At 64.8% G+C, this 55849-nt stretch carries 53 protein-coding genes and 1 tRNA gene (1 of these 54 cut by a window edge); 27 read left to right on the top strand and 27 right to left on the bottom strand.

The window, feature by feature from the left end:
- The 3 genes in view from hemW to rph are tightly spaced (at most 11 nt apart) and all read right to left on the bottom strand, a layout consistent with a single transcriptional unit that may run on beyond the window.
- Positions 1 to 838, bottom strand: the 5' portion of a protein-coding gene (hemW, locus tag ACE103_RS42720; RefSeq protein ID WP_375777810.1) for a radical SAM family heme chaperone HemW. It extends 320 nt beyond the left edge of the window; 838 of the gene's 1158 nt are visible here — the first part of the coding sequence; its start codon is at positions 836 to 838; its stop codon lies beyond the left edge, outside the window.
- On the bottom strand, positions 825 to 1460 hold the full coding sequence (rdgB, locus tag ACE103_RS42715) for an RdgB/HAM1 family non-canonical purine NTP pyrophosphatase (protein WP_375777809.1): 636 nt from the start codon (positions 1458 to 1460) through the stop codon (positions 825 to 827). The genes hemW and rdgB overlap by 14 nt, the downstream gene beginning before the upstream one ends.
- An 11-nt stretch (positions 1461 to 1471) precedes the next feature.
- On the bottom strand, positions 1472 to 2185 hold the full coding sequence (rph, locus tag ACE103_RS42710; protein WP_021078183.1) for a ribonuclease PH: 714 nt from the start codon (positions 2183 to 2185) through the stop codon (positions 1472 to 1474).
- A gap of 206 nt (positions 2186 to 2391) precedes the next feature.
- On the opposite strand from rph, the gene hrcA reads away from it, so the two are divergent.
- Together hrcA and grpE are read left to right on the top strand one after the other, a co-directional pair.
- Positions 2392 to 3480, top strand: coding sequence for a heat-inducible transcriptional repressor HrcA (gene hrcA, locus ACE103_RS42705; protein ID WP_092120971.1), 1089 nt, complete (start codon positions 2392 to 2394; stop codon positions 3478 to 3480).
- Between the two features lie 163 nt (positions 3481 to 3643).
- Positions 3644 to 4249 (top strand): nucleotide exchange factor GrpE, encoded by a 606-nt coding sequence (gene grpE / locus ACE103_RS42700; RefSeq protein WP_223971426.1) that lies wholly within the window; start codon positions 3644 to 3646, stop codon positions 4247 to 4249.
- A 37-nt stretch (positions 4250 to 4286) separates the two neighbouring features.
- Here grpE and ACE103_RS42695 read toward each other — a convergent pair whose 3' ends face one another.
- The 4 genes from ACE103_RS42695 to ACE103_RS42680 all read right to left on the bottom strand — a co-directional run bounded on the left by ACE103_RS42695 (position 4287) and on the right by ACE103_RS42680 (position 7391).
- Positions 4287 to 4712, bottom strand: a complete 426-nt coding sequence (locus ACE103_RS42695) for a VOC family protein (protein WP_375777808.1) — start codon at positions 4710 to 4712, stop codon at positions 4287 to 4289.
- A gap of 68 nt (positions 4713 to 4780) precedes the next feature.
- Positions 4781 to 5623, bottom strand: coding sequence for a helix-turn-helix domain-containing protein (locus ACE103_RS42690; protein ID WP_375777807.1), 843 nt, complete (start codon positions 5621 to 5623; stop codon positions 4781 to 4783).
- 24 nt (positions 5624 to 5647) lie between these two features.
- The gene (gene pncA / locus ACE103_RS42685; RefSeq protein WP_375777806.1) at positions 5648 to 6358 is read right to left on the bottom strand and encodes a bifunctional nicotinamidase/pyrazinamidase; all 711 of its coding nucleotides are present in this window, start codon (positions 6356 to 6358) and stop codon (positions 5648 to 5650) included.
- Positions 6359 to 6455: 97 nt separating this feature from the next.
- A complete protein-coding gene (locus ACE103_RS42680; protein ID WP_223971435.1) occupies positions 6456 to 7391 on the bottom strand; it encodes a hypothetical protein in 936 nt (311 codons plus the stop codon).
- 577 nt (positions 7392 to 7968) lie between these two features.
- Here ACE103_RS42680 and dnaK point away from each other — a divergent pair.
- From dnaK to ACE103_RS42640, 8 genes are all read left to right on the top strand, one after another.
- Positions 7969 to 9870, top strand: a complete 1902-nt coding sequence (dnaK, locus tag ACE103_RS42675) for a molecular chaperone DnaK (protein WP_223971437.1) — start codon at positions 7969 to 7971, stop codon at positions 9868 to 9870.
- A 146-nt stretch (positions 9871 to 10016) separates the two neighbouring features.
- Positions 10017 to 11147 (top strand): molecular chaperone DnaJ, encoded by a 1131-nt coding sequence (dnaJ, locus tag ACE103_RS42670; protein ID WP_375777805.1) that lies wholly within the window; start codon positions 10017 to 10019, stop codon positions 11145 to 11147.
- 100 nt (positions 11148 to 11247) lie between these two features.
- Positions 11248 to 11850 carry a class I SAM-dependent methyltransferase gene (locus ACE103_RS42665; protein ID WP_097671376.1) on the top strand — a complete coding sequence of 201 codons (603 nt, stop codon included), beginning with the start codon at positions 11248 to 11250 and terminating at the stop codon, positions 11848 to 11850.
- A gap of 48 nt (positions 11851 to 11898) precedes the next feature.
- Complete coding sequence (locus ACE103_RS42660) at positions 11899 to 12477, top strand: NADPH-dependent FMN reductase (protein WP_223971443.1); 579 nt, start codon at positions 11899 to 11901, stop codon at positions 12475 to 12477.
- A 6-nt stretch (positions 12478 to 12483) separates the two neighbouring features.
- Complete coding sequence (gene pyrF, locus ACE103_RS42655; RefSeq protein WP_375777804.1) at positions 12484 to 13194, top strand: orotidine-5'-phosphate decarboxylase; 711 nt, start codon at positions 12484 to 12486, stop codon at positions 13192 to 13194.
- Positions 13195 to 13217: 23 nt separating this feature from the next.
- Positions 13218 to 13514 carry a DUF1330 domain-containing protein gene (locus ACE103_RS42650; RefSeq protein ID WP_057020363.1) on the top strand — a complete coding sequence of 99 codons (297 nt, stop codon included), beginning with the start codon at positions 13218 to 13220 and terminating at the stop codon, positions 13512 to 13514.
- Positions 13515 to 13674: 160 nt separating this feature from the next.
- Positions 13675 to 14487: a 4-hydroxy-tetrahydrodipicolinate reductase gene (gene dapB, locus ACE103_RS42645; RefSeq protein WP_223971446.1), complete on the top strand. Its 813-nt coding sequence runs from the start codon at positions 13675 to 13677 to the stop codon at positions 14485 to 14487.
- A gap of 47 nt (positions 14488 to 14534) precedes the next feature.
- Positions 14535 to 15158, top strand: coding sequence for a 2,3-bisphosphoglycerate-dependent phosphoglycerate mutase (locus ACE103_RS42640; RefSeq protein WP_375777803.1), 624 nt, complete (start codon positions 14535 to 14537; stop codon positions 15156 to 15158).
- 178 nt (positions 15159 to 15336) lie between these two features.
- Here the strand turns inward: ACE103_RS42640 and ACE103_RS42635 are convergent, their stop codons facing one another.
- Positions 15337 to 16233 carry a bifunctional helix-turn-helix domain-containing protein/methylated-DNA--[protein]-cysteine S-methyltransferase gene (locus ACE103_RS42635; RefSeq protein ID WP_223972519.1) on the bottom strand — a complete coding sequence of 299 codons (897 nt, stop codon included), beginning with the start codon at positions 16231 to 16233 and terminating at the stop codon, positions 15337 to 15339.
- 57 nt (positions 16234 to 16290) lie between these two features.
- Complete coding sequence (locus ACE103_RS42630; RefSeq protein ID WP_375777802.1) at positions 16291 to 16851, bottom strand: DUF2244 domain-containing protein; 561 nt, start codon at positions 16849 to 16851, stop codon at positions 16291 to 16293.
- Between the two features lie 22 nt (positions 16852 to 16873).
- Between ACE103_RS42630 and nth the strand changes: the two genes are divergently transcribed.
- The 6 genes from nth (at position 16874) to ACE103_RS42600 (ending at position 23763) form a co-directional block, all read left to right on the top strand.
- Positions 16874 to 17659 carry an endonuclease III gene (gene nth, locus ACE103_RS42625; RefSeq protein ID WP_375777801.1) on the top strand — a complete coding sequence of 262 codons (786 nt, stop codon included), beginning with the start codon at positions 16874 to 16876 and terminating at the stop codon, positions 17657 to 17659.
- 67 nt (positions 17660 to 17726) lie between these two features.
- Positions 17727 to 18878, top strand: a complete 1152-nt coding sequence (locus ACE103_RS42620; protein ID WP_375777800.1) for an HlyD family secretion protein — start codon at positions 17727 to 17729, stop codon at positions 18876 to 18878.
- Positions 18865 to 20493, top strand: coding sequence for an MFS transporter (locus ACE103_RS42615; RefSeq protein WP_375777799.1), 1629 nt, complete (start codon positions 18865 to 18867; stop codon positions 20491 to 20493). Before ACE103_RS42620 ends, ACE103_RS42615 begins: the two co-directional genes overlap by 14 nt.
- Positions 20494 to 20627: 134 nt before the next feature.
- Positions 20628 to 21689, top strand: coding sequence for a type III polyketide synthase (locus ACE103_RS42610; protein ID WP_375777798.1), 1062 nt, complete (start codon positions 20628 to 20630; stop codon positions 21687 to 21689).
- Entirely contained in the window at positions 21686 to 22198 is a 513-nt protein-coding gene (locus ACE103_RS42605; RefSeq protein WP_375777797.1) for an isoprenylcysteine carboxyl methyltransferase family protein, read from the top strand. The genes ACE103_RS42610 and ACE103_RS42605 overlap by 4 nt, the downstream gene beginning before the upstream one ends.
- The gene (locus ACE103_RS42600; RefSeq protein ID WP_375777796.1) at positions 22195 to 23763 is read left to right on the top strand and encodes a DHA2 family efflux MFS transporter permease subunit; all 1569 of its coding nucleotides are present in this window, start codon (positions 22195 to 22197) and stop codon (positions 23761 to 23763) included. Before ACE103_RS42605 ends, ACE103_RS42600 begins: the two co-directional genes overlap by 4 nt.
- On the opposite strand, the gene ACE103_RS42595 is transcribed toward ACE103_RS42600, so the two are convergent.
- The 3 genes from ACE103_RS42595 to ACE103_RS42585 all read right to left on the bottom strand — a co-directional run bounded on the left by ACE103_RS42595 (position 23760) and on the right by ACE103_RS42585 (position 27153).
- Positions 23760 to 24512, bottom strand: a complete 753-nt coding sequence (locus ACE103_RS42595) for a sulfate transporter family protein (RefSeq protein ID WP_223971460.1) — start codon at positions 24510 to 24512, stop codon at positions 23760 to 23762. The genes ACE103_RS42600 and ACE103_RS42595 overlap by 4 nt on opposite strands.
- A gap of 148 nt (positions 24513 to 24660) precedes the next feature.
- Positions 24661 to 26073 (bottom strand): MFS transporter, encoded by a 1413-nt coding sequence (locus ACE103_RS42590; protein WP_375777795.1) that lies wholly within the window; start codon positions 26071 to 26073, stop codon positions 24661 to 24663.
- Between the two features lie 156 nt (positions 26074 to 26229).
- Entirely contained in the window at positions 26230 to 27153 is a 924-nt protein-coding gene (locus tag ACE103_RS42585) for a LysR family transcriptional regulator (protein WP_375777794.1), read from the bottom strand.
- Positions 27154 to 27273: 120 nt separating this feature from the next.
- Here ACE103_RS42585 and ACE103_RS42580 point away from each other — a divergent pair, with 120 nt between their 5' ends.
- Both ACE103_RS42580 and ACE103_RS42575 read left to right on the top strand, forming a co-directional pair.
- The gene (locus ACE103_RS42580; protein ID WP_375777793.1) at positions 27274 to 28443 is read left to right on the top strand and encodes a CaiB/BaiF CoA transferase family protein; all 1170 of its coding nucleotides are present in this window, start codon (positions 27274 to 27276) and stop codon (positions 28441 to 28443) included.
- A 7-nt stretch (positions 28444 to 28450) separates the two neighbouring features.
- The gene (locus ACE103_RS42575) at positions 28451 to 29398 is read left to right on the top strand and encodes a hydroxymethylglutaryl-CoA lyase (protein ID WP_375777792.1); all 948 of its coding nucleotides are present in this window, start codon (positions 28451 to 28453) and stop codon (positions 29396 to 29398) included.
- Between the two features lie 61 nt (positions 29399 to 29459).
- Here ACE103_RS42575 and ACE103_RS42570 read toward each other — a convergent pair whose 3' ends face one another.
- Positions 29460 to 31109: a glycosyltransferase family 39 protein gene (locus tag ACE103_RS42570; RefSeq protein WP_375777791.1), complete on the bottom strand. Its 1650-nt coding sequence runs from the start codon at positions 31107 to 31109 to the stop codon at positions 29460 to 29462.
- Positions 31110 to 31237: 128 nt separating this feature from the next.
- Positions 31238 to 32119 (bottom strand): YiiX/YebB-like N1pC/P60 family cysteine hydrolase, encoded by an 882-nt coding sequence (locus tag ACE103_RS42565; RefSeq protein ID WP_375777790.1) that lies wholly within the window; start codon positions 32117 to 32119, stop codon positions 31238 to 31240.
- A 198-nt stretch (positions 32120 to 32317) separates the two neighbouring features.
- Here ACE103_RS42565 and ACE103_RS42560 point away from each other — a divergent pair, with 198 nt between their 5' ends.
- Positions 32318 to 33727: a flavin monoamine oxidase family protein gene (locus ACE103_RS42560; protein WP_375777789.1), complete on the top strand. Its 1410-nt coding sequence runs from the start codon at positions 32318 to 32320 to the stop codon at positions 33725 to 33727.
- 111 nt (positions 33728 to 33838) lie between these two features.
- Here ACE103_RS42560 and ACE103_RS42555 read toward each other — a convergent pair whose 3' ends face one another.
- From ACE103_RS42555 to pheS, 5 genes are all read right to left on the bottom strand, one after another.
- Positions 33839 to 34783 (bottom strand): MBL fold metallo-hydrolase, encoded by a 945-nt coding sequence (locus ACE103_RS42555; protein ID WP_375777788.1) that lies wholly within the window; start codon positions 34781 to 34783, stop codon positions 33839 to 33841.
- Positions 34784 to 34818: 35 nt separating this feature from the next.
- The gene (locus tag ACE103_RS42550; RefSeq protein ID WP_375777787.1) at positions 34819 to 35595 is read right to left on the bottom strand and encodes a sulfite exporter TauE/SafE family protein; all 777 of its coding nucleotides are present in this window, start codon (positions 35593 to 35595) and stop codon (positions 34819 to 34821) included.
- A gap of 181 nt (positions 35596 to 35776) precedes the next feature.
- The gene (gene pheT / locus ACE103_RS42545) at positions 35777 to 38185 is read right to left on the bottom strand and encodes a phenylalanine--tRNA ligase subunit beta (RefSeq protein WP_375777786.1); all 2409 of its coding nucleotides are present in this window, start codon (positions 38183 to 38185) and stop codon (positions 35777 to 35779) included.
- A complete protein-coding gene (locus ACE103_RS42540; RefSeq protein WP_375777785.1) occupies positions 38182 to 38712 on the bottom strand; it encodes an endonuclease domain-containing protein in 531 nt (176 codons plus the stop codon). Before ACE103_RS42540 ends, pheT begins: the two co-directional genes overlap by 4 nt.
- Positions 38713 to 38798: 86 nt before the next feature.
- Positions 38799 to 39881 carry a phenylalanine--tRNA ligase subunit alpha gene (gene pheS / locus ACE103_RS42535; protein WP_375777784.1) on the bottom strand — a complete coding sequence of 361 codons (1083 nt, stop codon included), beginning with the start codon at positions 39879 to 39881 and terminating at the stop codon, positions 38799 to 38801.
- Between the two features lie 194 nt (positions 39882 to 40075).
- Here pheS and ACE103_RS42530 point away from each other — a divergent pair, with 194 nt between their 5' ends.
- Positions 40076 to 40486 (top strand): hypothetical protein, encoded by a 411-nt coding sequence (locus ACE103_RS42530; RefSeq protein ID WP_375777783.1) that lies wholly within the window; start codon positions 40076 to 40078, stop codon positions 40484 to 40486.
- A 2-nt stretch (positions 40487 to 40488) separates the two neighbouring features.
- Here the strand turns inward: ACE103_RS42530 and rplT are convergent, their stop codons facing one another.
- The 3 genes from rplT to infC form a co-directional block, all read right to left on the bottom strand.
- Entirely contained in the window at positions 40489 to 40848 is a 360-nt protein-coding gene (rplT, locus tag ACE103_RS42525; protein ID WP_029081033.1) for a 50S ribosomal protein L20, read from the bottom strand.
- A gap of 77 nt (positions 40849 to 40925) precedes the next feature.
- Positions 40926 to 41126 (bottom strand): 50S ribosomal protein L35, encoded by a 201-nt coding sequence (rpmI, locus tag ACE103_RS42520; RefSeq protein WP_008539890.1) that lies wholly within the window; start codon positions 41124 to 41126, stop codon positions 40926 to 40928.
- 293 nt (positions 41127 to 41419) lie between these two features.
- Positions 41420 to 41959 (bottom strand): translation initiation factor IF-3, encoded by a 540-nt coding sequence (infC, locus tag ACE103_RS42515; RefSeq protein WP_223972529.1) that lies wholly within the window; start codon positions 41957 to 41959, stop codon positions 41420 to 41422.
- A gap of 228 nt (positions 41960 to 42187) precedes the next feature.
- On the opposite strand from infC, the gene ACE103_RS42510 reads away from it, so the two are divergent.
- Positions 42188 to 43003, top strand: coding sequence for an alpha/beta hydrolase (locus tag ACE103_RS42510; RefSeq protein ID WP_375777782.1), 816 nt, complete (start codon positions 42188 to 42190; stop codon positions 43001 to 43003).
- A 23-nt stretch (positions 43004 to 43026) separates the two neighbouring features.
- Complete coding sequence (locus tag ACE103_RS42505; protein ID WP_375777781.1) at positions 43027 to 43494, top strand: nuclear transport factor 2 family protein; 468 nt, start codon at positions 43027 to 43029, stop codon at positions 43492 to 43494.
- A gap of 78 nt (positions 43495 to 43572) precedes the next feature.
- Here the strand turns inward: ACE103_RS42505 and ACE103_RS42500 are convergent, their stop codons facing one another.
- From ACE103_RS42500 to ACE103_RS42490, 3 genes are read right to left on the bottom strand one after another with little or no spacing between them, the layout of a single operon-like run.
- The gene (locus ACE103_RS42500; RefSeq protein ID WP_223971484.1) at positions 43573 to 44370 is read right to left on the bottom strand and encodes an acyl-CoA thioesterase domain-containing protein; all 798 of its coding nucleotides are present in this window, start codon (positions 44368 to 44370) and stop codon (positions 43573 to 43575) included.
- A 34-nt stretch (positions 44371 to 44404) separates the two neighbouring features.
- Positions 44405 to 45595 carry a tRNA epoxyqueuosine(34) reductase QueG gene (queG, locus tag ACE103_RS42495; RefSeq protein ID WP_375777780.1) on the bottom strand — a complete coding sequence of 397 codons (1191 nt, stop codon included), beginning with the start codon at positions 45593 to 45595 and terminating at the stop codon, positions 44405 to 44407.
- Complete coding sequence (locus ACE103_RS42490; RefSeq protein ID WP_097671348.1) at positions 45544 to 46236, bottom strand: glutathione S-transferase family protein; 693 nt, start codon at positions 46234 to 46236, stop codon at positions 45544 to 45546. Before ACE103_RS42490 ends, queG begins: the two co-directional genes overlap by 52 nt.
- Positions 46237 to 46498: 262 nt before the next feature.
- Here ACE103_RS42490 and ACE103_RS42485 point away from each other — a divergent pair, with 262 nt between their 5' ends.
- Positions 46499 to 47305 (top strand): undecaprenyl-diphosphate phosphatase, encoded by an 807-nt coding sequence (locus tag ACE103_RS42485; RefSeq protein WP_375777779.1) that lies wholly within the window; start codon positions 46499 to 46501, stop codon positions 47303 to 47305.
- Positions 47306 to 47517: 212 nt separating this feature from the next.
- Here the strand turns inward: ACE103_RS42485 and ACE103_RS42480 are convergent, their stop codons facing one another.
- The gene (locus ACE103_RS42480; RefSeq protein WP_375777778.1) at positions 47518 to 48486 is read right to left on the bottom strand and encodes a complex I NDUFA9 subunit family protein; all 969 of its coding nucleotides are present in this window, start codon (positions 48484 to 48486) and stop codon (positions 47518 to 47520) included.
- Between the two features lie 148 nt (positions 48487 to 48634).
- Here ACE103_RS42480 and ACE103_RS42475 point away from each other — a divergent pair.
- Both ACE103_RS42475 and ACE103_RS42470 read left to right on the top strand, forming a co-directional pair.
- Positions 48635 to 48721: transfer RNA gene (locus tag ACE103_RS42475), tRNA-Leu, on the top strand.
- A 338-nt stretch (positions 48722 to 49059) separates the two neighbouring features.
- Complete coding sequence (locus ACE103_RS42470) at positions 49060 to 50079, top strand: MBL fold metallo-hydrolase (RefSeq protein WP_375777777.1); 1020 nt, start codon at positions 49060 to 49062, stop codon at positions 50077 to 50079.
- A 355-nt stretch (positions 50080 to 50434) separates the two neighbouring features.
- Here the strand turns inward: ACE103_RS42470 and ACE103_RS42465 are convergent, their stop codons facing one another.
- Positions 50435 to 51700: an MFS transporter gene (locus ACE103_RS42465; protein ID WP_375777776.1), complete on the bottom strand. Its 1266-nt coding sequence runs from the start codon at positions 51698 to 51700 to the stop codon at positions 50435 to 50437.
- Positions 51701 to 52114: 414 nt separating this feature from the next.
- Between ACE103_RS42465 and ACE103_RS42460 the strand changes: the two genes are divergently transcribed.
- Positions 52115 to 54871, top strand: coding sequence for an autotransporter outer membrane beta-barrel domain-containing protein (locus tag ACE103_RS42460; RefSeq protein ID WP_375777775.1), 2757 nt, complete (start codon positions 52115 to 52117; stop codon positions 54869 to 54871).
- Between the two features lie 225 nt (positions 54872 to 55096).
- Complete coding sequence (locus ACE103_RS42455) at positions 55097 to 55711, top strand: ribonuclease D (protein ID WP_223971494.1); 615 nt, start codon at positions 55097 to 55099, stop codon at positions 55709 to 55711.
- Positions 55712 to 55849: the final 138 nt, after the last annotated feature.

The raw sequence follows: 55849 nt of genomic DNA, 5'->3' as shown, positions 1-55849 counted from the left end.
CGTCGATGTCGAGCCTTCCATGCGCGCCGGGGCCGATGCCGGCATATTCCTCACCGCGCCAATAGACGAGGTTGTGCTTGCACTCCGCGCCGGCGCGGGCGTGGTTGGAGATCTCGTAGGCGGGCAATCCCTCGCGGGCGCAGACCTCCTGCGTCACGTCGTAGAGGGCGCGCGCGGTCGCTTCATCCGGAGTCTGCAATTTGCCGGCGGCATGCAGCCCGAAGAACGGCGTGCCTTCCTCGATCGTGAGTTGATAGAGCGACAGGTGCTCGGCCGCTTCCGAGATCGCCTGCTTCAATTCGTCGGCCCACATCTGCGGCGTCTGGTCGGGACGGGCGTAGATCAGATCGAACGAGTAACGGTCGAATGCGCTTCGCGCGATCGCAACCGCGTCGAGCGCCTCGCGCGCGGTGTGCAAGCGGCCCAATGCCTTCAGCGACGCATCGTCCAGTGCCTGCACGCCGAGCGAGACCCGGTTGACGCCGGCTGCGCGATAGCCGCGAAAGCGTGTCGCCTCGACGCTGGTCGGATTGGCCTCGAGCGTGACCTCGACGTCGCGCGCGACCTGCCAGTGCTTGCCGATCGCATCGAGCACGGCGCCGACGGTCTGCGGCTGCATCAACGACGGCGTGCCGCCGCCGAGGAAGATCGAGGACACTTCGCGTCCCGGCACCCGCGCGGCCGTGGTCTCGATCTCGCGGGCGAACGCGCGCACGAAGCGCGCCTCGTCGATAGGCCCGTGCCGGACGTGGCTGTTGAAATCGCAATACGGGCATTTCGACAGGCAGAACGGCCAGTGCACGTAGACGCCGAAAGCTTCTCGTTCAGCGTGGCTCAAGGCAAATCTCCGCGAGCTTCACGAAGGCGCGGGCGCGATGCGACAGGCCGAGTCCGAGCGGCGGCAGGCCGTGCTTCTCGATGCTGCTCATCTCGCCAAAGGTCCGCGTGTAACCGTCGGGCAGGAACGCCGGATCATAGCCGAATCCGGCGGTGCCGCGTGGCGGCCAGACCAGGGTTCCGTCGACCCGGGCCTCGACTTCTTCGAGGTGATCGTCCGGCCAGGCCACGCACAGCGCGGAGACGAAATGCGCCTTGCGCTGCTCCGGCGCAGTGGCGCCGCGCTCCTGCAGCAGGCGCTCGATCCGCGTCATCGCCGCCATGAAGTCCTTGCCCTCGCCGGCCCAGCGCGCCGAGTAGATCCCGGGCGCGCCGTCGAGCGCGTCGACCACGAGGCCGGAATCGTCGGCGAAGGCCGGTAATCCCCTCGCCTTCGCCGCCGCGATCGACTTGATCGCGGCGTTGGCGCGGAAGGTGTCACCGGTCTCCTCGGGCTCGGCCAGGCCGAGCTCGCCGGCCGACACCGCCTCGACGCCGTGCGGCGCCAGCAGTTCCCGCATCTCGGCAAGCTTGCCGGGATTATGGGTGGCGATGACGAGCCTTCCGGTGATTCGGCGATGCATGGCCAATCTGACTACGCCACCGCGATCTTTTGCAAGTCGACCAGACGCGCGACACCTTTGCGCGCCAGGGCCATCAGCGCCAGGAACTCGTCCTGCGAGAACGGCGTCTTCTCGGCGGTGCCCTGCACCTCGATGATGCGGCCGTCGCCGGTCATCACGAAATTGGCGTCGGTGTCGGCCTCGGAATCCTCGGCATAGTCGAGATCGAGCACCGGTGTGCCCTGATAGATGCCGCAGGAGATCGCCGCCACGTTGTCGCGCAACACGTTGGTCTTCAGCATGTTGCGGGTCTTCATCCAGTTGATGCAGTCGGCCAGCGCCACCCAGGCACCGGTGATCGAGGCGGTGCGGGTGCCGCCATCGGCCTGGATGACGTCGCAATCGACCGTGATCTGGCGCTCGCCGAGCGCCTCGAGGTCGACAGCTGCGCGCAGCGAGCGGCCGATCAGCCGCTGGATCTCGACGGTGCGGCCGCCCTGCTTGCCGGCGGAGGCCTCGCGGCGGGTGCGTTCCAGGGTGGCGCGCGGCAGCATGCCGTATTCGGCGGTGACCCAGCCGCGGCCCTGCCCCTTCAGCCACGGCGGCAACCGCTCTTCCAGCGTGGCGGTCACCAGCACATGGGTGTCACCGAACTTCACCATGCAGGAACCCTCGGCATATTTGACGACGCCGCGTTCCAGCGACACGGGACGCAGTTCATCGGGCGCACGGCGGCTTGGCCGCATGGAAATCCTCCAGAATTCCGAGAGATAGGGCTGGGCGTGCTTGTAGGAGGGGGAAGCGGCAGCGGCAAGGGTTTTGGCAAGGGATTGGCATGGGTTTTGGCGAGGGTTTTGGCCCCGGAATGGTCCGGGTGCCAGGGGGCCGAATGGATGCTTGTCACCGGCCTCCGGGAGCGACAGATTAGGCAGCAATTGTGAAGGACTGGAGTTTGACGCACCACGATCCGATAGGCCTGATCGCCCCGCATGCCGGGCTCGCCCAGCTCAACGAGCGGTCGCGCGACATTTTTCGCCAAATCGTCGAAAGCTATCTCGCGACCGGCGAACCGGTCGGCTCGCGCAACATCTCGCGCCTGATCGCATTACCGTTGTCGCCGGCCTCGGTCCGCAATGTGATGTCGGATCTCGAGCAGCTCGGCCTGATCTATGCGCCGCACACCTCTGCCGGCCGGCTGCCGACCGAGCTCGGCCTGCGTTTCTTCGTCGACGCCCTGATGCAGGTCGGCGACCTCACCGAGGCCGAGCGGCAATCGATCCAGACCCAGCTCGCGGCGGTCGATCGTGCGCAATCGGTCGAGGCGGCGCTTGGCGAAGCGTTGACGCGGCTGTCGGGGCTGACCCGGGCGGCGGCAGTGGTGCTGACGCAGAAATCGAATGCGCGGCTGAAGCACATCGAATTCGTGCGGCTGGAGCCCGAGAAGGCGCTGGTCGTGCTGGTCGGCGAAGACGGCCAGGTTGAAAACCGGGTGCTGGCGCTGCCGCCGGGCGTGCCGTCCTCCGCCCTGACGGAGGCGACCAATTTCCTCAATGCGCGGATCCGTGGCCGGACGCTGGCGGAAGCGCGGCTCGAGCTCGAGACCGCATTGACGCAGAACCGCGCCGAACTCGATCAGCTCACACAGAAGGTCGTCGCGGCCGGCATCGCGAGCTGGTCCGGCGGCGCAAACGAGGACCGCCAACTGATCGTGCGCGGTCACGCCAATCTGCTCGAGGATCTGCATGCGCTGGACGATCTCGAGCGGATCAAGTCGCTGTTCGACGATCTCGAGACCAAGCGCGGCGTGATCGATCTGCTTGGCCGCGCGGAGCGCGGCGAGGGCGTGCGGATCTTCATCGGCTCGGAGAACAAGCTGTTCTCGCTGTCGGGTTCCTCCACCATCATCGCGCCCTATGGCGACGCCCAGGGACGGATCGTCGGCGTGCTCGGCGTGATCGGACCGACGCGATTGAACTATGCGCGGGTGATCCCGACCGTCGATTATGCCGCCCGCATCGTCAGCAAGATGCTGGGCGGCTGACCGGAGTGGATTTCGCTTTCATTTGACGGTTTTCGTTGCTCAAGCCGGAGGTCCCTGTTCCCGAAGCCGGTATGTTGCGCTTGATTTTCGCCGCCTAAAGCACGATATCCCGGGCAGCAATCCCCAAGATTTGAACCGACGCGAGTTTTCGAGAAGGCAAGCCATGACCGATCCGAACCGGGCCAATGACAACACCGAGAATTCGGCGCCGACGGGTGAGCCCGTGGTCTCGAAGCCCTACATCATGCCTGACGATCCAGAGGTGGGGTCGGCCGAGGCGCTGACCAAGGAACTCGCCGAGGCGCGCGACCGTACGCTGCGCACGCTGGCCGAGATGGAGAACCTCCGTCAGCGCACCCGCCGCGAGGTTGCCGACGCCAAGACCTATGGCATCACCGGCTTCGCCCGAGACGTGCTCGATATCGCCGACAATCTGCAGCGCGCGATCGATGCCGTGCCGGCCGAGACCAAGGAATCGGCCGATCCGGGCCTGAAGGCGCTGATCGAAGGCGTCGAGCTGACCGAGCGCTCGCTGCTCAACGCGCTGGAGAAGAACGGCGTCAAGAAGTTCGATCCGATCGGCGAGAAGTTCGATCCGAATTTCCAGCAGGCGATGTTCGAGGTGCCGGACACCTCGGTGCCGTCGGGCACGGTGGTGCAGGTCGTGCAGGCCGGCTACATGATCGGCGAGCGCATCCTGCGTCCGGCGCTGGTCGGCGTCTCCAAGGGCGGCGCCAAGGCCGCGCCGAGCGCCGACATCACGGTCTGATCGGTCCGACACCGGCCCTGAGGCGGCTGCTGTCGTTTCACGGCAGCGGCTTCTCATGCGCCTTCGGCCAATAGGTGCCGAAACTCCAGAGATTTCCTTCCGGATCACGGCAGGCGAAATCGCGGCTGCCATAATCCGTGTCACGCAGTTCCATTTCGATCTTTGCACCCGCCGCCCTGGCTTTCGCATGCAGGGCGTCGGGATCGTCGACGGCGATGTAGATTGAATCAGTGCGGCGGCCGGTGACATCGCCGACCAGCTTGGCGTAGGCATCGTCGCGGCTCTGGCCCAGCATCAGCATCGCGGAACCATAGGCGAGCTCGGCATGGTGGATCGCACCGCCGTCGCGGTAGACCACGTGCTCGGTGAACCCGATCACGGTCTTGAGCCAGACGATCATCGCCTCGGCGTCCTTGCAGCGCAGGGTCGGATAGATGCGGGGCGGTTCGATGTCGTGCGTCATGGTGGCTCATCTCCTGGGCTGATGGCGCCACTCTGCACGAGGCAATCCGTCTTCGGCTTGAAGGTTTGTTACCAGTCCTCGGAACGAACCAGCCGGCCGTTGGTCAGCGCCTGGCGGCGCGCCCAGGCCGTGGGCGGTTCGCCAGCGAATTCGACGAACTCGCGGGCGAGATGGGCCTGGTCGGCATAGCCGCTTTCCGCCGCGATCCCCGCCCAGCCGAGCCTGGATCCGCTTTGCGCAAGTCGGCTCGCGCGATGAAACCGCATCATGCGCGCCAGCGATTTGGGCGCGAGGCCCAGCTCCGATCGAAACCGGCCGACCAGATGCTTGCGGCTCCAGCCGATCTCCCTGGCGAGCTCCGTGATCCGGGTGGCTCCGGCAGAACGCGTCAGCCTGTGGTAGGCGAAGACGATCTCCGGTGATGGCGCGCGGCCGGTGCAACGGAGCACGAAATCCTCGATCAGGTCGAAGCGGCGCTGCCAGCACGTCCCGGCGCCGAGCCGTTCGCGCAGCCGACGGCCATCATGGCCGAGCACGTCGTCGATATCGATCATGCGTCCGGCGAGCTCGGTCACGGCGCCGCCGAAGAAGCTGTAAGCACCGAGCGGGGTGAAATCCACCTGCACGCAGGCGGCGTGGCCATTGGACTCGATGTAGACCGGTCCCGCATAGAGGCCGGCAGCGAAGCTCTGCTGGCGGTCGCTCGCTTCAGGTTCTCGCCCGAGCGCGATCAGGAACGGGGAGCCGAAGCTGATGATCAGCGGCACGATCAGCGGCGCGGCCTGCCGCTGCGCGAACCGGCCGGCCGCGGTCTCGCGATAGCCGGTCATCGCAGCAATCAGTCCCGCCGTGCGCAGCGACGGTGCGCGCTGCACGAATTCAAATGCGACGGGCGGCGCAAACTCGGCCACGCGAATCTCGCGCGAGGCGGCGACTTACCCGATATCCGACGACTGGATCCGCCTGACGCCGGCCTTGTCCATGTCGGTCCAGGCCTTGGCCAGCGATCCCTGCGTGTCGATGCCGCGGCAGGCGTCCTCCACGACATAGGTTTCGAAGCCGGCCTTGCGCGCATCGAGCGCGGTCCATGCCACGCAGAAATCGGTGGCGAGCCCGGCCACGAAAACCCGCTCGACATTGCGCGCCTTCAGATATGCGGCAAGCCCGGTGGTGGTCTTGCCGTCGGCTTCGGTGAAGGCGGAGTAGCTGTCGACGTCCTTGTGAAAGCCCTTGCGGATGATCAGCTCGGCCTGCGGGATCGCGAGCTCCTTCGACAGCGAGGCGCCGTCGGTGCCCTGCACGCAGTGGTCCGGCCACAGCACCTGCTTGCCGTAGGCGAGATCGACGGTCTCGAACGGCTTCTTGCCGGCGTGGACCGAGGCAAACGAGACGTGTCCGGGCGTGTGCCAGTCCTGCGTCATCACCACATTGGCAAAGCTCTTGGCGATCTTGTTGATGACAGGCACCACCTGCTCGCCGTCCTTCACCGCGAGGCTGCCGCCGGGCAGGAAGCAGTTCTGGACGTCGATCACGAGCAGCGCGGAGCCATCGTCGGGCTTGATCGCAGCCGCCCAGAGACTTTTCGGAACCAGGGTCGCAAGCGCCAACGTGCCGAGGCCTGCAACTATTTGTCGTCGATCCAACATCGCGCCCCTCCTCGCTTTGATACCGCGCGAGGAGGCTAGTTCCGTTCGGCGAGCGACGAAAGTGGGATTTTTCCGACCGGCCTTGCGACCGGCCCGATCAGCCGCGCGGCTGGATGCCGTCGCGGACCGCGCGGAAGCGCGGGAACGCCGTTTCCCAATCGGTGCGCGGCGAGCTACCGATGATCCGCAGCGATGTCTGCGCGCCGAACCGCAGCCACTGCACGATGGTCACCGGGGTGTTGTCCTTGCCGCTGACGGCGTCGATCCGGGTCTCGAAGCCGGGCTGGCCGTCGATCCGGATCGGTTCGGACATGGTGATCCGCCCGTCGCGCACGCCGGGGATCGTGGTGGCGATCTGCTGGGCAAAGCGGCCGCGATCGTCGGGCGTGGCCGGCGCCGAAGTGATGATGCCGAGCAGCATGAAGGGCTTGGCCTCAAGCGCCTTGTCGTCGCCGTCGGCCATCAGCAGCGCTGCGCCCGGCGCCAGCATGCGGATGTTCTTGAAGCTGCTGAGCTCGGTGACCTTGAACGGCATCATGCCGAGCTGCTCATCGACCGGCACATCCTTGCGGATTTCGGCGGAGGCGAACATCTGCCGGACGGCGTCGTCGGTGTAGATCTTGCTCGCGTTCTCCGGCACCTGCACCGCGACATAGCCGGAGAAGGTCGGCCCCGGCAGGATCATGGAATAGCGCCGCACATTGCTGGCGCCGTCGCGTGCGCTCTCCACCGTGTAGTAGGCGAGGCCGGCCGGCGTCTCAAGGCTCTCCGGCTTGATGTTTCCGGTGCCGGCGGGGTTGGCCTTGAAGGCGGTCACGACCTCGTTGTAGGCGTCCGCGGGCAGGTCGGCGATCAGGACTTTGACGCCCTGGTCCTCGGTCTCGAAGCCGATGAAGGCTTTGGCGCGGACGAGGCCCACCAGCGGTTTCATCCCGACATGCGCGCCCGGCGGAAACACCACGTCGGCGGCATAGCCACGACAGGTGGCAGCAATTAGCAAGGCAACCGCAACGAGAACTCGAAAAGGCGTCATGGGGGATCTACCGGTTTTGCTTGGTGGCCGCGCAACGGGGCCGATGCAGGGCTGGATGGCCTCTTTCAGTCGGACCGCTTTTAGCGGTTTTGATGGCCCTGCAACAGGCCGCCAAATCTCTGCTCCAGGCCAGCCGGCTCGATTCCATGGGCTTTTCGCCTTGATTGGCGGGCACTTTCCAGTTTCCCGAGGTTTCCAGAAGCGACCACCTGCGGCCGCCAGCGGCCAAACAGCGCGCCCTCGACCCGTGCGCCGCTCTCGCATACGACGTTTGTGAGCGTTCACTCAACAGCGCTGACGTCGCGCCGCTGACCTCGCGGTCGACGGCGGGCGGCATCATTGCCGATCCGTTAACTTGGTTTGGGCTTGAACCGGGGCCGCAGCCGGACTGACACAATCTTTCAAACGTCAGTCTTTTCAGGCCTCAACGTTGCGTCCAGTCCTTGCGGGCAGGACCCTCTCTCCTATATCAGGCTCACCGTCGCAATATCGCGAGTATGTGAACGTCTGGGGGTTCGGTACGGAGCGCCGTCAGGGCCCAACACCAACCTGCCTTAGCAAAGAGGATATCAAAACCATGGGTAAGGTCATTGGGATCGACCTCGGCACCACGAATTCGTGCGTCGCCGTGATGGATGGCAAGAACGCCAAGGTGATCGAGAATGCCGAGGGCATGCGAACGACGCCGTCGATCGTTGCTTTCACCGACGATGGCGAGCGCCTTGTCGGACAGCCGGCGAAGCGCCAGGCGGTGACCAATCCCGAGCGTACGTTCTTTGCGGTGAAGCGCCTCATCGGCCGCCGCTATGACGACCCGATGGTCGAGAAGGACAAGAAGCTCGTTCCCTACAAGATCGTCAAAGCGTCGAACGGCGATGCCTGGGTCGAAGCCGACGGGAAGACCTATTCGCCCTCGCAGGTCTCGGCCTTCATTCTGCAGAAGATGAAGGAGACCGCCGAGGCGCATCTCGGCCAGAAGGTCGATCAGGCCGTCATCACGGTTCCTGCCTATTTCAACGACGCGCAGCGTCAGGCCACCAAGGATGCCGGCAAGATCGCCGGCCTCGAAGTGCTGCGCATCATCAACGAGCCGACGGCAGCCGCGCTCGCCTACGGTCTCGACAAGACGAAGGCCGGCACGATCGCCGTGTACGACCTCGGCGGCGGCACCTTCGACGTCTCGATCCTCGAGATCGGCGACGGCGTGTTCGAGGTGAAGTCGACCAACGGCGACACCTTCCTCGGTGGTGAAGACTTCGACATGCGCCTGGTCGGCTATCTCGCCGACGAGTTCCAGAAGGAGCAGGGCATCAACCTGCGCAACGACAAGCTCGCTCTGCAGCGCCTGAAGGAAGCCGCTGAGAAGGCCAAGATCGAGCTGTCGTCGACCACGCAGACTGAAATCAATCTGCCGTTCATCACGGCCGACCAGACCGGTCCGAAGCATCTGACGATGAAGCTGACCCGCGCCAAGTTCGAGGCGCTGGTGGCCGACCTTGTCGAGAAGACCATCGAGCCGTGCCGCAAGGCGCTGAAGGATGCCGGCCTGACCGCCGGTGAGATCGGCGAAGTGGTGCTGGTCGGCGGCATGACCCGCATGCCGAAGATCCAGGAAGTCGTGAAGCAGTTCTTCGGCAAGGAGCCGCACAAGGGCGTCAATCCCGACGAAGTCGTCGCGATCGGTGCTGCGATCCAGGCCGGCGTGCTGCAGGGCGACGTCAAGGACGTGCTGCTGCTCGACGTGACCCCGCTGTCGCTGGGCATCGAGACGCTGGGCGGCGTGTTCACTCGCATCATCGACCGCAACACCACGATCCCGACCAAGAAGAGCCAGGTGTTCTCGACGGCCGAAGACAATCAGGGCGCCGTCACCATCCGCGTCTTCCAGGGCGAGCGTGAAATGGCGGCCGACAACAAGATGCTCGGCCAGTTCGATCTGATGGGTATTCCGCCGGCTCCGCGCGGCATGCCTCAGATCGAGGTGACCTTCGACATCGACGCCAACGGCATCGTCAACGTCTCGGCCAAGGACAAGGCGACCGGCAAGGAACAGCAGATCCGGATCCAGGCATCCGGCGGTCTGTCCGAGGCCGACATCGACAAGATGGTCAAGGACGCCGAGGCCAATGCGGCCGAGGACAAGAAGCGCCGCGAAGCAGTCGACGCCAAGAACCATGCCGATGGCTTGGTTCATTCGACCGAGAAGGCTTTGGCCGAGCACGGCTCGAAGATTCCGGAGACGGATCGTCGCGCCATCGAAGACGCCGTCAGCGACCTCAAGGAAGCGCTGAAGGGCGACGACGCTGAGGCGATCAAGGCCAAGACCAACACGCTGGCGCAGGCTTCGATGAAGCTCGGCGAGGCAATGTACAAGCAGCAGGCTGAGGCCGATGCGGCCAAGGACGCTGCAAAGGATGACGTTGTCGACGCGGAGTTCACCGAGGTCGACGACGACAAGAACAGCAAGAAGTCTGCCTAAGCGGGCTTGCGATCATGGCCCTCACACCAAAGAGCACGCGACGCGTCTCGGAGGAGTGGGGGTCATTTTTCTTTAAGGCGATCGCTGCATCTTCCAGACAGGCGCAATCCTTGACGATCGCGACGAACTTCGGACGGAATTGAAGTATGTCCACCAAGCGCTGCTACTACGAGACCCTCGAGGTCGAGCGGAACGCGGACGAGACCAAGCTCAAATCGGCTTTCCGCAAGCTCGCGATGAAATGGCATCCGGACAAGAACCCGGGCGACGCCAGCAGCGAGGTCCGGTTCAAGGAAATCAACGAAGCCTATGAGGTGTTGAAGGACGGCGACAAGCGCGCCGCCTATGACCGCTTCGGCCATGCCGCTTTCGAGCAGGGCATGGGCGGTGGCGGTCCCGGCTTCGGCGCCGGCTTCGCCTCCTCCTTCTCCGACATCTTCGAGGATCTGTTCGGCATGGCCGGGCAGCGCCGCGGCAGCGGCGGCCGCGAACGCGGTGCCGACCTGCGCTACAACATGGAGATCACGCTCGAGGAGGCCTTCCAGGGCAAGACCGCGCAGATCGAGATCCCGGTCTCGGTCACTTGCGAATCCTGCTCCGGCACCGGCGCCAAGGCCGGCACCAAGCCGAAGACCTGCTCGCATTGCGGCGGCGCCGGCCGTATCCGGCAGGCCCAGGGCTTCTTCACGCTGGAGCGGACCTGCCCCGGCTGTCAGGGCCGCGGCCAGATGATCGAGGACGCCTGCGCCTCCTGCGCCGGGTCCGGCCGGGTGACGCGCGAGCGCACGCTGTCGGTCAACATTCCTCCGGGCGTCGAGGACGGCACCCGTATTCGTCTCGCCGGCGAAGGCGAGGCCGGTGTCCGCGGCGGTCCGCCCGGCGACCTCTACATCTTCCTGTCGCTGACCACGCACCAGTTCTTCCAGCGCGACGGCGCCGACCTGCACTGCCGCGTGCCGATCTCGATGGTCACCGCTGCCCTCGGCGGCGAGTTCGAGGTGCCGACCATCGACAAGAGCAAGACCAAGGTGAAGGTGCCGGCCGGGACCCAGTCCAGCCGCCGATTCCGCATCGCATCAAAGGGTATGCCGGTGCTCCGTTCGCGCCAGACCGGCGACATGTATGTACAGGTTGTGGTCGAAACGCCGCAGAATCTGACCAAGAAGCAGCAAGAATTGCTGATGGAGTTCGAAAAACTCTCGTCCGGCGCAACTCAACCGGAGGCAGCGGGTTTCTTCTCTAAGGTCAAGGACTTCTTCGGAAGCCGCACCGTCTAGCCGCAGTCGTTATGCTTGACCGTAACGACTTCGATCTATACGTGTTTATGACTGTTTTCTGACAACCGCTCGATTGTGCGCGGTCCCGCCTGGTAGCGACATGCCTCTGCAATCGTCCGTGCGTGCGTCGAAGAAGCCCCTCCGTCTCGACGACGAGGTTCGATTTCTCCGTTCATGGATCGAGAAGCCGCTGCATATGGGCGCGGTGATGCCGTCCGGGCGGCTGCTTGCACGCACCATGGCGCAATATGTCGATCCCGAGTCCGAAGGACCGGTTGTCGAACTCGGACCCGGCACCGGTGCGATCACCAATGCGCTGATCGAGCATGGCGTCGATCAAAAGCGTCTCGTCTTGGTTGAGTACAATCCCGGCTTCTGTGCGCTGCTGCGCGAACGCTATCCGCAGGCCAAGGTGGTCCAGGGCGACGCCTACAGGCTGCGCGATACGCTGTGGGACGTCATGAAGTCCCCGGCGTCGGCCGTGGTCTCCGGCCTGCCGCTGGTTACCAAGCCGATGCTGACCCGCCTGAAGCTGGTCCGCGACGCTTTCCTGGCCCTCGCGCCCGGTGCGCCGTTCGTCCAGTTCACCTATTCGGTGGCGCCGCCGATTCCGAAGTCACTGCCCGGCGTGTCCACAGAAGCGTCCGAGCGGATCTGGATGAACCTTCCGCCCGCGCGGGTCTGGGTGTATCGCAAGGGCTGACCGCCCTGCGTTGTCGCGCCGGGCGCGTGCCCTAACCGCGATTTCGAAATGTCCGCGCTGAAAATCCTCGTGATCCCCGGATCGCTGCGATCAGGGTCGCTCAATGCGAAGCTCGCCGCCGTGCTGGCGCATGAGGTCGCACAGCTCGGGGCCGACGTCACCCGTATCTCGCTCGGCGATTTTCCGCTGCCGATCTATGACGGCGATCTGCAGGCCAAATCGGGCGTGCCGCAGCACGCCGTCAATCTGAAGCGGATGATCGGCACCCATCATGGCGTGCTGATCGTGACGCCGGAATACAACTCCTCGGTGCCGGCGCTGGTGAAGAACACGATCGACTGGGTGAGCCGCGTGCAGGATCCGCACGAGACTCGTGGCCAGGTGTTCCACGGCCGCGCCTTCGCGATCGCGGCGGCATCCGGCAACCGACTCGGCGGCACGCGTGCGCTGGCGGCGCTGCGCTTGATCCTGACGGCGTGCCATGCCGCCGTGATCCCGAACCAGCTCGCGCTGTCATTCGCCGAGCAGGCCTATGACGACATGGATCGTCTGAAGCACCAGGCCGACATCGACACGATGCGGGCGCTGGTGCGGCAGCTGATCGACCATTCCCAACGCATGATGTGAGGTGACATGCAGCCAGCCAAGATCGCTCCAAAAGACCGGTTGATTGTGGCGCTCGATCTGCCGTCGGTCGCCAGCGCCGAGGCGATGATCGACAGGCTCGGCGACAGCGTCACCTTCTACAAGATCGGCTATCAGCTCGGTTACGCCGGCGGCCTTACGCTGGCGAAGCAGCTCGCAGGCAGCGGCAAGAAGGTCTTTCTCGATCTCAAGATGCACGACATCGGCAACACGGTGGCGCGCGGGGTCGAAAGCGTCGCCGCTCTCGGCGCGACCTTTCTCACCGTGCATGCCTATCCGCAGACCATGAAGGCGGCGGTCGAGGCGCGCGCGGGTTCGGGCCTGAAGATCCTCGCGGTGACGGTGCTGACGTCCTACGATGACAGCGACCTGCACGCGGCGGGCTATCGCCTCAACGTCTCCGATCTCGTCGAAGCGCGCGCCAGGCAGGCACAGGCGCTCGGTGTCGACGGCATCGTCAGCTCGCCTGAGGAAGCCGCCGCCTTGCGCAAGATCGTGGGCAAACAGATGAACCTGGTGACCCCTGGCATTCGCCCCGCGGGCTCGGCGACCGGCGATCAGAAGCGCATCATGACGCCGGCCCGTGCCATTGCCGCCGGCGCTGACTATCTGGTGGTCGGACGTCCGGTGATGGAAGCCGCCGATCCGAAGGCCGCGGCCGAAGCCATTCACACCGAGATCGCCCAGGCGCTCGCCTGAACCAACAACAAGGGAGAATAGAGATGGCGAAGGGATACTGGATCGGACGCGTCGACGTTCACAATGAGGAGGGCTACAAGCCCTACATGGCGGCCAACCCGGCGATCTTCCAGAAATTCGGCGGCAAGTTCATCGTGCGCGGCGGCAAGTTCACTGGCGTCGAGGGCCAGAGCCGCTCGCGCAACGTCGTGATCGAATTTCCCGATTACGCGACCGCGCTCGCTTGCTACCAATCGCCGGAATACCAGGCCAACATCAAGGTGCGGCAGCCGCACTCGATCGCCGACCTGATCATCATCGAGGGGCACGACAGCCCGTAGGCCTGCACATCGGGCCGCCGCCGGTTCGGTTGCCCGGAACAGCCGCCGCCGATCGCCGTTTGAGCATGATCCCCGCGCAAATGCGTTCCGCGTTTGTCGCGCCGGAAAACCGGTTTCCCCTTTGCCGGTTCATGCTTTATACGGCGGTGAGAGGTGAGCCATGGCTGACATGCGTCTGATTGTTGCGGGAGCCGGCGGCCGGATGGGCCGCACGCTGACGCGGGTGATTTCCGAAACCCCGGGGGCGGTGCTGGTCGGCGCGCTGGAAGCACCGGGCTCGGAGCTGCTCGGCAAGGACGCCGGCGTGCTCGCCGGCCTTCCCGCCAACGACGTCAAGCTGTCGGCCGATCTGTGGTCGATGTCGGCGGCCGCCGACGGCATCCTGGATTTCACCGTACCGGCCGCGACCATCGCCAATGTCGCGATCGCGGCCGAGCGCGGCCTGGTTCACGTCATCGGCACCACCGGCCTGTCGCAGTCCGACGATGCCGTGATCCGCAGCGTCACCAACCGCGCCATTGTGGTGAGGTCGGGCAATATGAGCCTCGGCGTCAATCTGCTTGCCGCGCTGGTCAAGCGCGTCGCGCAATCGCTCGACCAGAGCTTTGACATCGAAATTCTCGAGCTGCACCACAAGTCCAAGATCGATGCGCCGTCGGGCACCGCCTTGATGCTCGGCGAAGCTGCGGCTGCGGGACGCAAGATCGCGCTGGAGCAGCATTCGGCGCGCGGCCGCGATGGCCTGACCGGGGCGCGGCGCGCCGGCGATATCGGCTTTGCGTCGTTGCGCGGCGGCACCGCGGCGGGCGATCACAGCGTGATCTTTGCCGGCCCTTCGGAGCGCATCACGCTGTCGCATCATGCCGAGGATCGCGCGCTGTTCGCGCAGGGCGCGCTGAAGGCGGCGCTGTGGGCGCACGGCAAGAAGCCCGGCATGTATTCGATGACCGACGTGCTCGGGTTGAACGACTGAAACCACCCGACGAAATAAAATCCAGCCAAGCGAAAACGGAATCTGAAATGAGTGATCGTCTTCTTGTGCTCGTTCGTCACGGTCAGAGCGAATGGAATCTGAAGAACCTGTTCACCGGGTGGAAGGATCCCGATCTCACCGAGCAGGGCATCACTGAGGCCAAGGACGCCGGCCGCAAGCTGAAGGCGCAGGGCCTGTCTTTCGACGTTGCCTTCACCTCCGACCTGACCCGCGCGCAGCACACGCTGAAGCTGATGCTGGAGCAGATCGGCCAGACCGGACTGCCGACCACGAAGAATCTCGCGCTCAATGAGCGCGACTACGGCGATCTCTCGGGCCTCAACAAGGACGACGCCCGCAAGAAGTGGGGCGAGGACCAGGTCCTGGTCTGGCGCCGCTCCTACGACGTCCCGCCGCCCGGCGGCGAGAGCCTGAAGGATACGCTGGCGCGTACGCTGCCCTATTACGTACAGGAGATCCTGCCGGGCGTGCTGCGCGGCCAGCGCACGCTGATCGCCGCCCACGGCAATTCGCTGCGCGCGCTGATCATGGTGCTGGAGAAGCTTTCGCCGGAGCAGATCCTCAAGCGCGAACTCGCGACCGGCGCGCCGGTGGTCTATCGGCTCAACGTCGATTCCACCGTTGCGTCCAAGGTCGATCTCGCGGCTTAGAGAACGCTCAACCGCTCAACCCGTCATCCCCGCGCAAAGGCTTTGCCTTTGTCGCTGGAGGAGCGCGAAGCGCGTCTCGAAGGATGCACGGCCACCAGCCGGGCCGTCGACCCTTCGAGACGCGCTTCGCGCTCCTCAGGGTGACGGTGAGAGAGTGTGAGCGCCCGGCTAAGGAAGGTCAGTGCAATCCGACCTGGCCAGCTTCCCAGCCTAGCATCGCCTGCTTGCGGGTGATGCCCCAGTGATAGCCGGTCAGCGCGCCGCTCTTGCCGAGGGCGCGATGGCAGGGCACCACGAACGACACCGGATTGCGGCCGACTGCGGCGCCGACCGCGCGCGACGCCTTCGGATTGCTGATCTTGGTGGCGATGTCGGAATAGCTCACCGCGCGGCCCATCGGGACCTTCAGCAGGGTTTCCCACACCCGCACCTCGAAGTCGGTACCGATCAAGACGACGCGCAGCGGCTGGTCCGCCCGCCACAACTTCGTATCGAACACGCGCTGGGCCAATGCGGTGGTGCCGTCGGTGTCCTCGACAAAGGTCGCGTTCGGCCAGCGCCGCTTCATGTCGGCAAACGCCGTCTGCTCGTCGCCGGGGTCAGCGAAGGCAAGGCCTGCGAGCCCGCGGTCGGTTGCGATCACGATCGCGGTGCCGAATGGCGACGGGTGGAAGCCGAAGCGCAGCGTCATGCCGCCGCCGCCGGTCTTCCATTCGCCGGGCGACATCGCCTCATGCGTGACGAACAGATCGTGCAGCCGTCCCGGGCCTGAAAGACCTGAGTCGAGTGCGGCGTCGAGCACGCTGGCGGAATCGCGCAGCAGGTTCTTGGCGTGATCCAGGGTCAGCGCCTGCATGAAGGCCTTCGGCGTCAGCCCGGCCCAGCGGCGGAACAGATGGTGCAGTTCATCCGGCGTGACGGCGGCGGCATCGGCCATCGCTTCGATGGTCGGCTGCGTGCGCCAGTGCTCCGAGATGAACGCGATGGCGCGCCGCACCGAGTCGTAGTCGCGCAGCGCGGCGCTCTGGAGGCCCGGCTTGGCCAGGCGCTGGTCGTGTATGGCGAGTGTCATCATGGTGTCTGATTTAGGAGCCATGGCGCGTCCAAACCACCCGATTTCTGACAAGCACGATCAAGCGATGGGATTGTAAGTCGGGCCGCGTTTCGCGGTGTTCAGCGCCGCGGTCAACGCTGTGGAAAAGCTCGCCTTTTCGTCCGGGCTCAGGAAGCTGCCGACGCTCACCCGGCGGCCCCGTGACACCAGGTAAAGCCGTTCGATGCCGAACTCCTCATGCGAGATCTGCTCGAACCGCACCCAGAGCGGGTTGAGAACCCATTCCGCCACATGGCCGCGGTGACTGATCCTGCGGACCCGCAGTTCCGACGGCGTGACGGTGATCTCCTCGCTCGCCTTGGCGGAGCGGAAATTGACCTTGAACGCCCAGTAGATCACCAGCACGTCGAGGCCGAAGAAACCGAAGATCGGCCAGGCGCCGAGCCACCAGAACACCGCGCCGGCGATGAAGCTGACCACGGTGACGAACGACATCAGCACGATGAAGCCGGTGCGATTCAGCGAGCGGTGCGGCGTCAGCAGCGCCGAGAACAGTTTCGGCTCCGCCTCGGGCGCATCGACGTCGAGGTCATCGGCCCTGGGGTCTTCGCCCGGATCAAAGTCGTTGCCTGCGGTCATGACGTGTCAGTATATCCCGTTCATGGCCAAAATCATCCGCTCTCAACGCGCGAGCACCTCAAGCGTTCGGTCCGCGCCGAAGAAGAAAGCCGCCAAAGCGGCAAAGCCGCTGCCCAAACGCGCGGCGAAGAAGCCGGCGACCAAGGCCGCCAAGAAGGTTGCAAAACCAAAGCCATGGACGGCGGAGCAGGTCTACGAGGCCTTCGACCGGTTCCGAAAAGCCAATCCCGAGCCGAAGGGCGAGCTCGAGCATCTCAACCCCTACACGCTGCTGGTGGCCGTGGTGTTTTCGGCGCAGGCGACCGACGCCGGCGTCAACAAGGCGACGCGGGCGCTGTTTGCGATCGCCGACACGCCGGAGAAGATGCTTGAGCTCGGCGAAGACAGAGTGCGCGACTACATCAAGACCATCGGGCTCTATCGCAACAAGGCCAGGAACGTCATCGCGCTGTCCGAGAAGCTGATTGCCGAATTCGGCAGCGAGGTGCCGCGCACCCGTGCCGAAATCGAATCATTACCCGGCGCCGGCCGCAAGACCGCGAATGTCGTGCTCAACATGGCGTTCGGCGAGCACACGATGGCGGTCGACACCCATGTGTTCCGCGTCGGCAACCGCACCGGTCTCGCGCCCGGCAAGACGCCGCTCGAGGTCGAGCTGGGATTGGAGAAGGTGATCCCGACCGAGTTCATGCTGCACGCCCATCACTGGCTGATCCTGCATGGCCGCTATACTTGTCTCGCCCGCGGTCCGCGTTGCGACGTATGTTTGATCAATGACCTTTGCCGGTGGCCGGAGAAGACCGTCTAAGGCATGATCGTCATCATGTGCTGGCATGGTTGTCCGGCGTTCCGGGTGTGACTGACGGGAGTGTGGTGTGACAGAGCAGGTTCAAGACAGTCCGCCACCCGCCAGCCAGACCGCGCCTGCCCCAGCGGCCGCGCCAGCCAAGCCGCAGCCTGCGCCGAGCGGGTTTTGGGGTCGCTTCGCTATCCCGCTGTTTGCGGTGCTGGCTGCGCTTGTGTTCGTCGCGGTGGCGACCACGCATTGGGACGCCTGGGTCGGCAGCGCCACGATCCAGACCACCAATGATGCCTATGTGCGCGCCGAGTTGACCCAGCTCTCGAGCCGCGTGTCCGGCGAAGTGCTCACGGTCGCCGTCTCCGATTTCCAGCGCGTCAAGGCCGGCGATCTCTTGGTGCAGATCGATCCTGCCGATTATCAGGCGCAGGTCGCGCAGGCCGAGGCGGGTGTGGTCGGCGCGCAGGCCGCGCTCGACAACCTCAACAACCAGGTCGAGCTGCAATATGCGACCATCGCGCAAGCCGAGGCCTCGCGGCTGTCGGCGGAGGCGCAGCAGACCCTGGCGCGCCAGGAGCAAGAGCGTCAGCAGTCGCTGTCGCAGACCGACGCCGGCACGCGGCAGCGGCTCGAGCAGGCCACCGCATCCTATGCGAAGTCGGAGGCGGACGTGCAGGCCAGCCGTGCAGTGATCGCAGCGCAGCGCCATCAGCTCGAGGTCCTGCAGGGCACCAAGAAGCAACGTGCCGCCGACCTTGACGCCGCCAAGGCGCTGCTGGCATCGGCCAAGCTCAAGCTTGGTTACACCAGGATCGTCGCGCCGTTCGACGGCGTCACCGGCGAGCGTCAGGTGCAGCCGGGCGATTACGTCAACATCGGCACCAATCTGATCAACGTCGTGCCGCTGCCGAACGTCTATGTGATCGCCAACTACAAGGAAACCCAGCTGACCAACGTCAAGCCGGGCCAGCCGGTCGAGGTCACCGTCGATACGTTCTCCGGCCAGACGCTGCGCGGCGTCGTCGAGCGCATCGCGCCGGCGAGCGGATCGCAATTCGCGCTACTGCCGCCCGACAACGCCACCGGCAACTTCACCAAGGTGGTGCAGCGCATCCCGGTGCGCATCCAGTTCGACAAGGGCCAGCCGTTGCTCGATCGCCTGCTGCCGGGCATGTCGGTGGTCACGCGGATCAACACCGGCGAGGCGGTCGCCAATGGCGGAAAATAACGACCGCAACAGCGGTCCGGTCTCGCGCGGCGACGTCGCGCGCTATCCGGTGTTCGCCGTCGTTGCCGTGCTGCTCGGCGCGTTCCTGGCGAATTTCGACAGCCGCCTGACCTCGGTCGGCCTGCCCGATCTGCGCGGCGCGTTCTCGCTCACCTTCGACGAAGGCGCCTGGCTCTCGACCGCTGCGATCGGCTCGCAGATCTTCATCGCGCCCGCGGTGGCCTGGCTCGCCACCGCGTTCGGGCTGCGGCGTGTGCTCGGTATTCCGAGCCTGGTCTATGCCATGGTCTCGCTGACCATCCCGTTCGTGCACGACTACACGGCGCTGATCGCACTCAGCATCGCCCACGGCATGCTGCTCGGCACCTTCGTGCCGGCGACGCTGATGATCATCCTGCGCAACCTGCCGATCCGCTGGTGGCTGCCGGCGATCGCGATGTATTCGATCCGTGTCGGCTTCGCGCTGGATACGTCGAGCTCGCTGGTCGGATTCTATGTCGAGCACCTCGGCTGGCAGTGGCTGTATTGGCAGGGCGTCGTGGTCGCGCCGCTGATGGGGCTGATGGTTTATCTCGGCACGCCGAACGAGCCGATCAATCGCGACCTGCTGCACCATGCCGATTGGGGCGGCATGCTGCTGCTCGGCGCCGGCCTGGGGATGGTTTATGCCGGGCTCGATCAAGGCAACCGGCTGGACTGGCTGTCGTCGGGCACCGTGATGGCGCTCCTGATCGGGGGCGGGCTGTTGATCGTCGCCTTCATGATCAACGAGACGGTCGCGCGCCGGCCGTGGGCGCATTTCAACGTACTGTTCTCGCGCAATATCGGGCTCTCGCTGATCGTCATCCTGCTGTACACGCTGACCAGCCTGTCGAACTCGTCGCTGGTGCCGAATTTCCTCGGCGCCGTCAGCGCGCTGCGGCCGGAGCAGTCGGGCACGCTGCTGTTCACCTACGGCGCGCTGCCGATGTTCGTGCTGGTGCCGATCTCGATCCTGCTGCTGCGTCACCTCGATCCGCGCATCGTCGTGGTGCTCGGGTTCTCGGCCTTCGCGGCCGCCAATCTCTGGGGCACGCAGCTGAGCCACGTCTGGGCCCGCGAGGATTTCGTCGGCATCGTCCTGCTCACGTCGGTCGGGCAGGCGCTCACGTTGCTGCCGATCATCATCATGGCGCTGTCCAATTCCGATCCGTCGCGGGCGACGGCATTCGCGGCCTATATCCAGATCATGCGGCTCGGCGGCGCCGAGATCGGCATCGCCCTGATGGGGACCTGGCTGCGCGTCCGCGAGCAGATCCATTCGAACTATCTCGGCCAGCACGTCCAGGGCGGCGCTGTCGACGTCGTGAACCTGCTGAAGCGATTGGCGGGTGAATTCTCCGGCCATGGCATCGGGGCGGCGACGGAACGTGCCATCGGCACGCTCGCGGCCCTCGTGCAGCGCGAGGCCAACACGCTCGCCTACATTGACGGCTTCTGGCTGTGCTTCTGGATCGCGATCCTGGCGCTGTTCCTGGTCGCCCTGATCACGCGCGCGCCGCAAGGTCCGCTGTCGCCGGTGCCGCTCGGCTTCGTGAAGAACGTGCTGCGCAAACCGGACGCCGCCGCGTCCTGATTTGCGCGGATATCGCCGGGGGCTTGGCGCTGCCGGGGTCAATTTATAGTGAATGCGGCGCCCCAGCTATCTCGCAGGTGTCTGAAATATTTTGCACGTCGCGTGGTTCCACAAGCGGGGGAACGGGAGCCACGATGATCGAGACCAAGCAGACCGCCGCGCTTGTTTCCATGGCGACGGCGGTTCCACCGCATCTGTTCCATCAAGGACAAATCCTAAAGGCCGCGCGCGACCTCCTCGCCGACCACTATCCCGAATTCGAGACGCTCTCCAGCCTGTTCGCCAACACCGGCATCCAGCATCGCTACGGCGTGAAACCGATCGAATGGTATCTCGAACGGCGCGGCTGGCCGGAGCGGACGCAGGCGTTCCTGGAAGGCGCAGAGGCGCTGTTCGTCGATGTCGCCCGCAAGGCAATTGCCCGTGCCGATATGACCGGCCGCGACATCGATGTCGTGGTCACGGTGTGCTCGACGGGCATCGCCACGCCGACGCTGGAGGCGCGCGTCGCGGGCCAACTCGGCTTGCGGACCGACGTGTCGCGCGTGCCGGTGTTCGGCCTCGGCTGCGCGGGCGGCGTGTCGGGCCTGTCGATCGCGGCGCGGCTGGCGCAGGCGCAGCCGGGTGCGAACGTGCTGCTGGTCGCGCTCGAGCTCTGCACGCTCGCGGTCCGCCACGATGAGCTCACCAAGGCGAATATCGTCGCCGCCAGCCTGTTCGGCGATGGCGCCGCTGCGATCGTGCTGCGCGCCGGCGACGGCGGTGCGACGCGGATCGAGGCGGCCGGCGAAAAGCTGTGGCCGGATACGCTCGGCATCATGGGCTGGACGGTTGATCCGGAAGGATTCGGCGTCGTCTTTCAGCGCACCATTCCGGATTTCGTCCGCGACCATGTTGGAGCGGCCGTTGCCGAAATCCTGGCACGGATGGAGCTGACGGCCGGTGATATCGATCGCTTCCTCTGCCATCCCGGCGGCACCAAGGTCATCGCCGCGCTGGAGCGGGCGCTCGCGCTCGATCAGGGCACGCTCGATCACGAACGCGACGTCATAGCGGCGTGCGGCAACATGTCGGCCCCGACGGTTCTCTTTGTCCTCGAACGCGCCCGCGCCAAGGGCTTGCCGCCGCGCTCGCTGCTCACGGCGCTCGGGCCCGGCTTCACGCTCAGCTGCGTTGCGCTCAGGCACGCGGCATGAGCTTCGCTTCGGTCATCCTTGCGCTGGTCACCGTGCAGCGTTTCGGCGAGCTCGTGCTGTCACGTCGCAACACGGAGCGGCTGCTGGCGCGCGGCGCGATCGAGGTCGGCGCCAGGCACTACCCGCTCATCGTGCTGGTTCACGCCGGCTGGCTGACCGCGCTGTGGATCTGGGGCCGCAACCAGGATGTCAACCTGGCGGCGCTCGCGGCCTTTCTGGCGCTGCAAGGCTTACGGCTGTGGATCCTCGCTGCGCTGGGACCGCGATGGACCACGCGGATCATCGTCTTACCGGGCGCGCCGCTGGTCGCATCCGGGCCATACCGATATTTTCCGCATCCAAACTATGCCGTCGTCGTCGGCGAGATCGCGCTGCTCCCGCTCGCACTGCATCTGCCGGTGCTGGCGCTGCTCTTCACCGTGCTCAATCTCGCGGTGCTTGCGATCCGGATTCGCACCGAGAGCCGCGCGCTCTCGGTGGCGGACTGGCCGCGCGTCGGCACGCCATGAGCGCCCGGGCGGAGCATCGCGCCGACAGCCCGTCGGCGGCGACCTGGGCCGGCTTTCTCCTGATGTGCCTCGGCATGTTCATGGCGATCCTCGACATCCAGGTCGTCGCAACCTCGCTGCCGACGATCCAGCGCGCGCTCGCGATCTCGGCGTCCGCAATGAGCTGGATCCAGACCGCCTATCTGATCGCCGAGGTGATCGCGATCCCGCTGACCGGATTGTTCACCCATGCGCTGTCGCTCCGATGGCTGTTCGCGATCGCCGTGAGCGTGTTCACCATAGCCTCGGTCGGCTGCGCCTTCAGTGGCGGCTTTGCCGTGCTGCTGGTGTTTCGCGTGCTGCAGGGATTTTCCGGCGGCGTCCTGATCCCCGCGGTGTTCTCCGCCGTGTTCACGCTGTTTCCGGCGCGGCTTCATGCGGTGGCGACTACGATCGGCGGCGTCGTCGCGGTGCTCGCACCGACGGTTGGACCTGTTGTCGGCGGCTGGATCACGCAGACCTGGTCGTGGCCGTGGCTGTTCCTGATCAACCTGGTTCCAGGAACGATTGCGGCCACGGTCACGCCATTGCTGCTGCCGAAAGTGAGCGTGAATCTCCGCGCGTTCGTCAGACTGGACACATCGTCGCTGATCCTGCTCGCAGCGGCGCTCGCAAGCCTCATGGTCGGTTTGAAGGAAGCGCCGCAGCGCGGCTGGGCCTCGATGCCTTGCCTCAGCCTGCTGATCGGAAGCATGGCCGGGATCGCGCTGCTGATCCGGCGCACGCTCCGCGCGGCGCATCCGATCGCGCGATTGACTCTGTTCAGGCGGCGTTCGTTCGCGATCGGTTGCGCCCTGAGCTTCTGCCTCGGCATCGGCCTATATGGATCGACCTATCTGATGCCGGTGTTCCTCGGCTTCGTCCGCCGTCATGATGCCTTCGAGATCGGCACCATCATGCTGGTCACGGGGGTTGCGCAGCTGATCGCCGCGCCGCTGGCGGCAATCCTCGAAAGTCGCGTCGGCGCGCTCCTGTTGACTGCGACAGGCTTCGCCTTGTTCGCGCTCGGCCTCGGCTTGAGTGCCTTTCAGCCGCGCACCGCGGATTTCGGCGAGATGTTCTGGCCGCAGATCATACGCGGTGTCGCGATCATGTTCTGTTTGCTGCCGCCGACACGCATTGCGTTGGGCACTCTGCCGGAGGCGGAGGTTGCCGACGCCAGCGGATTGTTCAACCTGATGCGCAATCTGGGTGGCGCGATCGGGATCGCCTTGATCGATACGATCCTGTATGGCCGAAGCCCAATTTATGGTGAGGACTTTCGTGCACGCCTGCTGGCAGGTGATCTCAACGCCGCACAGGCGATCGGCCTCGATCCAATGTTGCTGATCAACCGCCCGCCGGGTCCGCCTGATGACGCGACGGTGGCGTTTATCCGGCCGCTGGTCGAGCGGGCATCGCTCGCCCTCAGCGTCAACGAGGCATGGGCGATGCTCGCTTGCGTCGCGATCGTCGGGCTGCTGCTGGTGTTATTCGCGCGCGATCGGATGCCTGCATCGGTGCAGGTGCCTCGGGATGCGAGCTAGATCGTCGGCACGTTGCTTCGCCGCGCCGGCTCGATCAATTCGCGCCGCGGGCCCGACAGCCGCTTGTACATGTGGACCATGAAGGCCATCCCGAACAGCGGCGTCGCCAGATTGACGATCGGGATCGAGACGAAGGCGGCGATGAACAGGCCGGCGGTAAACACGGTTGCCGCATTCTCCTTGCGCATCGCCTTGGCATCCTCTGGCGAGCGGAAGCGCATCGCGGCGAGCTCGAAATATTCGCGGCCGAGCAGCCAGGCCGTCGCGATGAAGAAGATGATGAAGCCCGCGCCCGCGAACAGCACGAACGGCAGCGCGACCAGGTAGACCAGGATCGTCAGCAGCGCCGTCTTGACGCCCTCGATGGTCGCCAGCGTCACCGGCAGCGCCGTGCCGGGATGGTCGGCCGGATAGTGCTCGCGCTCGACATGGTCGGCGACGTCGTCGACGAACAGGCTTGCCACCAGCGAGGTGATCGCGGGCATCAGGAAGATGCCGCCGAGCACGACGCCGAGGCCCGCCGAGATCGAGATGACCCAGGACAGCACATGCAGGGTGGAATGGAAGTTGGGGCCGAGCATGCCTTCGGCCCAGACCTCGCCAGTGTCGGCAAACCAGCTCAGCAGCCGCTGCAACCCGATCGCGAGCACGATGATCAGCACCAGCGCAAGCCCGATCGAACGCCACAGGATCGTGCGCATCGGCGGCGACAGGATTTGCGAAAGCGCCTTGACGGCGGCATCGAACATGACCGGGTTACCTCTGCAAAATGACGAGCGAGAGGTAGCCACCCAATATGGCTTCGGCAAGTGCCGCCTGTGTCGCGGTCACAGCGTTTTTGGGCGAAGTCCGCCGGCATTCGATGCGGTGCCGACGCCGCTTTGCGTCAAGAAGCGCTTAGGCGTCGAGCGGCTTGCCGCGGACGTTGGGTCCCCAGACACCGATCGTAATGATGACGATGACCATCGCCGCGGTGATCAGGCCGAACACCCCGCTGACGCCGGCCTCCTTCAACATGAACGCCACGATGAAGCCGGAGAACGTCGCGCTGAGCCGGCTCATCGAATAGACGAGGCCCGCCGCGCGGGCCCGGATCGCAGTCGGGAACACCTCGGTCTGGTAGGCGTGATAGGCGTAGGACAGTGTCATGTTGGCGCCGGTCACCAGCACGCCGCTTGCGATCAACAGCACCGGCTCGGTGAGCTGCGCAAACGCGAGGCCGAACACCGAGATCGCGGCGGCCGCGCCGCAAATGATCCATTTGCGCTCGAAACGGTCGGCGAAGGTTGCGGCCAGCAGCGGCGCCAGCGGATAGGCGAAGGCGATGATGAACGAATATTGCAGGCTCTTGGTGACGTTGATGCCCTTCTGGACCAATAGCGCTGGAACCCAGTTGGAGAAGCCGTAGACACCGAATGCCTGGCACAGATTGAAGATCATGAAGAGCACGACGAGCGAAGCGTAGGGCGGCCGGAACAAATCGGCATAGCCGGTCTCGACCGCCGGACGTGCCGGCGCCATTGCGGCTTTAGCGGCAGGGCGCGGCGCGGCCGTCGGCAATGAGGCCTCGAGCCTCCGCATGATTGTCTCGGCTTCGGCAAGGCGGCCATGCCGGGCCAGCCACAGCGGGCTTTCCGGCACGTAGAGCCTCAGCACCCAGATGATCATGCTGGCGGCGGCGCCGATCAGCACCACCCAGCGCCAGCCATCGATGCCGTAAGGCGAGAGCGGCACCAGCCACCACGACAGCGCGGCGACGATCGGCACCGCCGACAGCATCACCGCCTGGTTGATCGCAAAGGCCCGGCCGCGCATCCAGCTCGGCACCAGCTCGGTGATGTAGGCGTCGATGGTGATGACCTCGATGCCGATCCCGATCCCGGCGATGAAGCGCCACAGCAGCACGCCGCCAGGTGTGGTCTGGCACGCCATGATCACCGACGCCGCGCTGTAGAACAGCAGCGAATACGTGAATACGGCCTTGCGCCCGTAGCGATCGGCGAGGAAGCCGAGGCAGAAGGTGCCGATGAACAGGCCGGCGAAGGTCGCCGCGACGAAGGCACCGATCCCGGAGAAGCCGAAGAAGGCCTGCGTCGTCGTGGTCATCAGCCCGCTGCGGGCGAGGCCCGGCGCGATATAGCCGGTGAAGAACAGATCGTAGATCTCGAAGCAGCCGCCGAGCGAAAGCAGGATCACCAGCCGCCAGACATAGCCGGAGGTCGGCAGCGCCTCGAGGCGCCGCGAGATCTGGTCCGGTCCGGCTGTCGTGTTGGCAAGATCGGCAACCGAGCCGAGTTCGACGGCGCTCATGATGGTCCTCCCCGAATGCTCCAGCGGCCGCCTTTCTTGCGAAGGCGTGCCGGTTGCGCATGTTTGGCAGCCGGGTGCCAGAAATCCAGACGAACATATCGAAGAGATCGTTCGATATTTTCGATAGCGCTGTTTTTGACGCGCTTGAAAGCGCTTTTAGATCAGCAGCGTCGCCTCCCATGCGCCGCGCCCGACCTGTTCGGCGATCAGGGAGCGGATCAGCCGGCACATCTCCTCCATCGCATAGGTCATCGGCCGGTTGCGCAAGCGGCAGAGATAGAGCGTGCGGCTCAGCCTGGGTTCGATCACCTCGCGTGCGACCAGCAATCGCGCTTTCAACGGCTCGCTGACGAAGTGCGTCGTCGCGATCGTGCAGCCGAGACCCGCGGTCAAGGCGCCGATCATGCCGCTGGTCGAATTGAGGTGCAGGATGGCATTGGCCTCCAGCCGCTTCAGCGGCACGGGGTCGTCCAGCAAAGCGCGGGCCGACAGCCCGTGCCGCAGCAGGATCAGCGGCAGCTGGGCCAACTGCTCGAATGTGATCGCGCCCTTCTTGCCGATCAGCTTCTCGGTGCCGACGCAGAACATCTGCTCCTCCAGCACCGGCTCGGCGATCAAATCCTTTTCCGAGGGCGGATTGTAGACCAGCGCGAGGTCGACATCCGAGCTCATCAGATGCAGCAGCGTCGCGCCGGACAGACTCTCGGTCAGCGACAGTTTCAGGTTGGGGTATTTCGCCAGCACGGTCCGCATCAGCGGCACGCCGATCGCCTTCATGCCGGAATTGGCCATGCCGATCGAGATCTCGCCGGCAATGGCGCTGCCGCCTTCCTTGATCTCGCGCTCGGCCGCCGCCATCGCGCGCAGAATGATGCGGGCATGCTCATAAAGCCGTTCGCCCGCCGCGGTCGGTTCCATGCCGCGCGGTTTGCGCTCGAACAGCGGCGTGGCGAATTCCGCCTCGAGATTGGCGATGTGGTGGCTGAGCGCGGATTGCGCGACATTGGCCTGATCCGCCGCCCGCGACAGGTTGCGTTGCTCGTAAACCGCGATGAAATAGCGAAGCTGGCGCGAATCCATTGGGGTTCTGCGTTCTAGAACGACGAATGCACTATTCGACAGATTATATTTTTCAGATAGCGTGCGGAAGCCTAACCTGCGCCGATCAGTCAAAACGAGCAAACGAGCACGGAGAAACCGATGACCGGGAGCGGACTGCCGCTGGAAGGCGTGAGGGTCGTCGAGATGACTCACATGGTGATGGGGCCGACCTGCGGGATGATCCTGGCGCAACTCGGCGCCGAGGTGATCAAGATCGAGCCTCCGGCCGGCGACAAGACCCGCTCGCTCGGCGGCATGGGCGTGTCGTTCTTCCCGCTGTTCAACCGCGGCAAGCGCAGCGTCGTGCTCGATTTCGCCAAGCCTGAGGACCGCGACACGATGCACCGGCTGCTCGCCGGTGCCGACGTGTTCCTGGAGAATTTCCGTGACGGCCAGCTCGACAAGCAGGGGCTTGGGCCTGAGGAGCTGCGCGCGAAATATCCGCACCTGATCATCGCCGGCCACAAGGGCTTTCTCTCCGGGCCTTACGATCATCGCCCGGCGCTCGACGAGGTCGTGCAGATGATGTCGGGCCTCGCGGCGATGACCGGCACCCGCGACAAGCCGCAGCGCGTCGGCTCTTCCGCCAACGACATCATGGGCGGCATGTTCGGGGTGATCTCGATCCTCGCCGCGCTCTATCAGAAGCGGGGCGGCAACAGGAACGGCGCCGACATCCGCATCGGCCTGTTCGAGAACTGCCTGTTCCTGGTCGCCCAGCACATGGTCGAGTACGAGATGACCGGCCGCAAGCCGCGCTCGATGCCGGAGCGCGAGCATGCCTGGCCGATCTACGACATCTTCGATGCCGCCGGCGGCGACCGCATCTTCATCGGGGTCGTCACCGAAGGTCATTGGCAGAGCTTCTGCCGCGAGTTCGGACTGACGGAGTTCGCCGACGATCCGACGCTGCGCTCGACCACGGACCGCATCATGGCGCGCGACCGGATCATTCCGCGCGTCGCCGAGGTGATCAAAGGCTGGAACGTGGCCGACCTCTCGGCGAGGCTCGACGCGCTCAACATCTGCTTCTCGCCGATCAACCGGCCGGAGGATCTGCTGCGGGATCCGCATGTGTTGCGGCCCGGCGGGCTCGTCAACACCATCAATGCCGACGGCAAGCCGTTCCGCGTTCCGGCGCTGCCGGTCGAATGGAACGGCAGCAACATCGGCGAAGGCCTGAAAGTGCCGGTGCTTGGCGCCGATACCGATGCGGTCCGCGCCGAGCTCGCACAACAGAAGATTTCATCAACCGGAAACGCTGCGTGAGGCTGACATGACCCGCGTCCACGATATTTATCCCAACGACAAGGTGAGCTTGCGCGAGGTCGGCCTGCGCGACGGCCTGCAGCTCGTGAAGACATTCCCGTCCACCGCCGCGAAGCAGCGCTGGATACGCGATGAGTATGCCGCCGGCGTCCGGCATTTCGAGGTCGGCTCGTTCCTGCCGGCCAAGACTTTTCCGCAATTCGTCGATGTCCGCGATGTCATCGCGACCATCGCCGCACTGCCCGGCGCGCATGGTGTCGCGTTGGCGCTGAACGAGCGCGGCGTCAACGAAGCGTTGGCCTCCGGTGTCGCCGAGATCGCCTCGGTGGTGTCGGCGACCGAGGAGCACAGCCTGGCCAATGCCAACCGCTCGCGCGAATCCGCAATCGAGAACATCAAGCGTCTTTGCGAGTTGCGCGACGCCAGCGCGCACAAGCCGCTGGTCAATGCTGCGATCTCAATGGGGCTGGGCTGCTCGATCGTCGGCGCGGTCGATCCGAAGGAGGTGCTGCGCCTCACCGAGAAGCTCTACGAGGTCGGCGTCGACATGGTCGCGATTGCCGATACCGTCGGCTATGCGGGGCCGAAGCAGGTCGGCGAGCTGACGCGCGGCGCGGTCAAGATCGCGGGCTCCAAGCCGGTCTGCGTCCATCTGCACGACACCCGCGGCATGGGTATCGCGAACGCCTCGGCCGCGCTCGACGAGGGCGCCCGTGTGCTCGACGGCTCGCTCGGTGGCCTCGGCGGCTGCCCGTTCGCGCCGGGCGCCACCGGCAATGTCGTGTTCGAGGACCTCGTCTTCCTATGCGAGAGCAAGGGATTTCCGACCGGCGTCGATCTCGACCGCCTGGTCGAGGTGCGCGCGATCCTGAAAGCCGAGATGCCGAACGAGCAGCTCTATGGCGGCCTCGCCCGCGCCGGCCTGCCGCGCGGTGCCAAGGCGAAGGCGGCGTAGCGACACGCTCTCGGTCGTGCCGATGCCCATGCTTGCGGTGACGCTGGCAGCGACGTTCTGATCAGTCGCGTGTGCGGCGGATCGAGCTGAAGTCCTCGACTTCGGGCTGCGCAGGGGGTGTCTCGCGAGAAGGCGGTACGATCAACATCACGACCCGCCGTGTCCGGCCGGGCCTGCCCAGCAGTGTCGCCTGGGCGTCGAACTCGGAGCGAAAGACGTCGGTCGCGCGCAAGGTCGTGCGCGCCATCCAGCTCAGGCAGTCCGTCTGGTCGGCGAAGCACAATGCGGCCCAGCCGCGATCGAGCGTGGTCTTGCGCGGCAAGCCCCAGGTGTACTGATAGGCGAACGGCCGGGCATAGCGCGGATGATCCGGGCTGTAGAAGGCGGCAGCGAAGGCAAGCGCATCGTCGCCGCTGACGGCGGCGAGCGGCGTCCCCGCGACGTCGCGCCATCGCGCAGTCAGCTCGGTCGCGGCCGCATGATAGAAGTCGCGGCCTTCCTCATAGCCGTAAGCACTGCGATAGAGGGCGTGGATTGGCGCGCCGCCGACGACCGCGAGAACGGCGATACCAGCCACCATGACGGCCAGGTTGACCGCGTAGAAGCGCTCGATCGGGTAGCTCGTTGCGCACACGATCAAGACAACAAACAGGAAGAGACCCTGCACCGCCCAGAGTGAGGGCAGGTCGGTGCCGATCGCGAGCGAGACGATCACCGGAAACAGGATGGTCCCGATTGCGACCAGCAGCAGCAGGCGGAGCCCTGGGTTCATCGCGCGGAAATCGGCCGGTAGCTGCGCCAGCCGCGGCCCGGCAATGAACACCCAGGTCACCGCCGGGATCGCGAGCGCCGCGATCAGGCCCATGATGAAGTAGGAGACTTCCCACAGCGCGGCGACATGATCGGCGCCGGCATGCGCGAGCGCATAGTCGAACGGCGTTGCTCCCGTCGTAGCGAGCCAGTGCAGATGCGGGCCAAGCATGAGCATGCCGGCCAGCGCCGAGACCCAGGGCGAGGCCGACAGCAGATAGCGGCGGCGATCCGGATGCAGCACGGAAGCGAACACGAAGCTTGCAACCAGGAAGATCGAATAATATTTGCCGAGCATCGCCAGCGCGCAGGCGGCACCCGCCGCGATCGCCCAGCCGAGCTGCCTCGGCGCCTCGAACGCGCGCAGGAAGCAGTAGGTTGCCAGCGGCCAGACCGCCAGCAGCACCGTGTTCGCATTGAAGCGCTGGGCATGGAATTGATAGACCGGCAGCAGCATCAACAGCAGCAGCACCATCGCCCGCTTCTCGCCACGGACAAAGCGGCGAGCGATCAGATCGACCGCCCATAGCGCCACCGCTGCGTTGACCATCGCCATCAGCTGCAGCGACCAGTCGGTGAGGGGAAAAACCGTGGTCCATCCCCGCGTGATCCAGCCCATCAACGGCGGATGCTTGGGGTATCCCCACGCGATATGTCGGCCGAGCGTCCAGGTCTCGATCACGTCCGGATGCAGGCCGGCGCCGAGATAGGCGATGACGAGATACGAGGTCCAGATCGCGACGAAGAGGACGAGCAGAACCGGGATCGACCACCCGGTTTCGATTCCCTCCAGCCATTTGATCAATGGACGGCGCCAGCGCGCCGGGTCCTTCTCCGACGCGGCAGCCGTCGCCGAGAAACTGATGAACGAAAGCACCGTAAAACTACCGAATGAAAGCATGCTTGAAGCGCGCGCACCCTAGTGATGCGAGCACGAGAACTCAACGGCAAAGCCGGATGACGAGACCGATTCCAGATCGGGGTCGAGGCGGCTAGCGCTCGACATGTCGAGCCTGACGCCTGCGGCCGTCACACCGGTGCGGTTTCTGCTGCGGTCACTTCCGCAGTCGGAAGCGCCGCCTCTTGGTCAATCGCTTCAGGAACAAGCGGCGGCGACTTATGTTCTGGAAACACACTGAATTCGCCGGCTACCTCCTGGAGCGGCTTCTGCTTGTCGGCCCAGTGCAGGGCCGTGTAGTCGAAACCGTGCACGATGGTGGGTTTGACGACTTCGAAATAGGGCGAGATGTCGAAGTCGCGTGGCATGTAGAGCGAGGAGTCGCGGATGTGCAGGATCTCGCGGCGCGCCTTGCGGCTGGCGGCGCGCGTGATCCTGGGCAGGATCGGATAGCGCACGGCGTCGAACGCCTGCGCGATCAGCGCCGAGCAGATGATCTTGGTCGGATCGCCGGAGCCGAACGCGATCATGCGGCGCCGCCAGCGCTGCGGGATCGGCAGCGGAAACAGGAAACGCGCGAGATCGACGATGTTCTTGGTGTCGTAGCCGAAGCCGATGCGGTTGATGGCGTAGCGGCACACCGTGGTGCGGTCCTCGAAGGACAGCCCGACCGGGCGGCAGAGACGGGTGTGATAGGACAGGTATTTCGACAGCGGCGCCGAGGTCACGCCTTCGCCGATATTGGCCTCGATCAGCACATGCTGTTCGCCGTCAGGCTCGAATGCGCCGTCGATCGGTCCGACGAACAGCGCCGCATGCGACCAGGTCGATTGCGTGAGGTATTTGATGATGCCGGAAATCCGGTTGTTGCCTTCGACCAGCAGCACATCGCCGGGCTGCATGATGCTCCGCAGATGGTCCGGGTCGCTCGGCGTGAACGGCTCGTAGCCGGGCACTTCCTTCGACAGGTACCCCGCGATCCATTTACCGACGGTATCGAGCATTACGCCCATGGATTCCCCCCAGCGGTTCTACGACCGCTTCTCTTCACTTAATCATGGTCGCAAGCCGTTGCAATTTAGTTCATGCCGTCGGCGGATCAATCATGATTGATTTACCATGATGGTTGCTGCGGTCGGTGAGATGCGGCACAGTTCGCGAAGCGTTCCCATTCTCCGCAAGTCCCCGGAAACCATGCCAGAAGCTAAGTCATGACAGTGACCCGCCGCGATTTCCTGTCGGCCTCCACAGCTCTCGCGCTGGCGCCCGTGCTGGGCGGCCGGGTTGTCGCTGCGCCGCTGCCGCGCGAGGCCGACATCGTCGTGATCGGTGCGGGTGCCGCGGGCATTGCCGCCGCGCGGCGGATCGCCGCCGCGAACCGCAAGGTGATCGTGGTGGAGGCGTCCGGCCAGGTCGGCGGGCGCTGCCAGACCGATGCATCGACCTTCGACGTGCCGTTCGACCGCGGCGCGCGCTGGATGCACAATCCCGAAACCAATCCGATGATCCGGCTGGCGCGCTCTGCGGGTCTCGACATCGTCACCGCGCCCGCCGGCCAGAAGATTCGCATCGGCCGCCGCTACGCCCGCCCCGGCGAGACCGAGGAGTTTCTGGCGGCGCTGGTGCGCGCCAATCGCGCCATCGACGACGCCTCGCGCAAGGCCGATATCGCCTGCGCCGCGGCAATGCCGAAGGATCTCGGCGATTGGGCTGGCACCGCGGAATTTCTGCTCGGTGCCAATTTCAGCGGCAAGGATCTGAAGGACCTTTCGGCCGTCGACAAGGTGCGTGCGCAGGATCGCAACACCGCGATCGCCTGCCGGCAGGGACTCGGCGCGCTGATCGCAAAACTCGGCGATGGGCTTCCGCTGGCGCTGTCGACGCCGGCGCAGCGCATCCTGTGGAGCAATCGCGACGTGGTGGTCGAGACGCCCTCCGGCAAGATCACCGCGCGCGCCGTCATCGTCACGGTGTCGAGCAACGTGCTTGCGAGCGGCAACATCAAGTTTGCGCCAGAGATTCCGAAGCGCACGCTCGACGCCGCAGCCAAGCTGGCTCTCGGCAGCTACGATCGCATCGCGTTGCAGATCCCCGGCAATCCGCTCGGGCTGTCGCGCGACGACGTCATCATCGAGCAGAGCAATTCGACCAAGACGGCGCTGCTCTACGGCAATATCGCGGGCTCCTCATTATGCACGATCGACGTCGCAGGCTCGTTCGGCCGCGACCTGTCCGCGCAGGGCGAGAAGGCGATGACTGCTTTCGCGGTGGAATGGCTGACCAAGCTCTACGGCAGCGAGATCGGCGCCGCCGTGAAGAAGACCAGCGCGACGCGCTGGAATGCGCAGCCCTTCATCCTCGGCGCGATGTCGGCCGCAGTACCCGGCGCGCAATTTTCCCGCAGGATCCTATCCGAGCCGATCGGCGCGATGTATCTCGCGGGTGAGGCCACGCACGAGACGCTGTGGGGCACGGTCGATGGCGCCTGGGAGAGCGGCGAGCGCGCCGCCGATGCCGCGCTGCGCAGGATCGGCGGCGTGAAGGATGCGACGCCGGAGCCCGCCGCGCCCGCCGCAAAACACAAGCGCCGCGCGCCTCGCTCTGCGGGACCGATGAATTGATGGTTGGTTAGGTAGCGAGCTGCTGCATAACAGCTGTCGTCCCGGCGAAAGCCGGGACCCATAACCACAGGGTTGTGTCGTAGGAGTGAGCTGTGGCCCGAGCGTGCCCCCTCACACTGGCAGCTTCAGCTCCATCAGGTCCTTCGCCACCACGATGCGGCCCTTGAAATTCGTCTTCACGTCTCTGGTCCAATCGTCGTCGGTGACATCAGGGTCGTCGCCGGGAACGAAATGGCTCAGCACCAGTGTCTTCACGCCGGCGGCGGCTGCGATGCGGCCGACGTCTTCGGTCGAGGTGTGGCTGTCGAGCAGATGCTTCTTCAACGTCGCACCGTTCTTGGTCTTCGCCACCAGGCGATCGACCGCCGGAATGTACAGGCATTCGTGCACCAGCACGTCGGCGCCCCTGGCGAACTCGGCGAGCTTCGGATTGTAGGCCGTATCGCTGGAGAACACGATCGTGCCGTCCGGGGTCTCGAACTTGTAGGCGAAATTGTCTGTGATCGGCGGATGCGGCGTGCGGAACGCGGTGACGGTGACATCAGGCGTCTTCAGCACCATGCCGTCGTCGGTGATGTCCTTGGCGACCAGCAGCTTGCGCGGGTCGGGCCGGCCTTCATCCGCGATCCGGGTCTCGACGTCGAACTTGTTCAGCTCCCAATACTCCTTGGTCATCGCCTCGATGCCCTTGGGGCCGAACGAATGGATCGGCGTCGAGAGCCCGGCCGCCCAGGCGTTATAGAACAGATTGCCGTATTCCAGATTGTGATCGGAATGGTGGTGGCTGATGAGGATGTATTTCACGGACGGGATCGGCACGCCGGCGTTGACCAGCTGCCGGCTGACGCCCATGCCGCAATCGATCACGAACGGCGTGTCGTTGACGACGACGAGATTGGCGGGGTTGGAGGCGCCGTTGCCGACCCGTGGGCCGCCCTTGGTGCCGAGGAACACAATGCGCGTGCGGGGCTTTGTGCCTTGCGCACGCACCGTCGGCGCTGCGAGCAGAGCGGCGCTGCCGAGCGCCAGTTTCAATGTCGTGCGGCGATCGATCATGGTGTTCCTCCCTCGGTCTTATTCTGAACGCGACCCTACCCGCCGCGCAAAATGCCATCAAGCGCCGGCAGGCCGACGATGACGGCTGCTGCGATCAGCGCGTAGCAGATCGCGCGAAACGCCTGCTCGCTGGCCTTGCCGAACAGCGACGCGCCGAACCAGACGCCGATGCCGTAGATCGGGCCGACGATCAGCGAGAACTTGACCGATTCGATCGTGATCAATCCGGTGAACCAGTAGCTGACCAGCGAGAAGAAATCCGAGGCGCCGAAGAACAGCACGATGTTGGCGCGCGAGATCACCGACGAGATCGGGCGTCCCAGCCAGTAGGCGACGATCGGCGGGCCGCCGGTCTGCGCGAGGCCGCTGCAGAAGCCGGACAGGCCGCCGACGCCGATCGAGAGTGCGGCGTGATCCTTGCCGTGGTAGCGCCAGCCCGACAGCAGCAGCGCGAGCAGCGCCGCGACGAAGCAGGAGATGATCCAGCGCGTCGTCACCGGCTCGAGTACCGTCAGGAAATAGGTGCCGATGGGAACACCGACCAACGCGCCGGCGACCATCACCGCGGTCGCCTTGCGATCGGCATGGGTCCAGGCGTTCGGCAGCAGCGGTGTCGCGGCGACGAAATCGATGATGAGTAGCAGCGCTGCCACCAGACGCGGTGCCGCCACGCTGCTCGCCAGCGGCATGAAGATCAGCGCCGAGCCGAAGCCCGAGAAGCCGCGCGCCGTGCCCGACACAAAGGCAATCGCGCAGATCGCGAGTGCGATGCTGGTCGAGATGTCGGAGGGGAGGAGGGTGAAGGAGGTCATGAGGAGCGTCTCTTACCTCGCCCCGCTTGCGGGGAGAGGTCGAAATTCAAGCACAGCTTGAATTTCGGGTGAGGGAAGTCTCCGCAAAAGCCACTATCACCGTACACGTGGAGAAAGCCCCTCACCCCAACCCTCTCCCCGCAAGAGCGGGGCGAGGGAGCAATCCGTCACCCGCGTCAGCTCACGCCCGCAGCGCGCCGCCGGTCTTTTTCGTCACCTCGGCGACGACCTTGGCGGCGACGGCGTCGATCTCCTGGTCGGTCATCGTCTTCTCGCGTGGCTGGATCGTCACCGCGATCGCGATCGACTTCTTGTCGGGATCGATGCCCTTGCCCTCATAGACGTCGAACACGGTCACGTCGGTGATCAGCTTCTTGTCGACATTCTGCGCCGCGCGGACGATGTCGCCGGCCTTGACGCTGCGGTCGACGATGAAGGCGAAGTCGCGCGACACCGGCTGGAATGCGGAGAGCTCCAGCACCGGCTTGGCGCGGGTCGCCCTCTGCTTGCCTTGCGGGATGCGCTCGAGGATCACCTCGAACACGATCATCGGACCGTCGGCGCCGAGCGCCTCGGCCACGCGGGGATGCAGTTCGCCGAAATATCCGAGCACGTTCTGTGGGCCGATCTGGATGGTGCCGGAACGTCCCGGATGCAGCCAAGCGGGCCCACCCGGCACGATCTGCAGCGCCTGCATCGGCGCGCCGGCAGCCGCCAGCACGGCGAAGGCGTCCGCCTTGGCATCCATCGCATCCGCCGTCGTAGCGCCGGTCCAGTGCCGCCCGATCCCCTTCGACGAGGCGTAGCCATGACGTACGCCGGAGGCGGCCACGAGCTGATCCTCGGGCTTGTCGCCGCGGAACACCTGGCCGACCTCGAACAGTGCGACATCGGGAGTGCCGCGATTGATGTTGGTCTGTGCCGCCGCGACGAGGCCGGGCAGCAGGCTCGGCCGCATGTCAGAGAGATCGGCTGCGATCGGGTTGGCGAGCACGAGCTCGCTCTGGCCGCCGCCGAACAGTTTTGCCGCGTCATTGGTGATGAACGACCAGGTCACGGCCTCCACCATGCCGCGGACGCCAAGCGCGCGCTTGGCGCGGCGGGTGCGCTGCTGCATCGGCGTCAGCACCGGCTTGCGCGGCTCCTCGCCACGCTCGAACGGCGTCATCGGCACCTTGTCGACGCCGACGATGCGCACGATCTCTTCCACAATGTCGGCCTTGCCCTGCACGTCGGTGCGCCAGGACGGGACTGCGACCTTCACCACGGGGCCGTTGCCGGCCAGCATGAAGCCGAGCCGGGTGAGGATCAGCTTCACTTCGACCAGCGGCACCTCGATGCCGGCGAGGCGCTTGACCTCGCTGAGCGGGAAGTCGATGACGCGATCCTCGCCGAACTGCTTGCCGACCACGACGTTCTCGGACGGGGTGCCGCCGCACAGCTCCAGCACCAGTCTGGTCGCGAGCTCGAGCCCGGGCACCATGAAGGCCGGATCGACGCCGCGCTCGAAGCGGTAGCGCGCGTCCGAATTGATGCCGAGTTTGCGGCCGGTCTGCGCGATGTTGATCTCGTTCCAGAGCGCCGATTCGATCAGCACGTCGGTCGTGTTGTCGTCGCAGCCCGAGGCCTCGCCGCCCATGATGCCGGCGAGCGATTCGACGCCGTGCTCATCGGCGATCACGCAGACATTGCCGTCGAGCGTGTAGGTGCGGCCGTCGAGCGCAAGCAACGTCTCGCCATCTTTCGCGCGGCGGACGGTGAGGTTGCCCTGCACCTTCTTCGCGTCGAACACGTGCAGCGGACGCGCGCGGTCGTAGGTCATGAAGTTGGTGATGTCGACCAGCGCGTTGATCGGGCGCAGGCCGATCGAGGTCAGCCGCTTCTGCAGCCATTCCGGCGACGGACCGTTCTTGACGCCGCGCACCAGCCGCAGCGCGAAGCCCGGACACAGCGTGGCGTCTTCCACCTTGACCTGGACCGGGCAGGGGAATTCGCCCTTGATTTGCTTGATGCCCGGGTCCTTGAACTTACCCATGTCGGCGGCAGACAGATCGCGCGCGATGCCGTGCACGCCGGTGCAGTCCTGCCGGTTCGGCGTCAAATTGATCTCGATGACGGGATCGCCGAGCGCGGCCCATTCGGCATAGCCCTTGCCGAGCGGCGCATCCGCCGGCAGCTCCATGATGCCGTCGTGGTCTTCCGAGATCTGCAGTTCGGCCGCCGAGCACAGCATGCCGCGGCTCTCGACGCCGCGGATGGTGCCGACGCCGAGCGTGATGTCCTTGCCGGGGATGTAGGTGCCGGGCGGTGAGAACACGCTGATCAGCCCCGCCCGCGCATTCGGCGCACCACACACCACCTGCACCGGCGCACCGCCGTCGCCGGTGTCGACCATGCAGACGCGCAGCCGGTCGGCATTCGGATGCTGCTCGGCCGAGATCACGCGCGCGATGGTGAACGGCGCGAGCGCCTTCGCCTTGTCCTCGATGTTCTCGACCTCAAGCCCGATCATGGTGAGCTTGTCGGCGAGCTTGTCGAGCGGCTCGTCGGTCTCGAGATGTTCCTTCAGCCAGGAGAGGGTGAACTTCATGACGATGACTTCTCCGGTCCCCTCTCCCGCTTGCGGGGGAGGGTCAGGGTGGGGGCTCTCTCCGCGATGGCAGCGGCGATTGTTTCAAGGACGCCTGCGCGGTTCGTCATGACGTCGAGATTGCTGAAGCGAAGCACTTTGAAGCCTTTCGCTTCAATGATGACTGACCGCGCGGTATCGGCGCGTTCGCCTTCGTCCGAAAAGTGTTGACCGCCGTCGAGCTCAATCACCAGCCTCGCCGCGTGGCAGACGAAGTCAGCGATGTAGTTGTCGATCGGCACCTGACGGCGGAAGGTTGCGCTGTTCAGGCGATTGCCTCGCAGCTCCGACCAGAGGATTCGCTCCACGTCGGTGGAGTTCTTGCGAAGCGCACGGGCATTAGAACGCAGTCTCTGCGAGACTTTCCAATCCGGATGCTCTGGATCGACCATCGGCAGCCCCATTGTGGAGAGACCCCCACCCCAGCCCTCCCCCGCAAGCGGGAGAGGGAGTTCGACCGTTCGCGGCGATGGAATCTTCGTATCCATGCGAGCACGCCCTCTCCATTCCCTCTCCCGCTTGCGGGGGAGGGGCAGGGAGGGGGCTCTCTCCGCGATGGAAGCGGGAGTTGTATTCACGTACTCAACCCTCCCGCGACGGTCGGGATGTCGAGCGGCTTGAAGCCGTAGTGGGTGAGCCAGCGGATGTCGTTCTCGAACAGCTGGCGGAGATCGGCGATGCCGTATTTCAGCATCGTGATGCGGTCGAGGCCCATGCCCCAGGCAAAGCCCTGGTAGACGTCGGGATCGATGCCGCAGGCGCGCAGCACGTTCGGGTGCACCATGCCGCAGCCGAGAATCTCCATCCAGTCCTCGCCCTCGCCGAAGCGAATCTCGCCCTTGTCGCGGCGGCACTGGATGTCGACCTCGAGCGACGGCTCGGTGAACGGGAAGAACGACGGCCGGAACCGCATGTTGATGTGGTCGACCTCGAAGAACGCCTTGCAGAACTCGTGGAGGATCCATTTCAGGTGGCCGAGATGCGAGCCCTTGTCGATCACGAGGCCTTCGACCTGATGGAATTGCGGCGTGTGCGTCGCATCCGAGTCGATGCGATAGGTGCGGCCCGGGCAGATGATGCGGATCGGCGGCTTCTGGCTCAGCATGGTGCGCACCTGCACCGGCGAGGTGTGGGTGCGCAACAGCATGCGCGAGCCGTCCTGCTTCGGATTGAAGAAGAAGGTGTCGTGCATCTCGCGAGCGGGATGGCCGATCGGGAAATTCAGCTTGGTGAAATTGTAATCGTCGGTCTCGATGTCGGGACCTTCGGCGATCGCAAATCCCATGTCGGCGAAGATGGTGTTGACCTCATCGAACACCTGGCTCAGCGGATGGATACGGCCGGTCTCCGCCGGCGCTTCGCGTAGCGGCAGCGTGACGTCGATGGTCTCGGCGGCGAGCCGCGCATCGAGTGCGGCCGCTTTCAGCACGTCGCGCCTGGCCGCGAGCGCCTGCGTCACCGCGTCCTTGGCGAGGTTGATCTTCGCGCCTTCGGTCTTGCGCTCCTCCGGCGACATCTTGCCGAGGGTCGCGAGAAGCGCCGAGATCGAGCCCTTCTTGCCGAGCGCCGAGACGCGCACCGCCTCGAGGGCGGCCTCGTCAGCAGCCGAGGCGATCTGGTCGAGGATGGATGTTTCGAGCGTTGCGAGGTCGGACACGGTCAATTCCTGCGCTGAGCATGATCCGGCGGGAAGAGCCGGCTTCCGAACCATGCGCCAAAATTCGGCTGGTTGTCGCCGCCCGAAGGCCGTAACGTCAAGCAAAAAGCCGGTCATTTCGGGCTTGTGGCCGGCGGCATTGAACCCCGCGCGGAGGTCGGGCTACCCAAGGGGAGTTCAAGGAGACCCACGCGATGTTGCTGCGATCTTGCCTTGCCGTGCCGGCGGTCCTGTTCACGCTCGCCACGGCGCATGCCGCGACCGAGGAATGTCCCGCCAAATCGACCCAGATGGACGACATCATCGCAGTGCTGGAGAAGGCGCCGAGCTGCAACCGCGCGATGAAGATCTTCGAGGCATGCGAATACGGCGCCAGCGGAGACGTCCAGTTCGGTGCCGTGGTCGAGAAGAAATGCGAGGCGGACTTCCTGTCCGGCCTCAAAGGCACGCCGAAGCGGACGTACCAGCACGAGATGCAGGTCTGCGACCGCAAGTACCGGAATGAATCCGGCACCATGTACATCTCGTTTACGGCGTTCTGCCGGGCGCAGGTCGCCCAGCGCTATTCGCAGAAGGCGCTGAAAGCGGGCCCGAAAGCCCGCTAGGATCAGGCAGCCAGCGCGGCCTTGGCCTTCTCGGCGATCGCTTGGAACGCAACCGGCTCGTGGATCGCGAGGTCCGACAGCACCTTGCGGTCGACGACGACGCCCGACTTGGAGAGGCCGTTGATGAACACGCTGTAGGTCATGCCGAACGGACGGACCGCGGCGTTGATGCGCTGGATCCAGAGCGCGCGGAAGGTGCGCTTCTTGCGCTTGCGGTCGCGGAAGGCGTACTGGCCGGCCTTTTCGACGGCCTGCTTGGCAGTGCGGATGGTGTTCTTGCGGCGGCCGTAATAGCCCTTGGCAGCCTTGAAGACTTTCTTGTGCTTGGCGTGAGAGGTCACACCGCGTTTGACGCGAGACATGACTGAAATCCTTGAGATCTAGAAGAAGTGACGGGGCGCCGCGCGGGGCGCGGCCGGGTTCAAGCAGATGAGCGCGATCAGGCGTTCGGCAAGAAGTACTTCTTGACGTTGTCGCCGTCGGTCTTGAACAGCACGCGGGTGCCGCGGAGCTGACGGATCTGCTTCTTCGTCCGCTTGATCATGCCGTGGCGCTTGCCGCGCTGAGCGTGCATGACTTTGCCAGTGGCAGTCACCTTGAAGCGCTTTTTAGCGCCCGACTTGGTCTTCAACTTGGGCATTTAGCTCTCCTGTCGCCCAACACGAATATCGCCCAAAGAGGCGTTCGGCCGGCTAAAATGCTCGTTAGAGCGTTGAAAGTGCTATGGTTTTTTCCGAATTGAAAGAACCTGCACTGAACGTCGCCACGGCAGCCCTTGATCAGCCGGGCGGCGAAGGCCCGGCTTATGACAGAGGATCGGCCATTTTGCAACGTCTTGCGGCCGGGAACCGGCGCCATCCGGGCTACGAAAAGAAACGGCCCGCCAGAGGTTCTGACGGGCTGTCCCATTCTCAACAAAGCGACGAATTCGAATTAGCGCGGCGCCAGCACCATCACGACCTGGCGGCCTTCGAACCTCGCGTCCTGCTCGACTTTGGCGAACTCGGCAACGTCGGCCTTCACCTTGTCCAGGAGCTTGGTGCCGATCTCCTGGTGCGCCATCTCACGACCGCGGTAGCGCAAGGTGATCTTGACCTTGTCGCCTTCCTCGAAGAAGCGCTGCATCGCGCGCATCTTCACGTCATAGTCGTGATCGTCGATCATCGGGCGGAGCTTGATCTCCTTGATCTCGACGACCTTCTGCTTCTTGCGAGCTTCGGCGGCCTTCTTCTGCGCGGAATATTTGTACTTGCCGTAGTCCATGATCTTGCAGACCGGAGGACTGACATTCGGCGAAATCTCGACGAGGTCCATGCCGGCGTCCATGGCCATCTTGATGGCCACCATGGTTTCGACGGTGCCCTGGTTGACACCATCGGCATCGATCAGCTGGATCTGCGCGTTGCGAATCTCATCATTGGTGCGCGGCCCGTCTTTTGCGACTGTGGGCGGGGCTCTATTGGGACGGCGAATGGGTAACTCTCCAAAGTTGTGAAAGGGAAGGCGGATATTTTGAAGCAAGACGCTGCGACGGGCAAGCGAACTCGCTCTTTTACGCGGCAAAACCGTCAATTGCGAGGCATTTTAGCCACGCCGGGCACATATAGCCGGCACATCTGCTCTGCAAGGCGGGCCTGTCGCCGTTGACCGGTGCCGCGCGACGATTGAAAAGCAGATCTCTGACATGCGAGTGACCGAACCATGAGCCAAACCACCGCATCCGAGCAGGAACCCGCCTTCATCGAGGTCGGCGAGGGCCGCGGAGCACGCCGGATCGCAGTGCGCGCCCGTCCGGGCGGCGGCCCCGGCAGCGCAAGTGGCGCGCCCGGCCTGGTCTGGCTCGGCGGCTTCAAGTCCGACATGACCGGCACCAAGGCGATCGCGCTCGATGCATGGGCCGCCGAGCATGGCCGCAGCTGCGTCAGGTTCGACTATTCCGGTCACGGCGAGTCCAGCGGCGAGTTCGCCGACGGCACCATCGGCCGCTGGCTCGAGGAGAGCGTCGCGGTGTTCTCGCAGTTCTGCCGCGGGCCGCAGGTCGTGATCGGGTCCTCGATGGGCGGTTGGATGGCGCTGCTGTTGGCGCGCGAGATCATGCGTCGCGGGAACGCGAAGGCGCAGCTCGCCGGCCTCGTGCTGATCGCGCCGGCGCCCGACTTCACCGAGGAATTGATGTGGAAGGGTTTTTCGCCGGAGATCCGCGCCGAGATCGAGACCAAGGGCGTGTGGCTCAGGCCATCCGAATATGGCGACGGCTCGCCAAATCCGATCACCCGCAATCTGATCGAGGAAGGCCGCAACCACTTGCTGCTCGGCAGCAAGATCGACGTCGGCTGCCCGGTGCGCATCCTGCAGGGCGCGCAGGATCACGACGTGCCGTGGAAGCACGCGTTTGCGCTGGTGCATCGGCTGCCGGCCGAGGACGTGGTGCTGACCATGATCCAGGACGGCGATCACCGCCTGTCGCGTCCGCAGGACATCGCGCGGATCATCGCCGCGGTGGCGGAGATCGGTTAAGCTCCCTGCACAGGGAGAAGCCAATGAATACGACGACAATGCTGCGCGCGTTCTGCGACGCGGTCGAACAGCGCGACGGCAAGGCCTTCGCAAGTCTCTTCACCGAGGACGGCGTCTATCACGACGTGTTCTACGGCGCGTTCGAGGGTCACGCCAAAATCGCCGAGATGATCGACGACTGGTTCTACCGGACCGCGACCGATTTCCGCTGGGTGATGCACGATCCCGTCAGCGACGGCGCGACGCTCTACGCGCGCTACACGTTCAGCTACCGCTCGACCTTGCCGGAAGCCAAGGGGGCGCGCGCGATGTTCGAGGGCGTCGCGATCATGCGGCTGCGCGATGGCAAGATCACGGAGTACCACGAGGTCGCCAATACCGCGCCGGCCTTCGTCGATCTCAACTTCGCGCCGGAGCGGATCGCCAAGATCGTCGGGAAGCAGGGCGCCGCGCTGCGGGCGCGGCCGGAGATGAAGCGGCATTTGGCTTGAGCTAAGCCGCAGTCTCTTCATCGTCATTCCGGGCTCGCGCCAAGAGGCGCGCCCCGGAATGACGACGGTGAAGAGGGCCTACGGCGGCGGCGGATTGCTCATCGGCTTGCGCTGGGCGAGCGCCGCCACAGTGGACGTGCCGATTGGGCCCTGCTCGTCATAGAGCCAGCATTCACCGATCGCGATGCCGTCGCTGGCGTGATGGTTGACGACCTCGAAGCCGATCCAGTTGCTCACCGGCAAGCGGTGCAGATAGATCGTGACGTCGCTGTTGATGTAGCCGAGGCCCTGGTCGCCTGCGTTGGCGAAGGGGCTGGCGAAATCCGCGCCGGTCGCGACATGGACGAACGGCGTCATCTTCACGCCCCCGACGAGCTCGCGGACTTCGCTCATCCAGAGCCTGCGCGCGCCGAGCGAGCCCATGTGGCCGACAATCGGCCGCGTCTCCCATTTGCCGTTCATGCCGAGCCTCGGATCGGCCGGCTTCGGAATGTCCGCGGGTGCCGGCACCTGCCAGTTCGGCGGCGACCACACATTGCCGGGCGCATTTTCCGTCCTGCGCAACAACTGGCAGGAGGCGCGCGCCATGCTGGTGCCGCCGGAGACGAACTCGGCCTCGATCACCTTGATGCGGAGCCCATCGCGCACGACCTTCGTCGTCACCTCGACCGGCGTCGTGATGTTGGGCAGCCGAAACATGTCGACCGTGAGCCGTGCCGGGACGAAATCGTCGGAGCCGTGGCGCTCCTCGATGACGAAGCCGAGCAGGCCGATCACGACGCGGCCGTGCATCGATTCCGGGCTCCACGGACCGTTCGCAACTGACGTCGGCATGAAGCCGTCGCCGTGTCTGGTGAAGAAGGGCTGGTTTGTCATGGCCCGCGACCATGACGGGAACGGCGCGATGAAATCAAGAGGTGGCTGCGGCACGCCACTCCTGCTGCACGCTGATATCAGGCTCGCCGCCGGCGCGTGACGCCAGTGCCGCAAACGCGTCGCGGGCGAGCAGTTGGGACAGCGCCCACACTGCCGCGCCGCGCACCAGCGGGCTTGCATCGTCGAGCAGGCGCAGCGCTTCGGCGGCGAGGTTGGCATCGCCGGAATTGCCGATCGCGATCAGCACATTGCGGATGAAGCGGTCGCGGCCGATGCGCTTGACCGGCGATTTCGTGAACAGCGCGCGAAACGCGGCATCGTCGAGCCGCGCGAGATCGGCGAGCGCGGGTGCGCGCAACGCATCGCGTGCCGCAAGCGTCTGTTCGCGGCCGGCCTCGGCAAACTTGTTCCACGGACACACCGCGAGGCAATCGTCGCAGCCATAGATGCGGTTGCTGATGGCCTTGCGGAATTCGTGCGGGATCGGACCTTTGTTTTCGATCGTCAGGTACGAGATGCAGCGCCGCGCATCGAGCTTGTAGGGTGCAGGAAATGCCGCGGTCGGACAGATGTCCTGGCAGGCGCGGCAGCTGCCGCAGTGATCCGCTTCGCCCTCGTCGCGCGGCAACTCGGTCGCGGAATAGATCGCGCCGAGAAACAGCCACGAGCCGAACTCGCGCGACACGAGATTAGTGTGCTTGCCCTGCCAGCCGATGCCGGCGGCTTGTGCCAGCGGCTTCTCCATCACAGCGGCGGTGTCGACGAACACCTTCACCTCGTCGCCGGTCGCAGCGGCGAGCCAGCGCGCGAGCGTCTTCAGCCGCTTCTTGATCACGTCGTGGTAGTCGTCGCCCTGTGCATAGACCGAGATCGCGCCATGCGACCGGCGCGCGAGAATATCCAGCGGATTATCGTCTGGCCCGTAATTGACGCCGAGCATGATGATCGAGCGCACGCCGCCCCACAGCACGCGCGGGTCGGTGCGCCGCTCCGGATTGGCCGCGAGCCAGTCCATCTCGCCATGGCCGCCGGAGCCGAGGAATTCCAAAAAATATTGTCCGGCTTCGCGCGTCGCATCAGGATCGGTGAAGCCGAGGGCATCGAAGCCGAGCGCGCGCGCCTCGCGCCCGAGCGCCGCCTTGAGATCGGACGGAGAGAGCCGGACCGCCTGGTTCAGAAGTCGAGGTCCACATAGGTGCGCGACGCCGGCACCCCCGCCAGCCATTCGCTGAGCAGCGGGCGGAACGACGGGCGGGATTTCACCCGCGCGTACCACGCCTTTGCCGCGTCGTCCTCGCTCCATGGCACGTCGCCCAGATAGTCGATCGCCGAGAGATGCGCCGCGGCGGCGAGGTCCGCGTAGGTGAGGCGGTCGCCGGCGAGATAGTTCCGCGTCTTCGCCAGCCAGCCGATATAGCTCAGATGATAGCGCACATTGACCTTGGCGGCGCGCATGATGTCGGGGGCCGGCGGGCCGCCGCCATTGTCCTCGCTCATGAAGCGCTTGTAGATCCGCTCGGTCACCAGCGGGTTGGAGGCTTCCTCGAAGAATTTCTCGTTGAACCACGCCATCAGCCGGCGCACCTCGACACGCTCGGCCGTCGAGGTCGGCAGCAGCCGCCGCTCGCCGGCATCGAGGCCATGCGTCTCGTCGACATATTCGGCGATGATGGGTGCACCCGGGATCGGCGGAAAACCCTCGGCGATCAGGACCGGCGTGTTTGCCGCCGGATTGAGCGCCAGGAACGCCTCGCGCCGCTCCCAGACCCGTTCCTCCACCAGGCGCAGATCGAGGCCATACTCGCCGAGCACGAGGCGAATGAAGCGCGAATGCGGACAGAACGGATGGTGATACAGCGTATACATGAAGCCCTTGGTAGTGTCGTGGCGCTTAAGAAACCATCAACCTGTGTGACCTGACCTGTGAATTGGGCGGACCAGTTCCGCTCGTCTCTATGTCGCGTCGGCGCGCAAACCGGTAGCCACCCCCGCAGATGGTGCGGGTCACAAAAACGCTATAGCCCAGCAAATCGGCCGGGTAACCCATTGTTTGACGATTCTTTGCGATTGCGGCCTATGTGCGAATAAGCGAGAAGAATTCGGTTTTCCACACAGGGCAGATCAGATCATGATGACGGATATGCTGCGGGCGGTGATTCTCGGCATCGTCGAGGGCGTCACAGAGTTCCTGCCGGTTTCTTCGACAGGCCACCTGCTGCTCGCGGAACGCTTCTTCAATCTCGGCGAAGGCAATTTCTGGAAGAGCTTCGCGATCCTGATTCAGCTCGGTGCGATCCTCGCGATCCTCGTGCTCTACTTCAGCAGATTGTGGCGCGTCGCGCTCGGCATGTTCTCCAATCCCGACGACCGCCGCTTCGTGATCGGCGTGCTGGTGGCGTTCCTGCCCGCCGTCGTGATCGGCCTGCTCGCCGGCAAATACATCAAGGAATTCCTGTTCAATCCGTGGGTGGTCTGCTTCACGCTGATCGTCGGCGGCGCCGTCCTGCTCTGGGTCGATCAGCTCGATCTCAAAGTGTACGAAGACGATGCGACCCGGTTCCCGCTGCTGATGTATTTCTGGATCGGCGTCGCGCAGTGCCTGGCGATGATCCCCGGCGTGTCGCGCTCCGGTGCCAGCATCGTCGCTGCGATGCTGCTCGGCGCCGACAAGCGCTCGGCGGCGGAGTTCTCGTTCTTCCTCGCGATCCCGACCATGGTCGGCGCGTTCGCCTATGATTTCTACAAGAACCGCGCTGACTTCACCTCGGACAATCTCAGCGTCATCGCGGTCGGCTTCGTGGTGTCGTTCATCACCGCGATGATCGTGGTGCGGGCATTCCTCAACTTCGTCACCCGCCGCGGTTTCACCTTCTTTGCCTGGTGGCGCGTGATTGTCGGCACGCTCGGCCTGATTGCGCTGGCGATGGGAAAATAAGGCCACAGACGCCGTCCCTCACCGTCATTCTGAGGAGCCGCGGAGCGGCGCCTCGAAGGATGCACGGCCCAGCTCTCGGCCGATTCATCCTTCGAGGCTCGCTGCGCTCGCACCTCAGGATGACGGGGATAGAGTTGCGTTGCACGGGCGTTGCGGCCCGCACCGCTAGCTGGACGCTTCGCTTCGCCGGGACGACAAGCGGAGAGAGCGGCCTACGCGCTCTTCTTCTGGAACTGCCCGCTCGCGCGGAAGCGCCAGAGATATTGCGGGGCGATCGCTTCCATCGAATCGGGCGTGATGCCGAGGCCCGCGAAAGTGAGACCGGCGGCCTTGGCGGCGTCGGAGACCACATTGTCCGCGCGTAGCATCGCGACCTGGTCCGGGGTCAGCGTGAACGGCCCCGGCGCGAATTGCAGGACATACGACTGCAGCTTGGCGAGGCCAAACGGCAGCGGCGCCAGCATGCGATCGCGCTGGGTGATCTGGAGGATGATCTGCATCACCTCGCGCATGGTCAGCACTTCCGGGCCGCCGAGCTCGTAGGTCGCGCCTGCCTTCGCCTTGCCGTCCACGGCATCGGCCACAGCGTCCGCGACGTCGGCGACATAGGCCGGCTGCACCTTGTTGACGCCACCGCCGACCAGCGGCAGCACCGGCGACATCCGCGCCAGCGCCGCAAAGCGGTTGGTGAACTGATCCTCGGGCCCGAACAGCAGCGACGGCCGCATGATGGTGGCCTGCGGCAGGGCCGCCTGCACCGCCTGCTCGCCTTCCGCCTTGGCGCGGTAATAACCCGACAGCGAATCCTTATCGGCCCCGATCGCCGAGACATGGACCATCTGGGCGCCATTCGCGGCTGCCGCCTTGGCGATGGTCTCGGCGCCCTTCACCTGCACGGCGTCAAAGCTCTGCCCGCCGCCTTCGGCCAGGATGCCGACCAGGTTGATGGCGATATGCGAATCACGCATCGCCGCCTCGACCGAGGCCGGGTAGCGGACATTGGCCTGGACCGCGTGAATCTGCCCGACGCGGCCGAGCGGCTGCAGATGGCCGGCCAGTTCAGGCCGCCGCACCGCGACTCGCACGCGGTAATCGCGCTTGCAGAGTGCCCGGACCACGTTCCGCCCCAGAAATCCGGATCCGCCGAATACCGTGACGAGCGTTTCCAGGTTCGATGCCATGAGGTCCATTCCTGCCGGATTCGAGAGCGATTGGGCGTATTTACAGCCTCTCGCGATACGCCATCAGCCCAATCCTGTACAGGCTAATTGAATTTCCAATCGCGAATTTGACAAGCGCGTAACCGATCCTTACTAAGCCGCTCCACATGCCCAGGTGGCGGAATTGGTAGACGCGCTGGCTTCAGGTGCCAGTGGCTTAACGGCCGTGAAGGTTCGAGTCCTTTCCTGGGCACCACCCCTTTTTAAGCGATTGAAATCGCTCACATGCCGCGGATTTGGGCCGCGGCTCGATCGCCGGTGGGGCGGTCCAGAGTTTCCAGCCATGCGCGGTTCGACTATGTAGCCTGCCCGGCGATTACCACCGTGCCATTTGAGCGTTGTGAGCAAGCAGTGGTTAGCTGTTGGGCCGAAGCACGTCGAAGACGCGCGCCATTCCGTAGATCATCAGTGACCAAAGCACAGGCTGACCGCGAGAAGCAGTGGCCGGTTCAGACGTGGCTTGTCCCGAAAATTCGACCTAGCGGAACTCGCCAAATTGTACTATGTTTCGGTAAACTATATCATAGGATGACTATGGGCCCCTTTGCCGCATCCGTGCTGGCGACAGCATTAGCCATAGCCGGACTTTCATCGTCCGTTGCAGCTCAGCCTCTCGAGGATCACGTACGGGTGACGCTGGTGGGTACTGGCGGCCCTGAGATCAATCCAACTCGATACGGATATTCGACGCTCATCGAAGCTGGCGGACAACGCCTGCTTTTCGATGCCGGAAGAGGTGTCGTGCAAAGGCTCTACGAGTCTCGCGTCAATCCCCGCGACGTCACGAAGATCTTCCTGACGCATCTCCACAACGATCATATTGAGGGATTGCCGACGTTATGGATCACGCCATGGTTTCTTCTCGCGCGCGACAAGCCGCTGGAAGTTTGGGGGCCGCCGGGCACGATGAAAATGATCGCCGGGATGCGTGCAATGTTCAGCGATGTTGAGAAACGGGGAGGCGTCAATGGCTTCAACAAAATCGAATACATGGATGTGAAAACGACTGAGATCAAAGACGGACCGGTTTACGACTACGGCGGACTGAAAGTCAGTGCCTTTAAAGTGTCGCACGGAGACGGTGATCCGGCGGTCGGTTACAAGATTGAGTATGGCAAACGCGTCGTCGTTCTGTCGGGAGACACGGTCTACAGTCCCAATGTCGTGGCTGCGGCAAAAGGTGCCGATCTGTTAGTCCACAATGTTGTTGGATTCAGCGATGCCTGGGTGGCGCGTCCAGGAGCCGAAAAGCACCGAGCTGCGGTCGCGTCGAAACTCGCATCACCTGAACAGGTGGCCCGTGCATTCTCCGAATCGAAGCCGCGCCTCGCCGTCATTTCACATATTGTGAAAAAGGATCTCTCGGGCAAGGCGGGTGACGAGGTCATCGTGAAGCAGATCCGCCAGGACGGCTACACCGGACCGATGCTAATGGGGGAAGATCGAACCGTCATCGACATCGACGACAAAGATATCAAGGTTATTCCGCCCCGTCCGACCGAAAACCTCCCAGACCTCGACAACAAGAACGTCAAGCTGGATGAAATTCCTTAGACGGTACGACGAAAGCGCCGGCTCGCGATCTCGCTCGCGGGACAGCTTGCACTGATTCATCAGTGTCAAGCGTGACCATGCACGCTGGATGTCATGATAGCGGGTCGCGATCGTTCGCTCATTTTCCAACCCTTAGACGAGACGGACGCAACCTCGTTCGATCCAAATCGAGTGCATATAGCTCGGTTTCTCGACCGCCTCGCCGACTTCGAGCTCGACCAAATGCCCGCTGAGACCGGCAACCGGAAAAATGTCGGTCGAGACACCTCGTGAATAGTGCCCGCGTCGCGTCATCCGGCAGCACTTTCGGAATCGCCACGACTTCGACTCTGTCTCCGATTTTCATTCCAAAGTCTCACACCACCCGCCGGCCCGCCCGCCGGGCGATCGGCCGCTGCACAAAATACATCGCGATCATCGAGATCATCGAGCTCGCTATGACGACGTAGCCGATCCGGTCGAAATGCAGCAGCGAGCCGTCCGCATTCTCGGCGACGATCGCGGCGGCAGCCACCGAGCCCAAGCCGCCTGACAATTGCTGCACCGATGCGCTGATGGCGCTGAACGAGCCGCGCTGGCTGGCGTCGGGGATGGCCGACATCAGCGCCTGCGACGGGATCATGCGCGAGAAGATGCCGACGAACATCAGCACATTGACGATGATCGCGGTCAGCAGCGAGACGTGGCCGAGATGGGTGTAGATCAGCACCATGATGGCCGACACCACGCAGCCGAAGATGAAGGTCGGATATTTGCCGAACGCATCGCTGGCGCGGCCGACCAGCGGCCCCATCAGGATGCTGAACAGGCCGGAGACCAGATAGATCGTCGGCAGATGAACGATGTCGATGCCGAGATTGTGCACCGTGAAGGCGCTGCCGAACGGCATCAGCATGAAGCCGCCGGTCGCCAGCAGCGTCGTCACCAGGAAGGCCAGCGTGTAGCGCGGCTGCGCGACGGTCGAGATCAGATGCTGGAACGGATTGCGGTCATGCTGCAGCTTGAGGTGCCCGTCGACCGGCTCCATGAGAAGCGCGATGGTGGCAATCGCCGCGATCGAGAGGCCGACGATGGCGACGAAGCAGATGTGCCAGTTCCAGTGATTGGCGAGGAAAAGTCCGGCGGGCACGCCGAGCACCTGGCTCGCGGCGAATGCGGTCTGGATGAAGCCCATCACCCGGCCGCGCAGATGCAGCGGAAACAGGTCGGTGACGATGGCGAGCACGACGGAGCCGATCACACCGCCGAACAGGCCGGTGACGATGCGGCCGAGCAGCAGCACGTGGAAATTCTGCGCCAGTGCGCACAGCACGGTGCCGAGCGTGAAGCCGACATAGAAGAACAGCAGAAGCCGCTTGCGGTCGAAGCGATCGGCAAAGCCGGCGGCGAGGATGCCGGAAGTGCCGGCCGCGAAGGCGTAGGCCGAGACCGCGACGCCGAACTGCCCGGCTGTGATGTTGAGCGACGGCATCAGGATGGCGCCAAGCGGCGACATGATGATGAAGTCGAGGATCAGGGTGAATTGCGTGAATGCAAGCAGCGCGATCAGGAGCGCTTGATAACGCGAGAAGCCGCGTTCCTGCGGTTCGTCGATCGGCGCGGCAATGGTCTGTTCCGACATGAGGCTCATTTCACTGAAGGGTAAGTCCGGGCTGGCAACAAATAGGGAGCGCCTGGTCCGATTTCACGGGGCTGCAGATCACAAGTTCCAGCGGAATCGGCTCGGTCAGCGGCCAATCGCGCGAGCCAATCTGTGCCCGGACGGCTTCGCGAGAGGTGAAGCGCGCACCGGGTTGTGGCCGGGGAGGCCTGCAACGCGGGCGCTCTGTACATCACGGACATGAAAGCGTATGCACGCAAAGGATGTGAATCGAAGCAATGCAGCTAAAGGTTCCGTCTGTGGCGATCCAGCAACAGATCGTCACAAATCGTCTCAAGCTTGAACGGAGCGGATCAGCCGACGCTGAGAGCGGGGCAGGGGGCCACGGGTGGCGTGAGGCCGGGGGTCGGGTTCGCGCCGAGGTTGGAGAAGGGCATGGTGTCATCGCGGCTCGCGACGATCCTGTCGTGCACTTTGGGTGGCGGCTATCTTCTATCGGTCTCGCAGGCGTCTGCTGCCTGCGACAGTCTCGCACCAGTGAGCGGTCAGACGGTGACCTGCTCGACCGCCGCGCCAAATCCCTCGCCCGCAGGTGTGCAGGCTGCAGCCGGCAGCTCGAACGTCACCGTGAACGTGCTGCCGGGCGCCGGTATCACGCCGGGCGCTGGCGCAACCGCGATCGGCCTTGTCTCCCGCAGTACCGCCACCAACAACGGCACGCTGACCGTCAGCGGCGGCGGCACGGGAATCTTCGGCAGCGGCGACGGCAACGTCTTCACCAACGGTACGTCGGGCCTGATCACGACCACAGGCGCCGGCAGCAATGCGATCGCCGCCAGCAGCAGCGGCAACACGCTGATCAACAACGGCACGATCACGACGCAGAACGGCACTTCGCGCGGGCTTGCCATCATTGGCCTGACGCCGAACGGCAGCAACACGCTGATCAATACCGGGACCATCACGACTCAGGGACCGCAATCGTATGGCCTCTACGTCCAGACCGGCGACAACAACACATTCGTGAACAGCGGAACGATCACGACCTCCGGCGCGCAGGCTCGCGCGATCTTCTCTGCCGGACAGTTCGCCAACATCACCAATACCGGCACCTTGCTGACGACCGGCAGCACGCTGGCCGGGGTGGCGAACAACACCGTCTTTATGCAGGGCAACGCCAATGTGCTGACCAACAGCGGCACCATCGAAGCGCGCGGTGCCGGTTCCGATGCCGTGTTTTCCAACACCGCGGGATCATCCTTCACGGCGACGATCCAGAATCTCGCCGGCGGCAGGATCATCAGCCAGAATGGGCCCGCGATCCGCACGCTCAACGGCGCCACCACCATCGTCAATGCCGGCCTGATCGCCGGCAATAGCGGCATGGCGCTCGCGGGCGGCGGCGGTGCGGTGACCATGATCCTGCAGACCGGCTCGCAGATATCAGGCCTTGCCGATGGCGGCGGCGGCAACAACCAGGTGCGGCTGCAGGGCAGCGGCACGGTCGACAATGCGTTCGCGCGATTCCAGACGCTGACGATGGAAGGCTCTGACTGGACCTGGGCCGGCACCGGCACCTTCGCCAACACCTTCATCAACAGCGGCTCGCTGACCTTGCAAACCTCGCTCACCGGCAATGTCTCGATCGCTGCGGGTACCAGCCTGCTGGCCGGCAACGGCGCCAACCCGTCGATCACGTCGTTTCCGGGCGGGCCGCCGGTCACCGTCACCAACGCCGGCGTCATCAACCTCACCAATGGCGGCGCCACCGCAGCGAACAGCCTGACGATAGCGGGCAACTATGTCGGCAGCGGCGGCGGCCTTTTTCTGCGCAGCGTGCTCGGTGGCGACGGTTCGCCGTCGGATCGGCTCGTCATCTCCGGCGGCACTGCGTCGGGCTCGACCGCGGTGAACCTCAGCAATGCCGGCGGCGCCGGCGGGCTGACCACCTCTGATGGCATCATGGTGGTGCAAGCCGTCAACGGCGGCAGCACGGCGCCGGGTGCATTCGGCCTCTCAAGCGCCGTCGTTGCCGGCGCGCACGAATATCTGCTGTTTCGCGGCGGCGTCTCCGCGGGCAGCGGCGACAATTGGTACCTGCGCTCGCAGCTGTTGCCCGGCACATCGCCGCCTGCGCCACCGGCAGCGCTCGGCGGGGGCGTGACGCCATCAGGGCTGCCGGCAGAGGATCTGTCGTCGCTGACGCCGCCGCCGGCAGGCGCTGCGCCGGTCGAGCTCTACCGCGAGGAAGTCGCGGTCTATTCGGCGTTGCCGCAAGTCGCGCAGAAGCTCGGGCTCGCGACGCTCGGCACCTTCCATCAGCGCCAGGGCGATCAGGCCTTGCTGACGGGTGGCGGCGAACAGCCGGCGGCGTGGGCGCGCGCGTACGGCTCGCACAGCACGCAGAGCTGGGCCGGCACGGTCAGCCCCTCCTTCGACGGCACCATGGCGGGCGTGCAGGTCGGCGTCGACATCCTGCGCTTTGAGTCCGCTCCCGGGCATCATGATCGCGCGGGCTTGTTCTATGCGTATGGCTGGGCCAGCGGCAGCATCAACGGCTTCGCGCTCGGCATGAACAACGTCCGCACCGGCACGCTCTCGATCGACAGCCAGAATGTCGGCGGCTACTGGACCCATATCGGCCCCTCAGGCTGGTACGTCGACGCCGTGCTGATGGGCAGCTTCTATGGTGCAAGCCCGCGGTCGGATCGTCAGGTCGGCGCGCTCGTGTCGGGCACCGGCGTTGCGGCGTCGCTGGAAACCGGCGCGCCGCTACAGCTGAACCGCTTCCTCGCGATCGAGCCGCAGGCGCAGCTGATCTGGCAGCGCCAGTCGTTCGACAGCTTCAACGACATCTTCTCGAGCGTCGCGCCCGGCAGCGCCGATACGCTGACCGGCCGGCTCGGCGTGCGCGTTCCCGCGACCTTCATTGTCGGCACCGCCGAACTGCGCCCCTATCTCGAGGCCAATCTCTGGCACACCGCCGCGAACGACCGCAGCATCGCCTTCGCAACGACCGACTTGATCGGCGTGCAAAGCCGCGGCACCGCGGTCGAGATCGGCGCCGGCGTTACCGCGCAGCTCAATCGCACGATCAGCGCCTATGCCAGCGCGGGTTACACGACGTCGGTGGACAGCCTCCGTCGCGACGACATCACCGGCCGGTTCGGGCTGCGCGTCAGCTGGCAATAATGGTGCGCTTGCGTGGGCGCTCTGGAGTGCCCAAGCCATTGTCTCCGCTGCACAATGGCGCTAAACCCGGAACCATCTGTGCGTGCACAATGAGGTTCGCGTTGCCGGTGCTCCGCCCTTGATGGGCTCGGATACCGAGATGCAACAAGGCTTGATGCACGCTCGCCTGTCGGGGAATTGAACGATAGCTTGTCCCGAGAGCGATTCGACGAGGTTTTTGACAGCATGACCATCCGCCTGCATCGCGGCGACCTGCCCGATCTCACTCGCTACACCGATTCCGTTGCGATCGACACCGAGACCATGGGACTGCATCCGCATCGCGACCGGCTCTGCGTGGTGCAGATGTCGAACGGCGACGGCACCGCCGACGTGATCCAGATTCCGAAGGGACACACCGACTCGCCGAACCTGAAGGCGCTGCTCGCCAACCCTGCGATCACCAAGATCTTCCATTTCGCCCGGTTCGACGTCGCGGTGCTCTACAACACGTTCGGCGTGATGCCGGCGCCGGTGTATTGCACCAAGATCGCCTCGCGCCTGTCGCGCACCTATACCGACCGTCATGGCCTGAAGGATCTGGTGCGCGAGGTGCTGAACGTCGACTTGTCGAAGCAGCAGCAGTCGAGCGACTGGGGTGCGCAAAGCCTCACCGAAGCCCAGCTCGCCTATGCCGCCTCCGACGTGCTGCACCTGCATGCGCTGCGCGAAAAGTTGAATGTGATGCTGGCGCGCGAGGGACGCACTGATCTCGCCAAAGCCTGCTTCGATTTCCTGCCGACGCGCGCGAGACTCGATCTCGACGGCTGGGAGGCCGAGGACATCTTCGCCCATTCCTGATTTCGTCCGTTCCTGATGGGCGCCGAATTCGTCGCAGTGGGGCCGGTTCCGCCCCGTTTCGGCCAAACTGTTCACGCGTGGTCCGCCTTGAAGTCGGCTTGGGGGGCGCGACGCGAGGTCCGGGCTGCATATTGGGGC

This window comes from Bradyrhizobium sp. ma5 (assembly GCF_042258955.1).
Classification (GTDB): Bacteria; Pseudomonadota; Alphaproteobacteria; order Rhizobiales; family Xanthobacteraceae; genus Bradyrhizobium.
Note: the sequence above shows the minus strand (reverse complement) of the source record. Positions and strands in the feature narration are given on the sequence as shown.

Excerpts from the sequence above, each read along its gene's own strand:
- rdgB (WP_375777809.1), bottom strand. The coding sequence starts at position 1,460 with ATGCATCGCCGAATCACCGGAAGGCTCGTCATCGCCACCCATAATCCC.
- rph (WP_021078183.1), bottom strand. The coding sequence starts at position 2,185 with ATGCGGCCAAGCCGCCGTGCGCCCGATGAACTGCGTCCCGTGTCGCTG.
- grpE (WP_223971426.1), top strand. The coding sequence starts at position 3,644 with ATGACCGATCCGAACCGGGCCAATGACAACACCGAGAATTCGGCGCCG.
- ACE103_RS42695 (WP_375777808.1), bottom strand. The coding sequence starts at position 4,712 with ATGACGCACGACATCGAACCGCCCCGCATCTATCCGACCCTGCGCTGC.
- pncA (WP_375777806.1), bottom strand. The coding sequence starts at position 6,358 with ATGTTGGATCGACGACAAATAGTTGCAGGCCTCGGCACGTTGGCGCTT.
- ACE103_RS42680 (WP_223971435.1), bottom strand. The coding sequence starts at position 7,391 with ATGACGCCTTTTCGAGTTCTCGTTGCGGTTGCCTTGCTAATTGCTGCC.
- dnaK (WP_223971437.1), top strand. The coding sequence starts at position 7,969 with ATGGGTAAGGTCATTGGGATCGACCTCGGCACCACGAATTCGTGCGTC.
- dnaJ (WP_375777805.1), top strand. The coding sequence starts at position 10,017 with ATGTCCACCAAGCGCTGCTACTACGAGACCCTCGAGGTCGAGCGGAAC.
- ACE103_RS42665 (WP_097671376.1), top strand. The coding sequence starts at position 11,248 with ATGCCTCTGCAATCGTCCGTGCGTGCGTCGAAGAAGCCCCTCCGTCTC.
- ACE103_RS42660 (WP_223971443.1), top strand. The coding sequence starts at position 11,899 with ATGTCCGCGCTGAAAATCCTCGTGATCCCCGGATCGCTGCGATCAGGG.
- pyrF (WP_375777804.1), top strand. The coding sequence starts at position 12,484 with ATGCAGCCAGCCAAGATCGCTCCAAAAGACCGGTTGATTGTGGCGCTC.
- ACE103_RS42650 (WP_057020363.1), top strand. The coding sequence starts at position 13,218 with ATGGCGAAGGGATACTGGATCGGACGCGTCGACGTTCACAATGAGGAG.
- dapB (WP_223971446.1), top strand. The coding sequence starts at position 13,675 with ATGGCTGACATGCGTCTGATTGTTGCGGGAGCCGGCGGCCGGATGGGC.
- ACE103_RS42640 (WP_375777803.1), top strand. The coding sequence starts at position 14,535 with ATGAGTGATCGTCTTCTTGTGCTCGTTCGTCACGGTCAGAGCGAATGG.
- ACE103_RS42635 (WP_223972519.1), bottom strand. The coding sequence starts at position 16,233 with ATGATGACACTCGCCATACACGACCAGCGCCTGGCCAAGCCGGGCCTC.
- ACE103_RS42630 (WP_375777802.1), bottom strand. The coding sequence starts at position 16,851 with ATGACCGCAGGCAACGACTTTGATCCGGGCGAAGACCCCAGGGCCGAT.
- nth (WP_375777801.1), top strand. The coding sequence starts at position 16,874 with ATGGCCAAAATCATCCGCTCTCAACGCGCGAGCACCTCAAGCGTTCGG.
- ACE103_RS42615 (WP_375777799.1), top strand. The coding sequence starts at position 18,865 with ATGGCGGAAAATAACGACCGCAACAGCGGTCCGGTCTCGCGCGGCGAC.
- ACE103_RS42610 (WP_375777798.1), top strand. The coding sequence starts at position 20,628 with ATGATCGAGACCAAGCAGACCGCCGCGCTTGTTTCCATGGCGACGGCG.
- ACE103_RS42605 (WP_375777797.1), top strand. The coding sequence starts at position 21,686 with ATGAGCTTCGCTTCGGTCATCCTTGCGCTGGTCACCGTGCAGCGTTTC.
- ACE103_RS42600 (WP_375777796.1), top strand. The coding sequence starts at position 22,195 with ATGAGCGCCCGGGCGGAGCATCGCGCCGACAGCCCGTCGGCGGCGACC.
- ACE103_RS42595 (WP_223971460.1), bottom strand. The coding sequence starts at position 24,512 with ATGTTCGATGCCGCCGTCAAGGCGCTTTCGCAAATCCTGTCGCCGCCG.
- ACE103_RS42590 (WP_375777795.1), bottom strand. The coding sequence starts at position 26,073 with ATGAGCGCCGTCGAACTCGGCTCGGTTGCCGATCTTGCCAACACGACA.
- ACE103_RS42585 (WP_375777794.1), bottom strand. The coding sequence starts at position 27,153 with ATGGATTCGCGCCAGCTTCGCTATTTCATCGCGGTTTACGAGCAACGC.
- ACE103_RS42580 (WP_375777793.1), top strand. The coding sequence starts at position 27,274 with ATGACCGGGAGCGGACTGCCGCTGGAAGGCGTGAGGGTCGTCGAGATG.
- ACE103_RS42575 (WP_375777792.1), top strand. The coding sequence starts at position 28,451 with ATGACCCGCGTCCACGATATTTATCCCAACGACAAGGTGAGCTTGCGC.
- ACE103_RS42570 (WP_375777791.1), bottom strand. The coding sequence starts at position 31,109 with ATGCTTTCATTCGGTAGTTTTACGGTGCTTTCGTTCATCAGTTTCTCG.
- ACE103_RS42565 (WP_375777790.1), bottom strand. The coding sequence starts at position 32,119 with ATGGGCGTAATGCTCGATACCGTCGGTAAATGGATCGCGGGGTACCTG.
- ACE103_RS42560 (WP_375777789.1), top strand. The coding sequence starts at position 32,318 with ATGACAGTGACCCGCCGCGATTTCCTGTCGGCCTCCACAGCTCTCGCG.
- ACE103_RS42555 (WP_375777788.1), bottom strand. The coding sequence starts at position 34,783 with ATGATCGATCGCCGCACGACATTGAAACTGGCGCTCGGCAGCGCCGCT.
- ACE103_RS42550 (WP_375777787.1), bottom strand. The coding sequence starts at position 35,595 with ATGACCTCCTTCACCCTCCTCCCCTCCGACATCTCGACCAGCATCGCA.
- pheT (WP_375777786.1), bottom strand. The coding sequence starts at position 38,185 with ATGAAGTTCACCCTCTCCTGGCTGAAGGAACATCTCGAGACCGACGAG.
- ACE103_RS42540 (WP_375777785.1), bottom strand. The coding sequence starts at position 38,712 with ATGGATACGAAGATTCCATCGCCGCGAACGGTCGAACTCCCTCTCCCG.
- ACE103_RS42530 (WP_375777783.1), top strand. The coding sequence starts at position 40,076 with ATGTTGCTGCGATCTTGCCTTGCCGTGCCGGCGGTCCTGTTCACGCTC.
- rplT (WP_029081033.1), bottom strand. The coding sequence starts at position 40,848 with ATGTCTCGCGTCAAACGCGGTGTGACCTCTCACGCCAAGCACAAGAAA.
- rpmI (WP_008539890.1), bottom strand. The coding sequence starts at position 41,126 with ATGCCCAAGTTGAAGACCAAGTCGGGCGCTAAAAAGCGCTTCAAGGTG.
- ACE103_RS42510 (WP_375777782.1), top strand. The coding sequence starts at position 42,188 with ATGAGCCAAACCACCGCATCCGAGCAGGAACCCGCCTTCATCGAGGTC.
- ACE103_RS42505 (WP_375777781.1), top strand. The coding sequence starts at position 43,027 with ATGAATACGACGACAATGCTGCGCGCGTTCTGCGACGCGGTCGAACAG.
- ACE103_RS42500 (WP_223971484.1), bottom strand. The coding sequence starts at position 44,370 with ATGACAAACCAGCCCTTCTTCACCAGACACGGCGACGGCTTCATGCCG.
- queG (WP_375777780.1), bottom strand. The coding sequence starts at position 45,595 with ATGGCTGGCGGGGGTGCCGGCGTCGCGCACCTATGTGGACCTCGACTT.
- ACE103_RS42490 (WP_097671348.1), bottom strand. The coding sequence starts at position 46,236 with ATGTATACGCTGTATCACCATCCGTTCTGTCCGCATTCGCGCTTCATT.
- ACE103_RS42485 (WP_375777779.1), top strand. The coding sequence starts at position 46,499 with ATGATGACGGATATGCTGCGGGCGGTGATTCTCGGCATCGTCGAGGGC.
- ACE103_RS42480 (WP_375777778.1), bottom strand. The coding sequence starts at position 48,486 with ATGGCATCGAACCTGGAAACGCTCGTCACGGTATTCGGCGGATCCGGA.
- ACE103_RS42470 (WP_375777777.1), top strand. The coding sequence starts at position 49,060 with ATGGGCCCCTTTGCCGCATCCGTGCTGGCGACAGCATTAGCCATAGCC.
- ACE103_RS42465 (WP_375777776.1), bottom strand. The coding sequence starts at position 51,700 with ATGTCGGAACAGACCATTGCCGCGCCGATCGACGAACCGCAGGAACGC.
- ACE103_RS42460 (WP_375777775.1), top strand. The coding sequence starts at position 52,115 with ATGGTGTCATCGCGGCTCGCGACGATCCTGTCGTGCACTTTGGGTGGC.
- ACE103_RS42455 (WP_223971494.1), top strand. The coding sequence starts at position 55,097 with ATGACCATCCGCCTGCATCGCGGCGACCTGCCCGATCTCACTCGCTAC.